Source organism: Sphingobium sp. IP1 (assembly GCF_002708645.1).
Taxonomy (GTDB): domain Bacteria; phylum Pseudomonadota; class Alphaproteobacteria; order Sphingomonadales; family Sphingomonadaceae; genus Sphingobium; species Sphingobium yanoikuyae.
Genome location: NZ_NOIW01000034.1, coordinates 1 through 51488, shown reverse-complemented (window position 1 = coordinate 51488; position 51488 = coordinate 1). Strand labels below are relative to the sequence as shown.

The 51488-nt window shown below is 63.8% G+C and carries 52 protein-coding genes and 1 pseudogene; 35 read left to right on the top strand and 18 right to left on the bottom strand.

What is annotated here, in order from left to right; genetic code table 11:
• On the top strand, positions 1 to 216 hold a 216-nt coding region (locus CG471_RS13840), incomplete at its 5' end, for a Tn3 family transposase (protein WP_143560206.1).
• Here the strand turns inward: CG471_RS13840 and CG471_RS13835 are convergent.
• Genes CG471_RS13835 through CG471_RS13820 form a run of 4 tightly spaced genes read right to left on the bottom strand, consistent with a single transcriptional unit; the run spans position 208 to position 3378 of the window.
• Complete coding sequence (locus CG471_RS13835) at positions 208 to 1593, bottom strand: bifunctional protein tyrosine phosphatase family protein/NAD(P)/FAD-dependent oxidoreductase (protein ID WP_257211539.1); 1386 nt, start codon at positions 1591 to 1593, stop codon at positions 208 to 210. The genes CG471_RS13840 and CG471_RS13835 overlap by 9 nt on opposite strands.
• A gap of 26 nt (positions 1594 to 1619) precedes the next feature.
• Positions 1620 to 2027 carry a DUF6691 family protein gene (locus tag CG471_RS13830; protein WP_180275705.1) on the bottom strand — a complete coding sequence of 136 codons (408 nt, stop codon included), beginning with the start codon at positions 2025 to 2027 and terminating at the stop codon, positions 1620 to 1622.
• Positions 2027 to 2464, bottom strand: a complete 438-nt coding sequence (locus CG471_RS13825) for a YeeE/YedE family protein (RefSeq protein WP_069336911.1) — start codon at positions 2462 to 2464, stop codon at positions 2027 to 2029. Before CG471_RS13825 ends, CG471_RS13830 begins: the two co-directional genes overlap by 1 nt.
• A complete protein-coding gene (locus CG471_RS13820; RefSeq protein WP_099232205.1) occupies positions 2461 to 3378 on the bottom strand; it encodes an MBL fold metallo-hydrolase in 918 nt (305 codons plus the stop codon). The genes CG471_RS13825 and CG471_RS13820 overlap by 4 nt, the downstream gene beginning before the upstream one ends.
• A gap of 100 nt (positions 3379 to 3478) precedes the next feature.
• On the opposite strand from CG471_RS13820, the gene CG471_RS13815 reads away from it, so the two are divergent.
• The 8 genes from CG471_RS13815 to CG471_RS13780 all read left to right on the top strand — a co-directional run bounded on the left by CG471_RS13815 (position 3479) and on the right by CG471_RS13780 (position 8553).
• A complete protein-coding gene (locus CG471_RS13815) occupies positions 3479 to 4102 on the top strand; it encodes a peroxiredoxin (RefSeq protein ID WP_099232204.1) in 624 nt (207 codons plus the stop codon).
• Positions 4099 to 4473 carry a metalloregulator ArsR/SmtB family transcription factor gene (locus CG471_RS13810; protein ID WP_069336910.1) on the top strand — a complete coding sequence of 125 codons (375 nt, stop codon included), beginning with the start codon at positions 4099 to 4101 and terminating at the stop codon, positions 4471 to 4473. The genes CG471_RS13815 and CG471_RS13810 overlap by 4 nt, the downstream gene beginning before the upstream one ends.
• A gap of 376 nt (positions 4474 to 4849) precedes the next feature.
• Positions 4850 to 5143 carry an HU family DNA-binding protein gene (locus tag CG471_RS13805; protein ID WP_069336909.1) on the top strand — a complete coding sequence of 98 codons (294 nt, stop codon included), beginning with the start codon at positions 4850 to 4852 and terminating at the stop codon, positions 5141 to 5143.
• Between the two features lie 227 nt (positions 5144 to 5370).
• Positions 5371 to 6447 (top strand): hypothetical protein, encoded by a 1077-nt coding sequence (locus CG471_RS13800; RefSeq protein WP_069336908.1) that lies wholly within the window; start codon positions 5371 to 5373, stop codon positions 6445 to 6447.
• A gap of 151 nt (positions 6448 to 6598) precedes the next feature.
• Positions 6599 to 6979, top strand: coding sequence for an STAS/SEC14 domain-containing protein (locus tag CG471_RS13795; RefSeq protein WP_099232208.1), 381 nt, complete (start codon positions 6599 to 6601; stop codon positions 6977 to 6979).
• A 190-nt stretch (positions 6980 to 7169) separates the two neighbouring features.
• Entirely contained in the window at positions 7170 to 7565 is a 396-nt protein-coding gene (locus CG471_RS13790) for a group III truncated hemoglobin (protein WP_069336907.1), read from the top strand.
• 27 nt (positions 7566 to 7592) lie between these two features.
• Complete coding sequence (locus CG471_RS13785) at positions 7593 to 8279, top strand: alternative oxidase (RefSeq protein WP_099232203.1); 687 nt, start codon at positions 7593 to 7595, stop codon at positions 8277 to 8279.
• Position 8280: 1 nt separating this feature from the next.
• Positions 8281 to 8553 carry a DUF1971 domain-containing protein gene (locus tag CG471_RS13780; RefSeq protein ID WP_099232202.1) on the top strand — a complete coding sequence of 91 codons (273 nt, stop codon included), beginning with the start codon at positions 8281 to 8283 and terminating at the stop codon, positions 8551 to 8553.
• On the opposite strand, the gene CG471_RS31805 is transcribed toward CG471_RS13780, so the two are convergent.
• Positions 8471 to 8887, bottom strand: coding sequence for a PilZ domain-containing protein (locus CG471_RS31805; protein WP_366514084.1), 417 nt, complete (start codon positions 8885 to 8887; stop codon positions 8471 to 8473). The two genes, CG471_RS13780 and CG471_RS31805, sit on opposite strands and share 83 nt — an antisense overlap.
• A gap of 440 nt (positions 8888 to 9327) precedes the next feature.
• Here CG471_RS31805 and CG471_RS13770 point away from each other — a divergent pair, with 440 nt between their 5' ends.
• The 3 genes from CG471_RS13770 to CG471_RS13760 all read left to right on the top strand — a co-directional run bounded on the left by CG471_RS13770 (position 9328) and on the right by CG471_RS13760 (position 12541).
• Positions 9328 to 10218: a division plane positioning ATPase MipZ gene (locus CG471_RS13770; protein ID WP_234792246.1), complete on the top strand. Its 891-nt coding sequence runs from the start codon at positions 9328 to 9330 to the stop codon at positions 10216 to 10218.
• Positions 10219 to 10321: 103 nt separating this feature from the next.
• A complete protein-coding gene (locus CG471_RS13765) occupies positions 10322 to 10765 on the top strand; it encodes an ion channel (protein ID WP_021224309.1) in 444 nt (147 codons plus the stop codon).
• Between the two features lie 201 nt (positions 10766 to 10966).
• Positions 10967 to 12541 carry an MBL fold metallo-hydrolase gene (locus CG471_RS13760; protein WP_218964257.1) on the top strand — a complete coding sequence of 525 codons (1575 nt, stop codon included), beginning with the start codon at positions 10967 to 10969 and terminating at the stop codon, positions 12539 to 12541.
• Here CG471_RS13760 and CG471_RS13755 read toward each other — a convergent pair.
• The 5 genes from CG471_RS13755 to CG471_RS13735 all read right to left on the bottom strand — a co-directional run bounded on the left by CG471_RS13755 (position 12538) and on the right by CG471_RS13735 (position 17630).
• Positions 12538 to 13431, bottom strand: coding sequence for a ribose-phosphate diphosphokinase (locus tag CG471_RS13755; protein WP_069336900.1), 894 nt, complete (start codon positions 13429 to 13431; stop codon positions 12538 to 12540). The two genes, CG471_RS13760 and CG471_RS13755, sit on opposite strands and share 4 nt — an antisense overlap.
• The gene (locus CG471_RS13750) at positions 13428 to 14915 is read right to left on the bottom strand and encodes a thymidine phosphorylase family protein (RefSeq protein WP_069336899.1); all 1488 of its coding nucleotides are present in this window, start codon (positions 14913 to 14915) and stop codon (positions 13428 to 13430) included. The genes CG471_RS13755 and CG471_RS13750 overlap by 4 nt, the downstream gene beginning before the upstream one ends.
• 8 nt (positions 14916 to 14923) lie before the next feature.
• Positions 14924 to 16138 carry a L,D-transpeptidase family protein gene (locus CG471_RS13745; protein ID WP_099232200.1) on the bottom strand — a complete coding sequence of 405 codons (1215 nt, stop codon included), beginning with the start codon at positions 16136 to 16138 and terminating at the stop codon, positions 14924 to 14926.
• A 157-nt stretch (positions 16139 to 16295) separates the two neighbouring features.
• Positions 16296 to 16934, bottom strand: coding sequence for an NAD(P)H-dependent oxidoreductase (locus CG471_RS13740; protein ID WP_069336897.1), 639 nt, complete (start codon positions 16932 to 16934; stop codon positions 16296 to 16298).
• A gap of 249 nt (positions 16935 to 17183) precedes the next feature.
• Positions 17184 to 17630 carry an Rrf2 family transcriptional regulator gene (locus tag CG471_RS13735; RefSeq protein WP_020820434.1) on the bottom strand — a complete coding sequence of 149 codons (447 nt, stop codon included), beginning with the start codon at positions 17628 to 17630 and terminating at the stop codon, positions 17184 to 17186.
• A gap of 129 nt (positions 17631 to 17759) precedes the next feature.
• Between CG471_RS13735 and hcp the strand changes: the two genes are divergently transcribed.
• A complete protein-coding gene (hcp, locus tag CG471_RS13730) occupies positions 17760 to 19400 on the top strand; it encodes a hydroxylamine reductase (protein ID WP_069336896.1) in 1641 nt (546 codons plus the stop codon).
• A gap of 58 nt (positions 19401 to 19458) precedes the next feature.
• Here the strand turns inward: hcp and CG471_RS13725 are convergent, their stop codons facing one another.
• On the bottom strand, positions 19459 to 20574 hold the full coding sequence (locus CG471_RS13725; protein ID WP_099232199.1) for a LysR family transcriptional regulator: 1116 nt from the start codon (positions 20572 to 20574) through the stop codon (positions 19459 to 19461).
• 228 nt (positions 20575 to 20802) lie between these two features.
• Between CG471_RS13725 and CG471_RS13720 the strand changes: the two genes are divergently transcribed.
• The 11 genes and pseudogenes from CG471_RS13720 (at position 20803) to CG471_RS30990 (ending at position 34035) form a co-directional block, all read left to right on the top strand.
• Positions 20803 to 22071, top strand: a complete 1269-nt coding sequence (locus tag CG471_RS13720; protein WP_257211538.1) for a GNAT family N-acetyltransferase — start codon at positions 20803 to 20805, stop codon at positions 22069 to 22071.
• Positions 22068 to 22559 carry a MarR family transcriptional regulator gene (locus tag CG471_RS13715; protein ID WP_099232198.1) on the top strand — a complete coding sequence of 164 codons (492 nt, stop codon included), beginning with the start codon at positions 22068 to 22070 and terminating at the stop codon, positions 22557 to 22559. Before CG471_RS13720 ends, CG471_RS13715 begins: the two co-directional genes overlap by 4 nt.
• Before the next feature lie 718 nt (positions 22560 to 23277).
• Complete coding sequence (locus CG471_RS13710; protein ID WP_180275704.1) at positions 23278 to 23724, top strand: hypothetical protein; 447 nt, start codon at positions 23278 to 23280, stop codon at positions 23722 to 23724.
• Between the two features lie 302 nt (positions 23725 to 24026).
• Positions 24027 to 24671 (top strand): hypothetical protein, encoded by a 645-nt coding sequence (locus CG471_RS13705; RefSeq protein WP_099232196.1) that lies wholly within the window; start codon positions 24027 to 24029, stop codon positions 24669 to 24671.
• 1 nt (position 24672) lies between these two features.
• Positions 24673 to 26979, top strand: coding sequence for a DNA sulfur modification protein DndB (locus CG471_RS13700; protein ID WP_099232195.1), 2307 nt, complete (start codon positions 24673 to 24675; stop codon positions 26977 to 26979).
• A complete protein-coding gene (locus CG471_RS13695) occupies positions 26976 to 28190 on the top strand; it encodes a cysteine desulfurase family protein (protein WP_099232194.1) in 1215 nt (404 codons plus the stop codon). Before CG471_RS13700 ends, CG471_RS13695 begins: the two co-directional genes overlap by 4 nt.
• Positions 28165 to 29088: a DUF4007 family protein gene (locus tag CG471_RS13690; RefSeq protein WP_099232207.1), complete on the top strand. Its 924-nt coding sequence runs from the start codon at positions 28165 to 28167 to the stop codon at positions 29086 to 29088. Before CG471_RS13695 ends, CG471_RS13690 begins: the two co-directional genes overlap by 26 nt.
• Positions 29085 to 32387, top strand: a complete 3303-nt coding sequence (locus tag CG471_RS13685; protein ID WP_099232193.1) for an ATP-binding protein — start codon at positions 29085 to 29087, stop codon at positions 32385 to 32387. The genes CG471_RS13690 and CG471_RS13685 overlap by 4 nt, the downstream gene beginning before the upstream one ends.
• The gene (locus CG471_RS13680; protein WP_021224291.1) at positions 32384 to 33223 is read left to right on the top strand and encodes a phosphoadenosine phosphosulfate reductase family protein; all 840 of its coding nucleotides are present in this window, start codon (positions 32384 to 32386) and stop codon (positions 33221 to 33223) included. Before CG471_RS13685 ends, CG471_RS13680 begins: the two co-directional genes overlap by 4 nt.
• Before the next feature lie 132 nt (positions 33224 to 33355).
• A pseudogene (locus CG471_RS13675) lies at positions 33356 to 33676 on the top strand (ATP-binding protein); the annotation flags it as partial.
• A gap of 173 nt (positions 33677 to 33849) precedes the next feature.
• Positions 33850 to 34035: a universal stress protein gene (locus CG471_RS30990; RefSeq protein WP_257211537.1), complete on the top strand. Its 186-nt coding sequence runs from the start codon at positions 33850 to 33852 to the stop codon at positions 34033 to 34035.
• 39 nt (positions 34036 to 34074) lie between these two features.
• Here the strand turns inward: CG471_RS30990 and CG471_RS13665 are convergent, their stop codons facing one another.
• Positions 34075 to 35373, bottom strand: a complete 1299-nt coding sequence (locus CG471_RS13665) for a glycoside hydrolase family 130 protein (RefSeq protein WP_021227185.1) — start codon at positions 35371 to 35373, stop codon at positions 34075 to 34077.
• Between the two features lie 17 nt (positions 35374 to 35390).
• Between CG471_RS13665 and CG471_RS13660 the strand changes: the two genes are divergently transcribed.
• On the top strand, positions 35391 to 35813 hold the full coding sequence (locus tag CG471_RS13660) for a hypothetical protein (RefSeq protein WP_180275703.1): 423 nt from the start codon (positions 35391 to 35393) through the stop codon (positions 35811 to 35813).
• A 24-nt stretch (positions 35814 to 35837) separates the two neighbouring features.
• Here the strand turns inward: CG471_RS13660 and CG471_RS13655 are convergent.
• From CG471_RS13655 to hemN, 4 genes are all read right to left on the bottom strand, one after another.
• A protein-coding gene (locus CG471_RS13655) for an IS3 family transposase (protein ID WP_099232192.1) occupies positions 35838 to 37009 on the bottom strand; the annotation gives its coding sequence in 2 pieces (ribosomal slippage) (positions 35838 to 36757 and positions 36757 to 37009; 1173 coding nt in all).
• Between the two features lie 283 nt (positions 37010 to 37292).
• Positions 37293 to 37907, bottom strand: coding sequence for a DUF308 domain-containing protein (locus CG471_RS13645; RefSeq protein WP_021227183.1), 615 nt, complete (start codon positions 37905 to 37907; stop codon positions 37293 to 37295).
• The gene (locus tag CG471_RS13640) at positions 37901 to 38590 is read right to left on the bottom strand and encodes a Crp/Fnr family transcriptional regulator (protein WP_021227182.1); all 690 of its coding nucleotides are present in this window, start codon (positions 38588 to 38590) and stop codon (positions 37901 to 37903) included. The genes CG471_RS13645 and CG471_RS13640 overlap by 7 nt, the downstream gene beginning before the upstream one ends.
• 90 nt (positions 38591 to 38680) lie before the next feature.
• Positions 38681 to 39994 carry an oxygen-independent coproporphyrinogen III oxidase gene (gene hemN, locus CG471_RS13635; RefSeq protein WP_099232190.1) on the bottom strand — a complete coding sequence of 438 codons (1314 nt, stop codon included), beginning with the start codon at positions 39992 to 39994 and terminating at the stop codon, positions 38681 to 38683.
• 558 nt (positions 39995 to 40552) lie between these two features.
• Between hemN and CG471_RS13630 the strand changes: the two genes are divergently transcribed.
• Genes CG471_RS13630 through ccoS form a run of 9 tightly spaced genes read left to right on the top strand, consistent with a single transcriptional unit; the run spans position 40553 to position 48659 of the window.
• On the top strand, positions 40553 to 40852 hold the full coding sequence (locus CG471_RS13630) for a hypothetical protein (protein ID WP_099232189.1): 300 nt from the start codon (positions 40553 to 40555) through the stop codon (positions 40850 to 40852).
• Positions 40853 to 40875: 23 nt separating this feature from the next.
• Positions 40876 to 42537 carry a cytochrome-c oxidase, cbb3-type subunit I gene (gene ccoN / locus CG471_RS13625; RefSeq protein ID WP_069337915.1) on the top strand — a complete coding sequence of 554 codons (1662 nt, stop codon included), beginning with the start codon at positions 40876 to 40878 and terminating at the stop codon, positions 42535 to 42537.
• A 13-nt stretch (positions 42538 to 42550) separates the two neighbouring features.
• Positions 42551 to 43288 (top strand): cytochrome-c oxidase, cbb3-type subunit II, encoded by a 738-nt coding sequence (ccoO, locus tag CG471_RS13620; RefSeq protein WP_020820402.1) that lies wholly within the window; start codon positions 42551 to 42553, stop codon positions 43286 to 43288.
• Positions 43285 to 43440, top strand: a complete 156-nt coding sequence (locus tag CG471_RS13615) for a cbb3-type cytochrome c oxidase subunit 3 (RefSeq protein WP_020820401.1) — start codon at positions 43285 to 43287, stop codon at positions 43438 to 43440. Before ccoO ends, CG471_RS13615 begins: the two co-directional genes overlap by 4 nt.
• Entirely contained in the window at positions 43433 to 44395 is a 963-nt protein-coding gene (gene ccoP, locus CG471_RS13610) for a cytochrome-c oxidase, cbb3-type subunit III (protein WP_081331756.1), read from the top strand. The genes CG471_RS13615 and ccoP overlap by 8 nt, the downstream gene beginning before the upstream one ends.
• Complete coding sequence (locus tag CG471_RS13605; protein WP_021227176.1) at positions 44379 to 45920, top strand: 4Fe-4S dicluster domain-containing protein; 1542 nt, start codon at positions 44379 to 44381, stop codon at positions 45918 to 45920. The genes ccoP and CG471_RS13605 overlap by 17 nt, the downstream gene beginning before the upstream one ends.
• A complete protein-coding gene (locus CG471_RS13600; protein WP_021227175.1) occupies positions 45917 to 46360 on the top strand; it encodes a FixH family protein in 444 nt (147 codons plus the stop codon). Before CG471_RS13605 ends, CG471_RS13600 begins: the two co-directional genes overlap by 4 nt.
• The gene (locus CG471_RS13595; RefSeq protein WP_099232188.1) at positions 46357 to 48471 is read left to right on the top strand and encodes a heavy metal translocating P-type ATPase; all 2115 of its coding nucleotides are present in this window, start codon (positions 46357 to 46359) and stop codon (positions 48469 to 48471) included. The genes CG471_RS13600 and CG471_RS13595 overlap by 4 nt, the downstream gene beginning before the upstream one ends.
• Positions 48468 to 48659, top strand: a complete 192-nt coding sequence (gene ccoS / locus CG471_RS13590) for a cbb3-type cytochrome oxidase assembly protein CcoS (RefSeq protein ID WP_099232187.1) — start codon at positions 48468 to 48470, stop codon at positions 48657 to 48659. Before CG471_RS13595 ends, ccoS begins: the two co-directional genes overlap by 4 nt.
• A gap of 46 nt (positions 48660 to 48705) precedes the next feature.
• Here the strand turns inward: ccoS and CG471_RS13585 are convergent, their stop codons facing one another.
• Positions 48706 to 48933 carry a hypothetical protein gene (locus tag CG471_RS13585; RefSeq protein WP_099232186.1) on the bottom strand — a complete coding sequence of 76 codons (228 nt, stop codon included), beginning with the start codon at positions 48931 to 48933 and terminating at the stop codon, positions 48706 to 48708.
• A gap of 255 nt (positions 48934 to 49188) precedes the next feature.
• Between CG471_RS13585 and CG471_RS13580 the strand changes: the two genes are divergently transcribed.
• Positions 49189 to 49869: an OmpW family protein gene (locus CG471_RS13580; protein WP_099232185.1), complete on the top strand. Its 681-nt coding sequence runs from the start codon at positions 49189 to 49191 to the stop codon at positions 49867 to 49869.
• A gap of 293 nt (positions 49870 to 50162) precedes the next feature.
• Here CG471_RS13580 and CG471_RS13570 read toward each other — a convergent pair whose 3' ends face one another.
• On the bottom strand, positions 50163 to 51374 hold the full coding sequence (locus CG471_RS13570) for an amidohydrolase family protein (protein ID WP_257211536.1): 1212 nt from the start codon (positions 51372 to 51374) through the stop codon (positions 50163 to 50165).
• Between the last annotated feature and the right edge of the window lie 114 nt (positions 51375 to 51488).

Genomic DNA, 51488 nt, shown 5'->3' with positions numbered 1-51488 from the left:
CGATCCGGCGAAGGCCAGCACTATCGCATCGCCGGAATGAACCTGCTCGCCGCCATCATCATATTCTGGAACACCATGAAGCTCGGCGAGGTCGTCAATACCCGGGCCGCCAGCGGTACCCATATCGCGCCTGATCTACTCGCCCACGTCTCGCCGTTGGGATGGGAACACATCAATCTAACCGGGGAATATCGCTGGCCCAAATCCTTAGCGTAGGATTCCGCCCCCTCCCGCAAACGCCCCCTTATAGGCCGCGGCCGGCGGCCGGCCGTCGAGCGCTGCGAGCGCGTTGACGGCAACGACCGGCGCCTGGGCCCGGGCGGCCGCCGCGGTCTTCGCGTTCGACGCCGAGCAGGCGTCCCCGAGGGCAAAGATGTTCGAGTATTGCGGGTGACGCAGCGTCGTCTCGTCGACTTCGACAAAGCCCGACGCCGCGGCGAGCGGACTTTCGCGGATGAAGTCGGGCGCGACCTGCGGTGGGACGACATGGATCATGTCGAAGCGCTCGGCCGCGCGCTGCGTGCCTTTGCCGTCGGCTCGTTCAAATACCGCCGTCTGTCGGGGTCCGTCGAGCTCCACCAGCCTCGAGCCGAAATGCAGATTTATGCCGTAGCGCTCGACATAGTCCATGAGCGCTGGGACATAATCGGGCACCCCGAACAGGACGCCGCCGGCTGTGTGGAAATGCACGTCGGCGGCGCCGAGCACGCCGGCTTTTTCCCAGCGATGGCAGGAGAGGTACATCGCCTTTTGCGGGGCGCCGGCGCATTTGATCGGCATCACAGGCTGAGTGAACAGCGCCCTGCCGCCCTTGAAAGCTTTGACGAGCCGGTGCGTATAGGGTGCCAGGTCGTAGCGGTAGTTCGACGTGACGCCATTACGGCCGAGCGTTGCGGCAAGACCGGGGATGGCGTCCCAGTCGAGCTTGATGCCGGGGCAGACGATCAGGACCTTGTAGCTGAGCCGCCGGCCGTCCTGCAGCATCACCTGATTGGCATCGGGCTGAAAGCTGCGCGCCGCTGCCTTGACCCAGTGCGCGCCTTTTGGAATCAGCCGCGCTTCCTCGCGCCGGGTGACCGCGGCGTCGAACACGCCGGCCCCGACCATTGTCCAGCCAGGCTGATAATAATGGTCTTCATTGGGCTCGACGACCGCGAGGCGCAGATGGTCCCGCCGCTTCAGGATGCTGGCGGCAGCAGCTATTCCCGCGCTACCTCCGCCAACCACCACGATGTCATAGTCCTCTTCCGCCGCACGCTGCCGGGCCCGCCCCGCCATTTCCGCGAGCTTTTCCGACCGTGCTCCCGAGCGGCAGTAGGCCAGGACGGGCGCCGGAAGCCTGTCGAGCGCCTTGGCCATGGCCTCGGCATCCGCATCGGTCAGCGCGCCGGCGACGGCGGGAACATGGACGAAGGCCAAGCCGGCGCTTGTCGCCGCCTGCTCGATGCTGCGAGCGGGCGGCTGGCCGGGTGCTTCACCGTCCGGGCGATTGCAGATGATCGAGCGGAACCCCGCTGCGGCTATGTCGGCGATATCCGCTGCGGTGAGCTGCGGCGCGACGCTGAGCGTCGGAGAAAGCTGCTTGATGGTCATGCGGACGTTTCCCAAAAAAGGCGTGCTTACCGCGATGTCAGGCGATGCAGCGCCATGCCCGCGAGCATGGCGAGCAGGAACGGCGCGGCTGCTGCAGGCGCGAGCGCGAGATTGGCCACGGCGGGGCCCGGACACAGGCCGGCGATACCCCAGCCCACACCGAAGAGAATGGAGCCGATCGCCAGCCGGCGATCGATGCGGCCAGTATCGGGGAGGTTGAAGGTTTTTGCCGCGAAGGGCCGGGCCATGCGGCTCTGGACCCTCCAGGCCATGGCCATCGGCACGATGGCGCCGGCCATGACGAAGGCAAGCGTCGGGTCCCAGGGGCCGAGCAGGTCGAGAAATGCCCGCACGCGCATCGGGTCGGTCATCCCCGAGACAGCCAGGCCCGCGCCGAACAGCGTGCCGCAGAGGAGGGCGATGAGCGCGCGCATCAAAGCGTTCCTGTCAGGCGCATCGCCGCCACGGTCGCGAAGCCGCTAGCCATGAAAAGCGCCGTGGCGACGAGCGAGCGGCGCGAGAGCCGGGAGAGGCCGCATACGCCATGGCCGCTGGTGCAGCCTGAGCCGAGCCGCGTGCCGTATCCGACGATCAAGCCGGCGACCAGCAAGAGGGGTGTTGTAGGGAAATGCGCCGGAGCCACTTCCGCGGTCGCTGCGAGAAGCCACGCGCCAAGGGGAAGGCCGAGGACAAATGCGGTCGCCTCGGCCCAAGGCGGCCCGGCGTCGGATAGTTTCAGAGCGCGGGCCGCGAGGCCGCTTACGCCCGCGATCCGACCCAGCGCCAGCAGCATGACGGCTGCGGCCAAGCCGATCATCAGGCCGCCAATAAATCCCGCCAGCGGCTGCGCATGGGAGAGGGCCGGAATCATAGCTGATTCACCGGGAGCTTGAGATAGCTGACGCCATTCCCCTCGGGGGGCGGCAGATGCCCCGCGCGCATGTTCACCTGGACGGAGGGAAGGATCAGCCGAGGCACGGGGAGCGTACGGTCGCGGCTCTCGCGCATTGCGACAAATTCGTCTTCGGTAATCCCGTCATGCGCGTGAATGTTCGCGCGCCGCTGCTCGGCGACGGTCGTTTCCCAGACATAGTGCCCGCGGCCCTCGGGCAGGTAGTCATGGCACATGAAAAGGCGGGTCTGCGGCGGCAGCTCGAGCAGGCGCCGAAGCGAGCGGAACAGGGTGCGCGCGTCACCGCCGGGAAAGTCCGCCCGAGCCGTCCCATAGTCGGGCATGAACATCGTGTCGCCGACGAACACGGCGTCGCCGATCACATAAGCGACGCAGGCTGGTGTGTGGCCCGGGACATGGAGAACCGTCACCGAGAGCTCGCCGATCAAGAAGGTGTCACCGTCTTTCCACAGCTGGTCGAAATCGGACCCGTCCCGCTGGAAGTCGCTGCCGGCGTGGAACAGCTTGCCGAAAGTCTCCTGCACCGTGCAGATGTGCGCGCCGATCGCGATTTTGCCGCCGAGCTTCTGTTGGAGATAGGGGGCCGCCGAGAGATGGTCAGCATGGGCGTGGGTCTCCAGGTGCCAGTCCACGTGCAGCCCGGCCTCTTGCACATGCGCGATGATCCGGTCGGCTGCTTCATGCGACGTGCGTCCCGACGCGGGGTCGAAGGTCAGCACGCTGTCGATCACGGCGGCGCGAAGCGTCTCCGGATCATGGACGACGTAAGTGACCGTGAAGGTCGGCTCGTCGAAGAACGCCGCGATGACGGGAACGCCCGCTTGCGCAGCGGTGATCTGCGTTGCGGCATGGGCAAGAGCGGGGTCGGTCATGCGACTCTCCTTGATTTCAAAGTTACAATAATCATGTATGTAACCGATCATAGATCGTCAACGGCTTGCTTCGTCGGGCGGGCATCTGCAGGAGGACCTCATGATTGAAGCAGCTGCCAGCATGCCGTCGGCGATCCGGATCGGGGATGCCGCGCCGGATTTTCAGGCGCGCTCGACAAGGGGCGAATTCCAGCTTTCCAAGCTCCGCGGCCATTGGGTGCTGCTGTTTTCGCATCCGGCCGATTTCACGCCGGTCTGCAGCACCGAATTCGTGGCGCTGGCGCGCCGGCAAGCCGAGTTCGAGGCGCTGGGATGCAAACTTGTCGGCGTGTCGGTCGATAGCCTCTACGCGCATATCGCCTGGGTGCGGGCGTTGAAGGACCTCTTCGAGGTCGAGATCGGTTTCCCGATCATCGAGGATCCCAGCATGGCGGTGGGCCGCGCCTACGGCATGATCGGCGAGAACGCGGCCGACAGCATGGCGATGCGCTCGACCTTCTTCATCGATCCTCAGGGGGTGGTCCGTGCCACAACCGCGTATCCGCATAATGTCGGCCGCTCCGTCGACGAGCTCCTGCGGCTCTTGCGCGCTCTCAAGTGCGTCGATGAGAAGGACGTGCTTACGCCCGAGGGCTGGACAGAGGGCGAGGCCGCGCTCCTGCCGGTCGACGATCAGACGAGCGGCGCGCACGACTGGTTCTGCCGTTTCGAGCCGCAGCCATGACTCCACTCTTCGAAAACAAGGATGCTGCATCGGCCGCAGCCGACAAGCTCAAGGTCTTCGCCCAGCCGCAACGGCTCATGATCCTCTCCTGTTTGCTCCTCGGTGAGCGTAATGTGGGCGAGATTGCTCAGGCGACGGGGATCGGGCAGCCGGCGCTGAGCCAGCAGCTGGCCGAATTGCGCCGGGCAGAGCTGGTGAAGGCGCGCAAGGCGGCAAAGCAGGTGTGGTACACGCTTGCCGATGAAAGCGTCGAGCAGTGCGTCAGCAATATCGAAGCCATGCTCGGCGGCGCCGCGCCGACAATCCGATCCGGTCAACAAAGCAACAGCGCTGCTCCTCACGGCGTGGCGAGCTTCGCTCGAATCCTTTAGCGGGCTGCCCGGTGATCCAACCTCGCAAGTGCTGAGGAAAGACCAGATACCGTTCCGCCAGGAGCTGTTTTCCTATAGGCCCGGGATGCAAGAGCCAAGGCGATGAACTTTCTTGCGCGGACCTCCATATTCTCGGGCACCCGTATTCACGGCTAAAGTGTCGATCGCGAAGATATAGCTCACGGCGTTGCTTCTGAACCTGAAGCTCCTGCAGACAGATATTGGACCGCTACGGGCAACCTACTGTCACTCGTCTTCGGCATGCGCTTAAGCAGATATATTCTCTTTCTTCCTTATCTGCTACGCGGCAAGGGCGCGCTCATGCGAGGCTGGGCTGCAGCATTTGTTCTTGTCGAATGAAGGGGGAAGTCGGCTGATGGTGCGATCGGATTTGCTCAGGTGCTTGGGTCAGGACAATCCCGAGCTTGCTGCTGCCGATATCGAACGTCTTGTCGACCTGTTCTTCGACGCAATCGCGCGGCAGATGGCTGCCGGTGGGCGTGTCGAGCTGCGCGGGTTCGGCGTCTTCGAAGCGCGGTGGCGCCGCGCGCGTGCGGGCCGAAACCCGAAAAACGGGTCGACCGTCGCGGTGCTTGGCAAGCGTGTTCCTTTCTTCAAGGCGGGTAAGACGCTCCGCGCGCGCTTGAACGGCGATGCGCATGCTGACTGAGCGACGAAGCGCATTTAGGATCGGTTTTCAGCCGATTGTCGCTTGATCGCCATGGCAAAACAGTGACAACGGGCGTCGTTTCTGAGGAAGGCACGCCCCTGCCGCGAGTCCGGAAAACAGAAACACCAGGTGGGGACTGGCCCGACCTGGTGCTCGATATTCCGTGTCGAGGGCGCTTGGCGATGCCAGTGGGGCCGATTCGACTGCTGTTATGGTCTTGCGCGTGAATGGCTGAAAGTCAAGTTCCTTATCCCTATCTCCCGGCGCAAGTGGACGCGATTCGCGCCTCGCTGTCGGAACCGAGGTTCGGCGCCTACCTTTCCAAAGGTGGCAATGACACGGGCTACGCGCTGGCGCTCTACCTCTACAATGCCCGGCTCGCCAAGGCGTTCCTCTATCCGCTGCACGTGGTCGAAGTAACGCTGCGGAACGCGATCGATGGTCTTCTCGTAAGTCGCTACGGCCAGACCTGGCCGCACGAGGCGGCGCTGCGCGATGGGCTCCTGACAGATGCCGGACGAGCGACGCTCGACAAGGCGATCGGACGCGCGGGCGCCGGCGCATCGCGGGGGCAGATTGTCGCGGAACTCACCTTCGACTTCTGGTCGCATTTGCTCCGACCCGAATACCACGCCCTCTGGCGCACGGCGCTCAACATCGTCTTCCCGCATGCGCGGCCGCCGGTCGGCCGGCACGAGGTCCAGGGCCTGGCAAGGTCGATCAACCGGTTTCGCAACAGGGTCGCGCACCATGAGCCGATCCTCGACCAGAATGTGGGTGACCTGCAGGCCAAGATCGTCGAGTTGATCGCCTTGCGTTGCCCGGAAACGGCAGCCTGGACCCGCCACCATACGACCATCGGACAGGTGCTCCGGACGCGGCCGCGAAACGGCCGCGGGCACGGCGAGCTTCTGTCGTCGAAGCTCGCGCCCGAGTTTGTCCCGGCGACGCTCGCCTCGAGCCTCGAGGACGTGATGCGCGCGCTCGATCGCGGCCGTCCGGTTGCGATCTGCCTCGACGATGACGGGCGTCCCGTCGCGGCTTTTTCGGCCCTAGACATTACCCGCTACATTCTGGCCGACGCGGACCGGAATGCCGGCCTGTTTGCGCCGGCCGAGCGGACCGTCGCGGACATGCTCGCCGGGATCGACGCGCCGGCGCGCACGGCGGTCATGCAGGAGGACGAGCCCCTTGCGCTGGCGGTCGATACGCTGCGGCGGCCGCGCGTCGACATCCTGGTCGGGGTTGGGGCTGGCGATGGGCGTCCCACGGGGACGATCATGCGCGCGCATCGGCGCTATTAGCCCATTCGCCCGTCGCGCGGGTGACCGCCGCCAGCTTTATCCATCATCCGGGGCAGCGCTGCGGCCGATCGCGTCACAATTGCTTGAAGCTCATGCGGCCGATCTGCATGCTGGTGACAAAGCGGCATTTGCAAGCAAGGAGGCATGCGTCATGCACAGGGTGATCGAGGCTGGCGATGATGTCATCGCGCTCGAGGTTTCCGGAAAGATCACGGGCGCCGATCTCGACGCCATGATGGACCGGCTCGACCAAGCGATGGCCCATCACGAGAAAATCCATATATTTGTCGAGACGCGCGGCATCGACGGCATCGAGCTCACCGGCCTTCCGGGCTATGTGGCGCGCGCCATCCCCCTTTTCGGCAAGCTGACACGGTTCGGACGCGTGGCGGTCGTTGCCGACCAGACATGGGTGCGGATCGGCACCCGGGTCGAGAGCGCGGTTCTGCCCTTTATCAGCTACAAGACTTTCGAGCCGGCGCAGCGCGAGGAAGCACTCGCCTGGGTCAAGGGCGCGCCTTCCGCGGCCTAGCAGGATGGCTGATCGCGCTCGAGGCAGCGTCGGCCACTCAACGCGCGGCTGTGGGTCGGCGCCTCGCGGCGGTCTCGCAACGGGTCGGAGCGCTTGAGATGCACTGCCATCCGTACAACTCCTAATGATGCACGAGAAATGATCCTTTTATCCGGCGGCTCGACGATCACGTCGCGTTGGAGCTGGTACGGTGCCCGATCTGGAGTTGAACGAAGAAGGTCTCGGCGAGCTCGTCGATGCGTTCTACGCCCGCGTGCGGAAGGATCCGGAACTCGGTCCCATATTCAATGACGCCATTGGCGACTGGCCCGAGCACCTGACGAGGCTGCGTGCCTTCTGGTCCTCGGTCATGACGGGCAGCGGGCGGTACAAGGGCCAACCGGTGCCCGCTCATCTCAAGCATCGCGACCGGCTGTCGCCCGCCTTGTTCGAGCGGTGGCTCGCGCTCTGGGCGCAGACCAGCAACGAGCTGATGAGCCGCGAAGCCGCGGCCGCGCTGCAGGCCAAGGCCGCGCGCATCGCCGAGAGCCTCCAGCTCGCCATGTTCTTCCGGCTGGAGCGCCAGCCGGACCACCATTCCGCCTGAGCCGCGGTTGCAAACAGGATTGAACCAATGACCGAGATTCCCCTCGTCGACCTCAACGTCCATCATGCGCCGCGCGACATGCGCGATCGCGTCGCTCTGGGCTTTACGAAGATGCTTCGCTTCTGCGCCGACACCTTCTTCGCCAAGCGTTATGGCCATCGGGCCATCGTTCTCGAGACGGTGGCGGCCGTGCCCGGCATGGTGGGGGCGACGGTCAATCACCTCAAGTGCCTGCGCCGAATGTGCGACGACAAGGGGTGGATCCGGACGCTCATGGAAGAAGCCGAGAACGAGCGCATGCATCTGATGACCTTCATCGAGGTCGCCAAGCCGACGCTTTTCGAGCGACTGGTGATCCTGGCCGTGCAGTGGGTGTTCTACCTTGCCTTCTTCGCGCTTTATCTGGTGAGCGCCCGAACCGCGCACCGGGTGGTCGGCTATTTCGAGGAAGAGGCGGTGATCAGCTACACCCTCTACCTCAAGGAGATCGATGAGGGGCGTAGCGCAAATGTGGCAGCGCCTGCGATCGCGCGGCACTATTGGAAGCTGCCCGAGGGCGCGACACTGCGCGATGTCGTGCTGGTCGTGCGGGCCGATGAGGCACATCACCGCGACGTCAATCATGGGTTCGCGAACGAGCTCGCGGGCTTGGCGCCGGCGGAGACGGTCGCGCCCTATCCCGAGCACGCCGAGCAAACCCGGCTGGCCGCCTGAGATGAGCGCTCCGACGCCCTATCGCTCGACCCCGGTCTTCGATCAGGACACGCTACCGGCCGCGCTCCGCGCCCGCCATACCACCAAGGCGGGCGTCTGGGGCGTGATCCGGGTGCTGGAAGGTGAGCTTCGGCTCACCATCCTCGAGCCGCCATCGGAAGTCGTCATCACGCCCGGCAATCCGGCCGTGATCATGCCGCAGCAGCCGCATCTGGTGACGCCGCTCGGGCCGATGCGGATGCAGGTGGACTTCTACGACGAAGCGCCGAACTAGGCGTCCCCGCCACCGTCACCGCCTCTCGGCGGGGCATATTGCTGAGCCGGCAAAGATGATCAACCAGCGGTTGGTAGAGCGGCGTCTCGAATGCGAGGCCGGCGGCACCATATTCGGACCAGATGACCGTCGCGCAGAGGCCCTCGAAACCTTGCGGTCGAACGACGACGCGCTGGCCTTCAGCGAGGTGGATGCCCATTGCCTCGATGCGGCAGCCGGCGGACGAGAGATCCACCAGCATGACCGGCTCCTTGAGCGTTGACGTCCTGAACTGGGCAGGGTGGCGCAAGGGCTGGCGGCTTTGTCGCCGGCGAGATCTATGAGGCGTCGTCATGGCCGCAACTTGCGCCGGAACGTTTTCGCAAAAGTTGAAGGGCACCGATAAGCCTGTAAAATTATGTAAAGCCAGAAGAGTAAAGCCTCGGAGCGGGCGTGAGCATGATCGATGTTGAACCGGATTAACAGTGATCTTGCTATGCGATCCGACCTCTCATCTCACGGATCAACATGGCGGGCCGAAGGCATCCACCTTTACATGTTTTTACAGTGAAGAGGGTTTCTCGAGCGAGCGCGAACTATCCGATTGCGCCATAAGCTTTAGAGTGGGTCTTGGAACGCGGCGCGACGCGCTGCAGTCGGGAGCATGGATTTGATCCTCTATTCGCGCGGCTTCGCATCGGCCGGACGAACAACCGTGGTCACGATGACGAAGAGCTTGCGCCCTGGCGGTCAGGAGACCGCCTATGACAGGGGGGCCGGCAGGAATTTCCGCCCATGAGCGCAGGTCCTCTCCTCACCAGCGCTTCGCGTGTGCGCAACGTCGGCCTCGAAGGCGAGCATCCCGACAATATTGTCGCTGACATCGCCAGGCGCGGCAAGCTGCCAGCACGGATCATCGTCGTCGCCAACGAGAAGGGCGGGGTGGGCAAATCGACGATCGCATTTCACCTGGCGGTCGGCTTGCTCCATCGCGGCCACAGCGTCGCGGCGATCGATCTCGATCGACGACAACAGACCTTGTCCCGCGTCCTGGGCTATCGGGACGGAACGATCTGCCGGCTTAAGGCGCCGCTCAAGAGCCCGAGGCATGCCGTTCTGCAGGTCCCGAGCGGCGCGATGCTATGTCAGGAGATGATGCGCATCGGGTCGGCTTGCGACTACATCGTGATCGACGTGCCGGGGTATGACTCGGCCATCGCCCGCCGTGCTCTGGCGCTGGCTGACATCCTTGTCACGCCGATCAGTTCCAGTTTCGTTGATCTCGACCTCCTGGCCCGCGTGCACCCCCTCACGCTCGACATCGTGTCACCGGGCTGCTTTGCCACGGCGGTGAACGAAATCAGGCAAGCGCGTCTTCGGCAGGGGCTCGGCGGCATCGATTGGATCGTGCTCGAGAACCGCCTCCGGCGCGAAACCAGCCATAACCGTGACCGGGTCGAAGCGGCACTGCGGACTATCGCCCCCGAAGCCGGTTTTCGCATGACCAAGGGCCTTGCCGAGCGAGTCGCCTATCGCGACCTCTTCCTGATGGGGCTGACCCATCTCGATCTTAAGGCATTGCCTGCGCTTCCGTTTCCCAATTCGCGCGTCGTGCAAGAGATCAGGAATCTGGTTGCAACGGTGGAAGAGACGCCGGCGGACCGGCGGTGTCTGGTGAATGCCTGACGGGCACGGCGCCAGCATGTTGTGCTGAAGAGAGGCGCTGTTTCACTGACCCTACGGACTATCACGGATGGCCCGAGAGTGCCCGCGCGTGGAAACGGTCCTCATGAACCTGTCTTTGGAACTTGCGGTCGCCACTGCCTTGGTGGTGCTGACCATCTTCATCCATCTTGGCGGGATCGCGCTTCTCCTCGCGCTGCTCCGCCGTCATCGCGGAAGGCGAACCGTTCGCACGCTCTGGCATGAAGGATTGGGGATCCTGGGCGCGGCCGGCGGCCTGTTCGTTCTCCATGCCCTTGAAATCTGGCTCTATGCAGGCTTCTACATCGCCGTCGAGGCGCTCAGGAGCTTCGAGGCGGCGCTCTACTTTTCAACCTCTTCCTACACGACGGTGGGATATGGGGATGTCGTCCTCGACGAGCGCTGGCGTCTGCTCGGCGCGATCGAGGGAGCGAACGGCCTCATCCTTCTGGGATGGTCGACCGCGTTCTTTGTCGCCATCGTCGGCCGGATCCGCGGGCTTGAGAACGAGGTTCAGGCGCTGCCATGAAGGTAAAAACGCGCTGGCTTGCAACCGCCCTGCGCCTTTGCTCATGAAGGAAGGCGCGGGTTTCACAATCAGACCCTTGCAGCTCGGCCCGCCGCTCGGGGCGGGAATGCATTGGCTCAAGATCAATCAAGAGGGAAACAGGTGACCCATCAGCTCACGATGAAGTTCCACGGTGCGGCAGGCACTGTCACCGGCTCATGCATGGAGCTCGCGCTAGGCGCCCGCTCGATCCTGGTCGATTGCGGTCTGTTCCAAGGCTCGCGCAGTCTCGAGGCGCTCAACCTCGGCAGCTTCGGGTTCGATCCGCGGAGGATCGACGCGGTGATTCTGACCCATGCGCATATCGATCATTGCGGCCTTCTCCCCAAGCTTGCGGCCCAGGGCTATGAGGGTGCGATCTGGTGCACGCAGGCCACGAGCGACCTTCTCGAATTCATGCTGGCCGATGCCGGCAGGATCCAGGAATATGAGGCGGAGCGCCGGAACCGACGGCGCGACCGCGCCGGCGACGCGCTGTTCGAACCTCTCTACACCGAAGAAGATGCGATCAGCGCGTGGCGGCTTTCTCGTCCGGTCGCGCTCGGGAACTGGTTCGAACCCGCCCCCGGGTTCAAGGCCAGGCTCTGGAACGCGGGCCATATTCTCGGCTCAGCCTCGGTGGAGCTCTATGCCGGCGGGGCACATATCCTCTTGTCGGGCGATCTCGGGCCCGACAACAAGGCGTTCCACGCCAATCCCGCCGCGCCCAAGGGCCTCGATCACGTCGTCTGCGAATCCACATACGGCAATCGCGCGCGCGAGAAGCTCACGATCGACGAGCGCCGCGCGCAGCTCGAAGGGGTGGTCAAGGAAGCCATCGCGCGCGGCGGCAACCTCGTCATCCCGAGCTTCGCGCTCGAGCGGACACAGGAGCTGCTCCTCGACCTTGCGCGACTTTCGGACGCTAACCGCATCCCGAACGTGCCGATCTTCGTCGACTCGCCGTTGGCGAGCCGGGCAACCAAGGTCTTCTCGAGTCATATCGACGAGATGGAGGATGTCGACGGTCGCGACATCTTCCGCCATCCGAGCATCCGTTACGTCGAGGACAGCCTGGAATCGATGCGCCTCAACACCGTTTCGGGGGCGATCATCCTGGCCGCGTCGGGCATGTGCGAAGCCGGGCGCATCCGCCATCACCTCAAGCACAATCTGTTCAGGCGGGAGTCGACTGTCCTCTTCGTCGGTTTCCAGGCCGAAGGCACGCTTGGCCGCGTCATCCTGGACGGCGCGCAACGAGTACGGATCTCCGGCGAGGACGTGAACGTGCGCGCGCAAATCCGCCGCATCGACAGCTATTCCGCGCATGCGGACCGCGACGAGCTGCACGACTGGATCCGCGACAGAGGCAAGCTTGGTGGCAGCCTGTTCCTTTCGCATGGCGAGGGCCAGGCGGTAGAAGGGCTCCGCGCGCTCGTACAGGGCGACGACCCGGCCGCCAGCGTCATCGCGCCGCAGATGGGCGAGCGGTTTGCGCTTCCGCCAGGCGCGCCAGCCAAGCGGCTCGAGACCGGCCGCGTCGATCTCAACCAGCTGGCGGGCGAGGATTGGCAGAACGACTATGCCGACTTCATCACCAACCTGAAGCGCAACCTCTATTCGATCAAAAGCGCGCGGGCGCGCCGCGAAGCGCTCGACGACATGCGCCGCGTCCTCGACAGCTACAATGCGTTACGCGAGGAACGTAAGGCGCGCGCGTCCGCCGGCGCGAAGCCGTCGGGAAGACAAGAACGCTAGGGCAGGCAAAGCAGGTTGCGAGCTTCCAGCGCGTCCGCGAGCAGGGGCGCGAGATGCACCTGATTGGTGCGGTGAGGAATGCTGTCGCTGCTCGCCAGGCGCTCGATCCCGCTTGCCGTCAGTCGCGCGAGGTCCTGGTCCGATGCGAGACAATGAGTGACGATCGCCTCGACGCGGGCGGCACCCGCTGAGAGCAGCAGCTTCGCGGTCTCGACCAATGTGTGACCGCTCGAGACAAGGTCGTCGACGAGGATGACCCGGCGCCCTCGGGCGCGTTCCGCGCCGTCTAGCGCGAGCGATACGGATCGGTCGCCATGCCGCTGCTTCGTCCCGACCAGCATGTCGAGATCGAGCGGCTCGGCAATCGTCCGGGTCCACTGCAGCGATTCGCTGTCGGGGCCGACGATTAGCGGATTGTCGTCACGACCAACGAGCTCCGCCAGGAGCGGCGCGGCCGAAAGAGCAACGGCGGGTATGCCCGGCACCGCGTCGCTCAGGCTCGAAATACGGTGCAGGTGCGGATCGACGGTGAGCAGAGCGTCGAAATGGCTGGCGAGGAGCCCCCCGATAACTCTCTGGCTCACCGCCTCGCCGGCGCGGAACGCCTGGTCCTGCCGCATATAGGCGAGATATGGCGCAACCAGGACGACGCGCCGGGCGCCAAGCTCGCGGGCGGCCGAAGCGGCGAGGAGCAGTTCGACGAGCTTGGCGTCGGGATCGTCGAGCGAACGGTGAAGGATCACCACGGGGGCGGCGGCCGGCACGCGCACAAGGGCCTCGTGATCGGGGAAGCGGCGCACTTCAACGGCCGCCGCTTCAATGCCAAGCGCGTGGGCAAGTCGTTCGGCTGCCTCCAGGCTTTCGGAAAACCCGAGTACGAGCGCGTTCATCGCACAATCTCGTAGCCGGCGTCTTCCCTTGCCAGGTCATGGGCGAAGCCAAGCCCGGTCGCCGATTGGGCGTGGATCCGATAAAGAGCCTGGCCTTTGCGCACTTCGGCGCCGACCTTGCATATGAGGTCGATGCCGGCGCCCTTGTCCATGGGCGCTCCGGCAAGCCGGGCGATACGCGCGATCCGGTGGCAGTCGATCGCGATGACACGGCCGTCGCGGGGGGCACAGATTTCCTGGATGTGCGCGCCCGGCTTGAATTCCGCGGGCTGTCGGCCCTGGGCAGCGATCAGCCGCTCCATGGCCTCCAGTGCTGCCCCCGAGGCGAGCAGCTCGAGCGCACGGGCGAACCCCCGCCCCCCTTTGAGCGCCGGATCGAAATCGAGGACACGCCCCGCCAGCATCAAGGCATGATCGCGCAAATCTTCCGGCGCATCGGCGTCGTTGCGTAACACGGCCATTACGTCGCGGGCTTCGAGCACGGGTCCAATGCCCCGGCCGATGGGCTGCGAGCCGTCGGTCAGCACGATGTCGATGACGAGCCCCAGCTTGTCGGCGACGTGCTCGAACAGCTTGCGCAGCCGTACCGCTTCACTTTGCGAGCGGACCTTGGCGGTAGGACCAACGGGGATGTCGAGCACGAGATGGGTGGACCCCGCGGCCAGCTTCTTCGACAGGATCGACGCGACCATCTGTTCGAACGTGTCGATGCGCAAGGGCCGTTCGACCGAGATCAGCACATCGTCCGCGGGAGAGAGGTTCACGCGCCCGCCCCAGGCGAGCACCGCCTTCTCGCGCGAGACGATCGCGCGCAGCTCGTCTTCGCGCAGATCGACATTGGCGAGCACTTCCATCGTGTCCGCCGTGCCGGAAGGGGATGTGATCGCGCGCGAGGAGGTCTTGGGGATGATGAGGCCATGAGCGGCGACGATCGGCACGACGATCATCGACGTGCGGTTCCCGGGAATGCCGCCAATGCAATGCTTGTCGACGACGAGCGGCGCGTGCCAGTCGAGCCGGTTGCCGACGGCCGCCATCGCGCGGGTCATGGCGAGCGTTTCCTCGGTGCTCATGAAGCCGGCGCAGGCAACCAGAAAGGCCCCGATCTCCATCGGTGAATAGCGGTGGCCGGCGACATCACGAATGATGGCGGCGATCTCGCTTTCATCGAGCGTGTCGCCGTCGATCTTGCGCCGGACCGATTCGAGGCTCGCGGGAACGGGCGCCTGCTCGATCGAGACCGCAGCCCCCTCAGGCAATCCAAGGCGGCGAAAGGCCTGCTCGCCGAGGCCGATTTCACCAGCCTCGACAAGGGCAGGCTCGTCGACCAGAGCCAGGGTCGCCAATATCTCGGCGCTCTCGCCCGTGATGCGGATCTTGCGCAGCGCCTGAAATTGTTCGGCCGAGTAGCCATTACCCTGCCGCGGCAGAAAAGCGGTATTCTCAGGATGGGTGTCTATCGCCAGGCGTCGGATCTTCAGCATGGCCGGCCTCAAACCCTTTCGGGCCGCATGCGATCAAAGTCCTGCGGCGTGATCTGCCGCTTCGCGGGTACCGTCTGCAAGGGGCAGCGACCTTGCGCGTCAGGTGTGGCAGCGCCCCGATCGCGGCGATAGATGTCGGGAAAGTAGCGCACGCCGCCAAGGCTATCGGGTTCGGCGGTGAAATAGGTGATATAGACCGGCAGAGCAGCGGGCAGCATCGCGCTCTGCGTGCGGCCGGAGCCCACGACTGTGTCGACCCTGGCACGGTCCCATCCAGGGCCGAGCAGGGTTGCAGCGAGTCCGAGGGCATTGCCCACGCGCACGCAGCCATGGCTATAGGCCCTGACCTCCTTTTCGAACAGCGCCTGGGCAGGGGTGTCATGAAGATAGACGTTGAACCTGTTGGGCATGACGAGCTTCATGCGCCCCAAGGCGTTCTGGGGTCCGGGACGCTGGCGGTAGCGCCCGTTCTCGCGCACATAACCGCGTCGCGCCGCCTCGGCGGGATTGTGAGCGACAAGACGGGCGATCCCCTCGGCGGCGATGCTCGGGGGGATTTCCCACCAGGGATTGAAGATGACGCCGGTGACCCTGGCTTGGAACACAGGTGTCGGCGACCCCGTCTTGCCGACAACGACCCGCCACCGGCCGGCCAGCTTGCCGTCCTCCCACAGGCTTGCCTCGAAAGCGGCGGTGTTCACCAGCAGGTAGCGCGCCCCGAGTTGCCGCGGCATCCACCGCCATCGGTCGAGATTTGCGGCAAGGATGGCCCGGCGGTTAGCGTCCCTCTCTTGCGCATAGGCCTGCGACAGCGCGTGGTAAAAGGGATGGGAAGGCCGTGTCGTACGGAAGAGATCGTCGAGCCGATCCTGGGCGAGCGCTGTGGACACGCTGGCGCGAGGATCGGGCCAGGCGGACGGCTCGGCTATGTGCCAGTTCGAGCGCAGCGCGGCATTGCAGCAGCCATTGCGGTGCGCTTGCAGAAGCCGGACGGCGGAGGCAGTCGCGAGTTCATCGCGGCGGGCGTCGTCGCCACGGTTGACCGCGGCTTGCAGCGCCGGAAGGCCGACCGCCGCGGCTCCGAGGCCTTCGGCGTCCGCCGCTTTCATCCAATGGATCAGGCGCTCCGTCTGCGCCTCCGTCCACCGCGGCTCGGAAGCTGCGAAAGCGAAGCTGGGGGCAAATATCAGGAGGAGGAGGAGTATGGAGAAAGTGCGCTTCATGCGTCCGCCATGTGCGAAACCGGGCGAAGGAGACCATGCGGAATGTTACGAGGGTGAGCAATGGTTGAGTAACACGGGGCTCGCCGGGAAGTCGCGAAACCAGGGCCCACCGCCGTGCGCCGATATTTTAGCGAGGCGTGCAGAGCCGACGCGCGAGCTAGCGGCTTTGTGCCTGCGCCCAGCGCGCTGCGTTAGCGTCGGCGCAGATGCGGTCCGCCGTTTGCCGGACCTTTTCGAGTTCCATCGCGCCGCGATCGGCGGACATGCCGTCCACGATATTGTCGAGGGCAAGTCTGTAGGCGCGCTCGGCGCCGAGAACGTCCGAAAGATATCGGTCGAACAGCGTATGCATGGCGCTTTCTACTCCCTTCTCGGCCAGCCAGGCGCTGCTTGTCGAGGAAGTCGAGATCTGTACGAGCCGTGTGCCGTTCAGCGGACGCTCGTGGGGCTCGTCCCCGACATAGCGCGCGGCGTTGCCGAGCACCCGCTCGAGATAACCCTTGAGCATGGCGGGCATGGAGCCGAACCACATCGGATAGACCAGCACGAGGACGTCGGTTCGAGCGAGCCGGTCGCACTCGGCAAGAATCTCGGGGGGCGGGGCATAATCAGGCTTGCCCGGCCGTTCGTTCGCCTTGAGGATCGGGTCGAAGCCTTCCGCATAGAGGTCGAGCACCGTGCCGGTCTGATGATGCTTCTGCGCACGTTCCAGCCAGCACCGCGCCACGCTGGCGCAAAAGCTGTCCTGATCCGGATGGGCCAGAACGATTGTGTGGTCGACGGCGGGTGGGGCCATTGTCACGCTCCTCGCTGAATTTCACATCCTATTGCCACGGCATTTCGCGCGGTTGTCCTTGCCATCGCGTGGATCAATTCCTCGACGACACGCGTAGGACGATCGGGCCGCAAGCGTTCGAACTAAAGATCGATCCTTCCTCCGCAATCGGCTAGCGCAAAAACGATTACTCGCTACCCGCTCAAACCTGCCAGGGGCTGTTGAGTTTCCAAGACGATCGCCAAAGAAGACCGGATCGCAGCCGGTTCGTCAGGCCGATAGTGAGGCGAGTTCACCGGTCAACTTCGCAGGACCGGCCCGCTCTGTCGTTGCCTGCGGCAAAATGTCCGCAAGGCTGTATCTCTCCAGCGTGCGGCGGAAGGCCCGTCCCGCCTCGTCGAGCACGGCAGGAAGACCGCAGCGCCGGCGGAGCCGGCAATCCGAACATTCGACAAGCGCGCATTGCGGCTCGGTCGTGCGGAGAACTTCGCCAAGATTGATGAGGGCGGGCTCGCGCGCGAGGCGGACCCCGCCGCCGCGGCCGCGCGTCGCTTCCACGATCCCTGCTCGCGCGAGCCGATTGACGACCTTCATCAGATGTGTGCGCGAGATCGCCTGAGCCTGCGCCACCTGCGCGATCTGCGTGCGCTCGTCTCCCCGGCCGGCGAGATCGATCAGCAGGCGAAAGGCATAGTCGGTGTGGCGGGTCAGTTGCATGCGAAATGGCCGTTGAGGACCGCATCGTTATGCCATCTTATCCGCGTCGCTGTTTTGATTCTGATCAAATTCAACTTTGCGAGTCGGGTCTAAGCGGAATTGTACATTCCACTTATCGAGAGGTATCCGATGTATTGCGTTCAATGCGAACAGTCGAACAAGGGTGGCTGCGCGGTCAAGGTCGGGTCCTGCGGCAAGACCGCCACTGTCGCCGATCTCCAGGACGTGCTGCTGCGCGTGATGCAGGGCGTGTCCGCGGTCGCCGCCCGCGCGGCGGACAAGGGCGTCCGCGACGCCGAAGTCGATGCCTTCACGCCCCATGCCTGGTTCACCACGCTCACCAACGTCAATTTCGACGAAGCGCGTTTCCTGAAGCTGATCGCGACGGCGCTGCGCATGCGGGAAAAAATCCATGCGGCGGCGATGGCTGCCGGCGCTGACCTCTCAGACCTGCCTGAGCCCGCGACGTGGGAGCCTGGCGCGACACTGGCCGAGCTTTCGGCGGCGGCACCGATGGCCAGCATCCAGCGTTTCGTCGACCGCGACGGGCCCTCGATCGTCGGCCTGCGCGATCTGATCCTCTACGGGCTCAAGGGCACGGCGGCATACAGCGAACATGCGCGCGTTCTCGGCACTGAAGAAGCCGAGGTGGTTGCCGAATTCCATCGTATCTCCGCCTTTCTCGCCACCGATCCAACGGACGTCGACGCGCTGCTGCGCGAGGCCCTGGCGATCGGCGCGCTCAACCTGAAGGTCATGGAGCTTCTCGACGCGGCCAACACCGGCCGCTTCGGGCATCCGGAGATCTCGAGCGTGCGCATGACCCCGAAAGCGGGCAAGGCGCTTCTGGTGTCGGGGCACGACCTCGGCGACCTCGAGATGATCCTGCAGCAGACCGAGGGCAAGGGCGTCAACGTCTATACGCACGGCGAGATGTTGCCGGCGAACGCCTATCCCGGGCTCAAGCGCTATCCGCACCTGGCGGGGAACTACGGCGGGGCATGGCAGGATCAGCAGAAGGACTTCGCGGCGTTCCCTGGCGCCATCGTCATGACGTCGAACTGCCTCATCAATCCGGAGATTCGCGGCTATGCCGATCGGCTGTTCACCGCGGGGCCGGTGGGCTGGGCCGGCGTGCGCCACATTGTCGATCATGACTTCTCGCCGGCGGTTGCACGGGCGCTGGAACTGCCGGGCTTTGCCGAAGATGCGCCGGAAGAAGTGATCACCGCGGGTTTCGCGCGCAACACCGTCATGGGCGTAGCCGACACGCTGCTCGGAATGATCGGGCGGGGTGAGGTGAAGAATCTCTTCCTGATCGGCGGATGCGATGGGGCGCGTCCGGGCCGCAACTATTTCCACGACCTCGCCATGGCGACGCCGCAGGACAGCCTTATCCTGACGCTCGGCTGCGGGAAGTTCCGCTTCAACCGCGAAGAGCTGGGCAACATCGCCGGCGTGCCGCGTGTGCTCGACATGGGTCAGTGCAACGATGCCTATTCGGCGATCCAGGTGGCCGTAGCGGTCGCCAATGCGCTTGGCTGCGGGGTCAACGACCTGCCGCTCCACTACGCCATCAGCTGGTTCGAGCAGAAGGCGACCGCCGTCCTGCTGACGATGCTGCACCTCGGGATCAGAAAGATCCATCTCGGCCCGACCTTGCCGCAGTTCCTGACGCCGGAGGTTCTCGAAGTGCTGGTGGAGAAGTTCGACATCCGGCCGACCGGCGAAGTGGCTAGCGACCTCGACCGCATGCTGAAGGCAGCCTGAGCAATGCTGTCGCCCCCGCATCGCGGACCATGCGGGGGCGACAGCCTGGCGGAGATATTCAAGTCTCGTCGGCGTTCATCGCATCGATGAAGCCTTCAAACAGGCTGATTACCTTCTGTGAGGACAGTATGTCCTCGAAGTCGCTGGGATGGACGAACTGGTCCCGGAACCACGGGTAGAGCTCACCGGAAAAGCATTGCTGCAGCCAGGCGAGCGCCAGCCTTACTTCCGGGACGGCTTCGCGCGCCGGGTTGATGACGCATAGGATCTCGCGGCGCAGCTGCAGGTTTATGTCGAGCGGCTTCACCCTGCGGCTGACGGCGCGAGCGTAGGTCGGCAATATGCCGATGCCGCCGCCGCTGGCGATAGCGCGGAAATGGGCGGAGCTGCTGTTGGTCCTTATGCCGATAAGCCCGTCTATGTCGGTGGTGCCGAGAAAGTAGGGTAGCAGGTGCGAGGCGACCTGGTCGGCCTCCTGCCAGACAAGTCTGTGACGCGGCCAGTCATCGACGGAACGGGGCATGCCGGCGTCGCTGAGATAGCGCTCCGATGCGAAAGGCATGAGGTGCAGGCAGCCGAGCCGGCGGCAGATCGTCGTATTTCCCTCGCTGGGGTGCTCGAGCTGAATGGCGATATCGCACTCCCCGCCGGCCACGTCGCTGCGCTGCATGTCGCAGTGGAGAACGACATCGATTTCGGGGTTTGCATTCTGGAAGTCGACCAGCCTCGGCATCAACCAGTATGTGCCAAGACCTTCGGTTACCGCGATGCGCACGCAGTCCCGGGTGCCGGAGGCCGTTTGTTCCTGCTCCAGAAACTGACGGGAGCGGCGCATCTCGCGAGCTACGTTCAGGAGCCGATCGCCCGATGAGGTGAGCTGCAATCCGGCGGGATCGCGGTGCGCGATGATATCGCCGAGCTTGTCCTCGATGCGCGCGAGCCTGCGCCGGATCGTGCCGACGGCGTGGCCGGTCTTCGCCGCTCCGGCGCGCAGGCTGCCGGCTTCCGCGACGTCGAGGAACAGCTCCAGGTCCTGCCAGTCGATGCGGCGCAGCCTGTCCTGAAAGCTTGTCGCGCTGCGCCGCGCGGCTGAGCGAACCGGCGGTGCGGCGGGATTGGCGGGAAGGGCTCTTGTCCGGGATGCAGCGTCGATCGGCTTCTTGCGTGACGTCATCAATCGCCTACCCCGCCTCCGCTCCAATTATCGATTGTCCTATCTCATTCCATTTGTCGCTGGCGGCAACAACTTAATCGCTTCGAAACGGATGTTTGTGCGCTCAGGCTTCCCGTCACCGCTCGCGGGGTGTGTTCATAATGCACCCGCCCGGGCGCGCGATGAGATCGCCACGAGACGAAGCGCCTCCCATATCTGGAAAACCCTTCAGACGCGGAAGGGAACACCATGTATCACGAGACGATCGGAGCAGAAGCTGTCGAGGGCTATGGTCCCATGGCCTTTACGGTGCGCATGATGAAGGCCGTTGCCGGGACAGGCGAACTCCCGACCAGCCGGGCCGCAGGGATCGGGGAGGCGTTGCGCGCCTTGGCGATAGCCCGCGAACATGTCCATGGCCTGGTCCCCGACGAGATCGTCGCGCGCGCGCTGGCCCACAACCGCGAGATCATCCAGTTCGTCGAGGCTCCGGGTGCGCGACCCGACTGCCAGGCGTTCCTGGCTTTCCTGCCGCTCACAGCTCAGGGCGCCAAAGCGCTTGTGGAAGGGCGGTTCAATGCCAGCGATCCCGACCTGTCGCTGGTCTGCCGGCCGGGCGAACAGCCGAGCGCCATCTACATCTGGCTCATCTTCGCGCCGCACGCGCTTGTTCCCGCGCTCCGCGCGCTCGCCCCCCTGCTGGGCCGGCTCGCCCCCAAGAGTTGCCCGCTCTTCGCGCGGGCAGCGACAGGTCACACTGCCCGGCTGTTTCCGCGGATGGGTTTCGCCCCGGCGCGTAGCTACTACGAGGCGGCCGGCGCCGACCTGCTCGTGCTGCCGCCGCGGTCGGGCTGCCCCGCCTTTGAGGTGACACCGGCCGACAAGGCGCCGGGACAGATTGCGGTGCGGGTCGCGCGCACGATGGAGGACATGATGAAGTGCTTCTCGGTGCGGGCGGCAACCTACATGTCGGAGCAGGAGTGCCCGTTCGACGAGGAATTCGACGGCAATGACTTTTGCGCCACCCATTTCATTGGAGAGATCGACGGCGAGCCGGCCGGTTGTCTCCGGGTGCGCTACTTCGCAGACTTCGTCAAATTGGAGCGCCTTGCCGTACGGCAGGAATTTCGCACGTCGCGGCTGTCGTTCCGGCTGGTGCGCGAAGCGCTGACCTATTGCCGGCGCAAGGGGTATAGCCGCGCCTATGGTCACTCGCGCAGCGACCTGACGCGTTTCTGGGGGCTCTTCGGGTTCAAGGCTATTCCGGGCCGACCGAGCTTCGTTTTCTCCGACGTCGAATATGTCGAGTTGGAGGCAGCGCTTGCGCCGCAGGATGCGCGATTGGACATCGGCGAAGATCCTTATGTGCTGATCCGCCCCGAAGGCGAGTGGGACCGGCCCGGACCGCTCGACCGCTCGAGGTGCCGCGCGCCATCGCGTCAACCCGGCCCTCGGCCGAACCGGCGCCGCGAGAAGAGCGATCATCCCCAATTGCAGTCCGGAGGAGCGGCCGCATGAGCGAGGAGGCCTCCGAACATCACGGTAGAGACAGGTTCGTTGGTGACGATGGCGGCGACAGTCGGGCTGATCCGGCCCTGGAGCCGCAGCCGGAGGCCTTCACGGCGTTAAACCAGACGCCGGGGACGCCTCCGCCCGGCGCCGAACTGGCGGCCTGGCTGTTCATGGCGCGCCGCTTGCGCGAAGAGGTACTGGGCGCGCACCTCTTCTCCGATCCCGCTTGGGACATCCTGCTCGACGTCTATGCGGCCGATGCGCGGGGAGAGAAGATCCAGATCAGCAGCCTGTCGCCGATGAGCAATGTCCCGTCCAGCACCGCGCGGCGCTGGGCGCACAAGCTGATCGAGCTGGGCCTGCTCGAGCGCGAGCGTGACGAACGGGATAACAGGCTGACCTACATTCGGCTGAGCGGTGAGGGGCGTCGTCGCATCATGACCTTCATCGGCCGCCTGATGGCGAAAGGGCCGCCGCCGCCGATCATGCGCTAGCTCTCCTGCGCCCCGCCTGTCCGTTGCATTCGCCGAATTCGGCCGCGAAGCGCTGTAACCGAACTGGCGCGAAGCGACGATCGGGGCGGAGGAGAGGGAAGGGGCGCAGCGATCGAGCCGGATCGCAGCTCACGCTTCGCGCGCTGAACGGCGCGTTCGATATAGGCGGCGCCGTTGCTGTCGCCGCGATCCATCTGGTCGAGCAGGCGTAGTGCTTCCTCAAGCCGCCGGATGACGGCGATCAATTGCCTATGCGTTTGTGAGCCTGCCTTCATCCCGTGCTTGTCACCAATTTCCGCGATCGGCGGAGTGTCCCGATGCCCCCGCGTGGGACGCGGGAGCCGGGGCTGGTAACATGACAAGAGACATGCGCCTGCGCTTTTAGCCGCAAGCGACCTGGACATATGCACAGGCACCCCGGCGGATAGCTCCACCGAGGACATCGCTCTTGTCGGGATTACCAGTCCCGGCGCTGCACTTTACAGCGCGAGGCGGGTACTAGCACAGGCAGGGGGGCCGGCCAAGCGAGGGCGATAGCGCATCGAAGATCGCGATCGGAGCCGGGCGGATCACGGTTCAAGCTGCGCATCGCGGAAATCACCGGCATTGTTGCTCGCATTGTCACGAACGTGCAGACTGGCACCCGCAAGGAACGGCCGAGCGAGCTCCTCGGACTCGCGGGCCTCAGGAGGCTTCGACCATGCATGGCTGCGCGCTCGTGAAGAAACTGTCGTTCGGCCTGGCGACGGCGTTGGCCTGCGCGGCGCCGGCATGGGCGGTGCCGTTGGACGGGCTCAAGGGACAAGGCCTGAACGCGATCTACGGAAGCTATGCGCCGCGCGGCGACTGCACCGCCGAGCCGCGGCTTTCCATCGACGATAGCGGGTTCACATTTCGCGCCAACGGCCGTGTCGTAAAGTCGGTTCGGGTCGAGCAAGCGCTGAGCTACCTGGGGCCCGATTATCGCGGCATCAGCCTTGTCTTCTTTCCCTTTCCGGTGAGCGATGATGATTTCGGCCCGGTCGTGATGATGGTCAATGATGGCGAAAGACGAGGGGTCATTCGTCTGGAGGCGGACTTTGCGCCCGGCCGGCGTGCCGATCCGTTCCAAGTGGCACTGACCCGGTTCTCGCCCTACTCCCGGTGCGCGGCCGCCAAGCGCTAGCCTATCAACAGGCAGTCTACCACCAGCGGGCGCGGCGACCGCCCGACTTTACGTTATCTACCAACGACCTGCATTGCTTGGTCTTTCCGCATATGACCTCGCCGACTATCAGGCTGCTCGAAAAAAACGAGCAAAACCGGCTGTCGGCGAACCTCAGCCGGTCGCGCATGTCCACCTTGGTTCATGCCGGCACACGCGCTATGAGACGCATGGGCCGGGGCCAGGTGAATCGCGCGAACCGTACGGATCTTGCAGCTTACGCCAGCGACTCGGTCGCGTGATGGGGTGAGCTTCGGGGTGGAATGGCTAGCGAGATACAAAAGCACCTCTGGGCGGATCTGGCGAATGCGCCAGATGGGCCAGGCGTTTATGCGTGGTACTATAGCCCGGAGATTACCGACTTCGACCTCGACCGCACCATCGAGGCTGCTCGATCCGCATCCGATAGGGTTGAGGCTGAGCGCGTGATCAGAGCGATGCTCGACGGACGCCTCTTTCACTATTTCAGGGAAGAGCCCTACACGGCAGCCTTGAGCGGTCCGCTAAAACCGACCTATGTCGGGTCGCTCGAACACGATACGGCTGCGTCAAGTAGCTTGGTCAGCCGACTGGCGGCTGAACCCGATCGCTTGCGCACCATTCGCGATGTCCTCGCGCTCTCGGCGCCGATGTTCGCGAGCCCGCTTTATATCGGCATGGCAACGGTACTCAGGGGGCGCCTCGCCCGCCACAAAGAGCTGATCGAACGCTTTCGCTCGGTCGTGCCGCGGGACGGTCAAGTGAGCCGAAACTCCGATGCCGGCTTTGCCTGGCAGGTCGCGAAGCGTAAGATCCCGCCCGAGCGCTTGTTCGTATTCACCTGCTCGACCACGAGCGACGACGGCACGGCCGTCGACATAGAAAATATCCTGAACCGCATCTGCTATCCGATCCTGGGAAGAAACTGACATGAGTCTTGGCCTAAGCGTATCTTCTGCTCTCAACCTCACTTTGTCAGGTTCTGTCGGCACTTTCAGTGTGGGCACCGGCCAAGGCGATCAGAAGACGGTGGAAGTGAAATACTTCCTGACCCATGTCGGCTTGAATTTCGGCAGCGGGGCGAACGAAGAGGTTTTGAAGCATCTCGCACCGGTGCGCGAGATTTTTCCTACCGCCGACTTGGAATTCGATGAGATCATGCAGCGCGATATCGACGATGCGCGCGTTTCGTCCGAGCTGGTGCCCTACCTCCTCGATCATCGCTCTCGCGACCTGGTGAAGCTGTTTCCACCAATTATCGTTGTGGTCATGCCAGTGCAGGAGCTCGATAATCGGCCGGCCGACTACTATCCCAAGGTCGAAGCCGAAACGCGGCAGATGTCAGATCACGTGCTGGAGATCACTCGTTCCGGTCCGGTCGGACAAGAGCTGTTCGAGTTCCAGCAGCCTCGTCAAGGCGATGTGCTGTTCGAGCATGACCTGGTAAAATTGAGGCTCAATACCAACCGCTCGAAGCTGGTGATCGTTGACGGGCAGCACCGCGCAATGGCGTTGCTCGCGATCTATCGCAACCTGAAGCAAGACTGGTCGGACTCGATGCGAGCTCCGTACAAGGACTACTATGAGGAATGGACGCCGAACTACATTCGTCAGTTCACGCTCAACAATATCAGCCTGCCGGTGATGTTCTGCACCTTTCCTGCGCTCGATGAGACCTATGGCGGCGGCTACAATGTCAAGATGGCGGCACGTTCGATCTTCTTGACGCTCAACAAGACGGCCCGTCAGGTTTCCGCGTCGCGTAACCGCCTGCTCGATGATAATGACCTGATCGCACTCGTGTTGCGCGACACCCTTTCGACGATCAAGAAGAAGGACTCGCGTTCCAGCGCCTCGCTTCGGATCACGAACGTGGAACTCGACCAGGCGCATGACCGGGTGAAGATCGACAGCCCGATCGCCATGACCGGCGTCAACCACATCTACTATTTCATAGAGCATATCCTGCTCAACAAGCGGGACGAGGACATCAACGGTGCGAAGCCCCGTTCAGGCAAGTTCTACAAGCGAACCGAGCTGCAGAGTGCTGGTGCGCTTGAGCGGCTTGACGGACGCAATGTGCTTGGCGCGGACGTCGCCGACGCGACGACCCGCGACTTCTACACGCCGGAAGCCGGGGAAAAGCTCACCGAGCAATTTCGCGAGCGTTTCGGCAAGCATATCGTCGCCGTTTTCGAGAAGTTTCAGCCTTTCGAGGCGCACGCCAGCGCAGTGCTTTGGCTCGAGCAGCAGCTACTTGCCCAGTCGAACACCAAGCTGCGGCCTATCTTGTTCGAGGGTCAGGGTATCGGCCGGACATTTTCCGCGCATCAGGAAAACCTAGCCGACAAGCTGCGTTCGGGCGAATTTGGATCGGAAGCGACCAAGATCCAGGAGATTGCGGATCGGCTCAAGGCGACGCAGAAACTCGTGCAGGATTTCGTCCAGAAATTGCGCCACCAGCGGGCCGAACGTTTCCTGGCGAATGTATCCGATAAGCGTGCGCTACGCCTCGAGGACAACAGCTATCAACCTAAGGTGCTCGATTTCGTCAACGACCTCTACGACAACGTTCTCACGACCGTCGCTTTCCAGTCCGCTCTGATCGCGGGCTTCTTCGGGGAGATCGAACGGTGCAATCTCAAGCGCGCCAAGGATAATGCGCCAGCCATCGATCTGCAGGCAGCGTTCGATGGCTACCTAGCGGAATTGAACGCATTCTTCTCGCCCGCGAAGTCGGCCGATGTTCGCCGGCTCATCGAGCTGTTCGTCGGCACGCCAGAAGGCGAGATACGCGAGTGGAAGGTCGCACCATCCGCGTCGACGTTCCGCCGCGTGGTCTACCGTGGCGAGATGCAGCCCGACCAGTGGCCTAAGTATAAGTACCTTCTCCTAGAAATCTGGCGCGCTGAGGGTACCGATCTTGCGGACTCATTGCGGCAGGAGCGGGATAAGTGCCGCACCCAGATCTTCAACTCCCTGTTGGAGGAATATCGGAAGGAATTCTTGGAGCGAAATTTGAAACGCGAGGAGAATTTGACCGCGCAAGATCGCACTGAGATCACCAACAGTGCTTATGATGCCTTCCGCAATTTCCTGAAGAACGTGGGGTGGCGCTACCAAGACGTGCCCACCAAGACGGCGCTGATGGAATCGCCGAAGGTGGAGGACGCCACCGAGGCGCCGCCGGCTGAAGAGACTTGGGAGTCGGTTGAGACCGCCGAAGAGGCGGAATGACCCGTCAGCCGATCTATCTGGACGGCTTCTCCACGACGCCCCTGGCGCCCGAGGCACTCGCAGCCATGCAGGCTGCCTGGGCTGGGCCCGGGAACGCGTCATCGCCTCATGCAGCGGGACAGCGGGCGCTGGCTATCCTTGATCGCGGCCGCAAGCAGGTGGCCGACCTTATTGGTTGTTCGGCCGGTGAAGTGATCTTCACCTCCGGCGCGACAGAAGCGAACAACCTTGCGCTTCGAGGAATAGCGGAATGGGGTCGCCGCGGCGGGTCTGAGCGCCGGCGGGTGGTGGTAAGCGCGATCGAACACAAGGCCGTGCTTGAGGCAGCCAAGCGCCTCGTTCTGGATCGATTTGAGGTTGTCGTCGCCCCTGTTGACCGAGCAGGCGTCATCGACCTTACACGCTTGGAAGCCCTTGTTGACGACGAAACATTGCTCGTCTCCGTCATGCTCGTGAACAACGAGACTGGCGTCGTGCAGCCTATTCGCGAGGTTGCGCAAATCTGCCGGAGCCGCGGTGTGCTGCTGCACAGCGACGGCGCCCAAGGTGTGGGCAAGCGGCCGGTGAACGTCTTTGACTTGGGTGTCGACTACCTCAGCATTTCGGCACACAAGCTGTATGGCCCGATGGGTGTCGGTGCGCTCTACGTCGCTTCAGATGCGCCCAAGCCGGTTGCGCAGGTTTTCGGAGGAGGCCACGAGCGGGGCATGCGCGCCGGCACCGAGCCTGTGCCTCTTGTTGCGGGCTTTGGTGCGGCTGCTGAGGTAGCGCGGTCTTGCCTGGAGGCGGACAGCGAGAGATCAGCTATGTTGAAAGATGCGTTCGTCCAGGCGCTGAGCGCTGCCGGCGTATCATACAACTTTGTCACTGAGCGGGCGCCAGTGATAGACGGCGGCCTTGCTCTTTCTTTCCCTTCAACAAGCGGGGATGACCTAGCTGGTCGAGTCTCCAAAAGGCTGTGCATATCGACTGGATCGGCCTGTAATTCTGGCCAAGTTACTTTCTCCCACGTCTTGCAGGCTATGGGAATAGATGGTGACGTATCTCAATCTGTTGTTCGCTTCTTCTTTGGAAGAATGAACACGATCGAGGAAGTACGTTCTGCCGCACTGATCATCGCGGAAGCGGTGAATGAAGCGCGAACGCCACTGGACGAGAGCGCCAGTGAGCGCTACGGTGTGGGTCATGAAGCATGCGCTTACCGACCCTGAGACCCGCGGCCAATTTGCCGGTCATGAGACATTCCCGCTGCGCCTGCTGTGGCTGAAGAAAGCCTACAATGAGGTGGCGAACGGTGCCCCATCTGGAACATTCCACGAACAGTCCGCGATTGCAAGGTTTGGCGTTGGCCGGAATATGGCGGTTTCGATGCGGTATTGGGCTCTGGCGACCGGTTTCGCTCAAGAACGCGATCGCATTATCGAGCCTACGGCACTTGGTCATGCGGTCTTGGCCGACGACGGTTTCGATCCCTTCATGGAGCGGCCCGCAACGGTTTGGCTAGCTCACTGGGGCGTTGCCGCTACGCCTGAATGGACGAGCACCGCCTACTTTGCTTTCAATGGCTTGGCTTCCATCGAATTTGATGCGGCCAATTTGGTGGACGAGCTCATGCAGTTGGTGCGTGAACGTGGCTGGCGCGCGACCCAGAATACATTAAAGCGGGACGTTGAAGTTTTCCTGCGAAGCTATGTGCGGCGCGAGGGTGTGTCGACCGACGACGCGGCAGAGCCTCTGCTTGCTGAGCTCGGGCTGATCCGGGAAGCGCGGATGGGGGGCTGGTTCGAATTCGTGCGCGGACCTAAACCGAGCTTGCCTGATGGCGTTTTCGCGTACGCGCTGCACGACTTCTGGCAACGCTCCGGCGCTGCGGCGGCAATCACTGCAGAGCAGGTTTGTTACGCGCCAGGCTCCCCCGGTCGGGTCTTCAAGCTCGACGAAGATAGTGTGATCACGCGGTTGATGCGGATGGAGGCTGTGACGCACGGCGCATGGCGTTGGACCGACACAGCCGGGCTTCGCCAGCTGCAGAGTGTCGATACCCCCGAGCCCGCTGCTCTTATTGCTGCAGGCTATGGACATCGCGATGCATTGCGGAGGGCAGCATGACCCCGCTTGCTGGCACGGTCACCATCAACAGGCGCTTCGCGCGATCGGCACGCCTCGACGCCGATCTACAGGGCACGCCCCCGTTCGTCGGCTATGTCTTGCAGGCGAGCGTTGCCAAGTCCCTTGCCACGATGGCGTCGAGCCATCTTGAAGCGGGACAGGGCGCGTTCACTTGGACGGGTCCCTATGGTGGAGGGAAGTCGAGCGCAGCGTTGCTCGTCGCCAATCTCATCGCCGGTGAGCCCGCCAACCGCAAGATTGCACGCAAGATTGCTGGCCGCGAGTTGACAAGCATCTACGACCGCGCGTTCCCGACAAGCAGGGGCGAGTGGGCTGTCATAGCTGTCACCGGAAGTCGCGCTGAGCTGCGGCAGTCGATCGTCGATGCTGCCGCGACCAAGCTCAGATGGACCAAAGCCGTCGTTACGCGTGCCGCAGCCAGTAACGAGGGTCTGATTGACGCTCTTTCGGCGTCCGCCAGTTCCAAGTTCGGTGGCGTGGTCTTGATCCTGGACGAGCTCGGCAAGCTACTAGAATATGAGGCGTCGAGCGGCGGCGATATACACCTGCTGCAAGACCTTGCCGAACGCAGTTCCCGCAGCGATGGACGCCTCGTCGTCATCGGCATCTTGCACCAAGCTTTCGAGCAGTATGCCGCGCGGGTCTCGCGCGGCGCGCGTCAGGAATGGGCGAAGGTGCAAGGGCGCTTTCAAGACGTGCCGTTCCTCGCCGGGGCCGACGAGTCGGTCGCCCTGCTCGCTCAGGCAATCACCGCAGAACGACGCCCTGGATCAGCTGACGATCTTGCGATGCAAGTTGCCGAGGCGGTGTCGCGCCGGAAGCCGACGAACACGGATCTTTTGGCCGAAACCTTGGCCGACACATGGCCGCTCAACCCGGTCACGTCGCTACTGCTAGGCCCAGTGTCACGGCAGCGGTTCGCTCAGAATGAACGCTCAGTATTCGGCTTCCTAAGCTCTGCTGAGCCCGCTGGCTTTCAGGAGTTCCTGGCCTCGACCGAAGGCGATGCGACGTATGGGCCCGACCGGCTCTGGGATTATCTCGTCGCGAATTTTGGAATGGCGCTCACTGCCGGCTCTGACGGCAACCGCTTCAGTCTTGCCTTCGAAGCTGTCGAACGTGCGGCGGCGAAGGGATCGCCTGCCCATGTGCGGCTCACGAAGGCTGCGGCGACGATCGAGTTCTTCCGCAACGGCTCAGGGCTCGCCGTTGCCGACGATTTCCTGCGGGCGTCGGTGCCCGACGTGGCGACTGAAATCGTCGACAGGACAGTCGCCGATCTCGTCGATTGGGCAGTCCTGATCAGGCAGCCGCGGCTCGGTGGCTATGCGCTGTTTGCTGGCAGCGACTTCGACCTGGAAGACGCTATCGGACGTGCTGTCGCGCCGTTGTCCAGCGAGCAAATGGAAATCTTGCCGCAGCGCGCAGGGCTGGGCTTCGCCGCGGCGAAACGCCATTATTTCCGCACTGGCGCGCTGCGCACATTCGAAATCATTCTTCAGCAGCTCGGCGACGGCGACGCCCCTGAGGCGATCGCATCCCGACTAGCAGCCCGGCGGATCAAAGGCGCTGGCATGCTTGTCCTGATGATCAGCGACGGAACCCTTAGCGGAGCCGATGTAGACAGCCGCTGCAAGAGCGTCGCCAAGGTGCTGAAAAAAAAGGGCGTTGTCGCGGCCGTCGGTGGAGCCGGAGACAGCTTCGCTCTTCGCACAAGTGCCGCGGAGGTGTTTGCCGTCGAGCGGGTCTTCCGGGATCATCCCCAGCTTGAGGGCGACAGAATTGCGCGGAGGGAACTGGCGGCACGGCAAGCCGCCACAACGGACACTTTGCATCGCGAGCTTGAGGGAGCCCTGAACAATGCGCGCTGGAGTATTGCGCCGGGCCCGACGCTGACTCTCAAGGAGCCTGTCTCGATCGTGGCCAGCGCGCTCGCTGACGCGGCGTATCCCCATGCGCCGCTTCTTCGGAGCGAGTTGCTCCAGCGTGATCGTCCTTCATCGAGTGCGATGGCCGCAGTTCGAGAACTTTGCCATGCCATGGTCGCGCGGGCAGACCAGGAGAATCTCGGCTTCGTCGGCTATCCGGCAGAGATGGGTCTCTACCTGACAGTGCTTGCCCCGTTCGGACTACATCGGGTCGGTTCGGACGGATCGTTTGGCTTCCATGCGCCCGATGACAGCGAGGACGGATCAAGCCTTGCCCCTGTTTGGTCGGTCCTGGGCGACGCAACCGAGGCGCAGCTCGATAAGGTTTACGCAAGGTGGGCCGAGCCTCCTTACGGCCTGAAAGCGGGGGTCATGCCGGTTCTGGCGTTGGCAGCGCTGCTCGCGATGCGCGACGATCTTGCCGTGTACCTTGACGGCGTGTTCCAGACCTCGCTGGATGACGTCTTCGTCGACAAATTGCTGCAGCGGCCGGGAGAGATTAGGGTTCGGCGCATTGATCGTAATGTGCGGGAAGCTGCGTTTCTCGATGAGCTTGCGCGCCGGTTCCAACTTGGATCTGTCGCTAGCTCGCTCCCTGTCGCCCAAGCCTTGTTTCAACGGTACGAGAACCTGACCACTTTCGCTCAGCGGACAGACCGGATTGACGCGATGGCCAAGGAAGTGCGCCGGGTTGTTCTGCGCGCGCGCGATCCCGAGCTGCTGCTTTTCCAAGACCTGCCTGCGGCGCTTGGCGAGGAGCCGAACGCGCAGCGCGTAATCGATGCACTCGACGAAGTCGAGCGCGCCTATCCTGCGCTGTTGAACGAGCTGAGAGAAGCACTCGCACGGGCGCTTGCCGTAGACCCGGAGACCTTCGCGGGGCTTCGGGAACGAGCTGCGGCGGTCAAGGACCTGACCAATGACTTCGCTTTCGAAGGCTTCGCAATGCGAGCCGCGGCGTTCGAAGATGGAGATGGCGATATCGAGGGTGTGGCGAGCGTCCTCGTTCACAAGCCGGCGCGGAGTTGGTCTGACAGAGACCGGGAGCAGGCTTTGGTTCAGATGGCCCGCTATGGGCAGCAGTTCCGTGAACTCGAGGCACTGGCGGTGGTCCGCGACCGCCGCACCAACACCGAGGCCCTCGCGCTTGTTGTAGGCGTGGATCCGAACACGCCGCCTTTGCATCGCTCGTTTATCCTCACTGAAGAGGAACGCCGGGCAGCTGCCAGCTTGGCCGACCGACTGCTCGGAACATTGCGCCGCAACGATTGCCTCGACCGTGTGCAACTCGCCGCCTTGGCGAGAGCCGTAGCAACGGTGGCTGCAGAACAAGAGCGGGAAATCGCATGAAGGCCGAGCGTCATATCCTCGGAATTTCGGGGGGTCGCGACAGCGCAGCCCTTGCAGTGCATATGCGGGCGACGCGCCCCGAACTGCCGATTGAGTATTTCTTCACCGACACGGGCAAGGAGCTGCCGGAGGTCTATATCTTCCTCGATCGGCTTGAAGGTTTCCTGGGCAAGCCGATCCGGCGCCTCAACCCCGATCGCGACTTCGACTTCTGGTTGGCCGAGTATGGCAACTTCCTGCCTTCGCCGCGAACCCGGTGGTGCACGCGCCAGCTCAAGCTGCGGCCGCTAGAACATTGGATTCGTCCGGATTTGGAAGCCGGAACGATCATCCACTCTTACGTGGCCATTCGCGCCGATGAGCCGACGCGGGAGGGCTATCAGGCTACGCACGAGAATATGCGTGTTCACCTCCCCTTGAGAGATGCGGGGATCGACAAAGCCGGCGTGATAGACGTGCTGCGCCAGGCTGACGTTGGAGAGCCTGGCTACTATGATTGGCGCTCGAGATCGGGATGCACGTTTTGCTTTTTCCAGCAGAAGATTGAGTGGGTCCGACTAGCGGAAAGACATCCCGATGCGTTCGCCGAGGCTGTCCGGTACGAAAAAACGGCGCTTAAGGACGGAAGCCCCTTCACCTGGAGCCAGGGTGAAAGCCTCACTGAGCTCGTTCAACCTGAGCGGGTAGAGGCTATCCAGGCAGATTACGCTAGGCGCTTAGAGCGCTTGCGGGCGCGGCGGCCGCGTAATCCTCTGTCGGCTCGCGTGCCTGAGACGGATGATGACGTCTATGGTGTCGACGAAGCCGAGGGCGGCTGCGTCATCTGCCACAAGTAGGGCCTGTCGTCAGCCGCTGCGCTAGCCCCTCGGCCGGTGCGGCAGCCAGCCAGCCTGCGCTTGTGGGATTTGCGGTTCCTAGAGGTCGAGCATGCTTCGGATCGTGCTTCCCCACCGGTTCTGTTCGAGGTCGTGGTGACACGCCTCGAAGAGGAGACCCGGATCGGCAAAGGCGGGACCCTGGCGGCGCAGCTGTCGCGGCTCGACCTGATCGTGCTTGACGAGCTCGGTTATCTGCCGTTCGCCCGCTCGGGAGGGCAGTTGCTGTTCCACCTCATCAGCAAGCTTTATGAGCGCACCAGCGTCATCATCACCACGAACCTCGCCTTCGGTGAATGGCCGACCGTGTTCGGCGATCCCAAGATGACCACGGCGCTGCTCGACCGCGTCACCCACCACTGCGATATCGTCGAGACGGGCAACGACAGCTGGCGCTTCAAAAACCGCAGCTGACAGCCACCTTCGGCGCCTTCAAAAATCTATCTTGCGCTGCGCGCGCCTCCGGTCGGGCTACGCCCGCCCTCCGCCGCACGCAGCGCAAGGCCATCTTCAACAAACCAACATCATATCCGAAAAGGGGTCCCTCTTCGACGCCGATCGGGGGTCCCTTTTGAACGCCGTTTGACATGGTAGAGGTGCCCGCTGGCGGGCGGGATGCGGGCATTGCCTTGCAGGCCTACCGCGAAGAGACGAAGGGCGACCTGTTGGTCATGGGCGCCTTTGGCCACTCGCGCGCGCGGGAATTCGTGCTTGGCGGCGCGACACGGTCCGTTCTCGACCATCCCAGTTGCCCGGTCCTGCTGGCTCACTGATCGTTCACGCCGCATCGGCGCGGTTGGCCGGTTTAGGCTTTAGCGGAGTGTGGCCAGCAGCCGATCGACGTCGACAGTGGCGAAGCTGACGAAAGAGTCGGCGAGGCCATAGGGCAGCAGCAAGGTCCGCTCATGTAGGAGAGCCCCGCAGCTGTAGACCACGTTCGGGACGTAGCCGTCCCGATCCTTTGGGTCAGTGGTGATCAATGGGGACGTGGAGCGTCCCAGCACGAGGGCAGGATTTTGCTTGTCGAGAAGACAGGCGCCAAGGCTGTAGTTACGAACAGGCCCGACGCCATGGGTGATCACGAGCCAACCTTCGTCGAGTTCGATCGGCGACCCGCAATTGCCGAGCTGCACAAATTCCCACGGGAAGCAGGGCCGCAGGATGGTCGCTCCATCCGTCCAATTGTAGAGGTCATTGGACCGAAGCAGCCAGATGCTTTCGTGATCGAGGCGCGCGAGAGCGGCATAGTGCCCGGCAATGCGCCTCGGGAAAATCGCAATTCCTTTGGTGTCGGATACATCGGTGCGCAGCGCGCTCAATTCAAAGCTTTGAAAATCGGTGGTCCGCAGCAGTTCCTGGCGGACGGTCTCGCCCCCGGCTGCGGTATAGGTCCCCAGGTAGAAGCTGTAGCCATTCTCCTCCTCGAAGCGAGTAAGCCGCAGATCTTCAAGGCCATGCCTCTGACGGAAGGTCACGGGGAAAATAACCAGCGATGAGATGTCCGGGAAGCTTCCGCAGGTCAGGCGGACCCCGGGATCGTCAGCCTCTCCGCCCGGCAGCGGCTCGACCCGCGGCGGAGTCGAAATGGCGCTGACCGGATCGAGCTCCACATGCGAGCCGTCGAAATGTCCGGTCCGGAAAGTGATGGACGAGAGATGACCTTCTCCGACAGCGCGGAGCGAGAGCAGGAAGCGGGACGCTCCGGCGACCTTCGCCGCCTCGGGGTGCGGCACGATGCTCGGATTGAAAAGGGCGGCGGATTCGTACGAATATTCAGCGCTCATATAGGCGCCGATGAGGAGCATCTGATCCTTCGTCAGTCCGGGGGAGGGGATTGCAGGGGGGCAGACAAGGTCGTTGCACCGCCGCAGCAGCACCTGCTCGACGTCGCCGTGACGCCCGGCAAGACTGGCGAGGATGCGCTCAAGCTCGGAGCGGCATGTCTGTGCGTCAAGTGCGACGATCCGCTCGATGATGCGGCCGATCCTGGATCGCAGCGCAGGATCGGGCACGGTCGGATCGTCGCCCGGGACGAACGGCCGAATGACGACCCGCGAGGGATCTGCGCGCAAGGTGGGCCCGAGTTCGCGGACAAGGCTGTGGTTGATCAACTCGAATCCCCGCTTCGATGAAGACCAAGCCGGGCCTGCTGCGGATGCAGGCGGAGGACGGCAGGTCTGGAGTGCTGCAGGCCGTAACGCGCGATCGGCAATTCCGCTTCCCCGGGTCTCGCATCTCTACGCTGCAAGTTGTACCCTGCTGCAACGCAACAACAACTCGAGATTGCGAGAAGGCGATGGCTGACGACGGTTTGATGGCTACGGACTTCTGGAACACCTTCGTGGAAACCCAGCTTGCGGCTGCTGCACCAAGCATATCGATCGTATCGGAACTCGTTTCCAGTGCCCAGGGAGCGGCAGGGCAGTTCGTACAGCAATGTCAGCGCGACGCGTTGAGGTTGGCGTCGCGGCGTCTCGAAGCAGACATGACGCTGGTGGGCGAACTGGGCACCGCGCAGTCACCCGGAGATATTGTTGCCGCCTTGACGTGACCCCCTGGTTTCCACCAGCGGGGATTAGAGCCCGGCAGCTTTGTTGCGCATGAGCGCGGGTTGAGCAATGGCCTGCGCAGCGGAGCCCGTAGGGCGTAGCGAAGCAGGCCATTGCTTATCTAGTTCAGCGGCGAACGCCGCTGGGGTTTCGTATCCAAGGGCTGAGTGCGGTCGCTCCCGGTTGTAGTCGTCGGCCCAGGCGGCGATCGCCACGCGAGCATGGTCCAGGCTGAGGAACAGGGTCTCGTTGAGCAGTTCGTCGCGCATGCGACCGTTGAAGCTCTCGACGTAGCCGTTCTGCATCGGCTTGCCCGGAGCGATGTAGTGCCACTCGACGCCGATCTCCCCGCACCAGGCGAGGACCGCGTTCGAGGTCAGCTCGGTGCCGTTGTCGCTGACGATAATGCCGGGCTTGCCGCGCTCGGCGATGAGGTCGGTTAGCTCGCGCACGACCCTGCGCCCCGATATCGACGTATCCGGCACCGCACGCAGGCACTCGCGGGTCACATCGTCGACGATGTTGAGCACCCGGAACCGGCGTCCCGACGCCATCTGATCGTGCACGAAGTCCAGGCTCCATCGCTGGTTGGGCAACGCCAGCACAGGCGCCGGCGCCCGCGCACCAATGGCGCGGCGACGGTTCCTTCGTCGTCGGACCGCCAGCTTCTCCTCGCGGTAGAGCCGCTGGGTCTTCTTGCGGTTGATCACCACGCCCTCCCGCCGCAGCAGGATGTGCAGCCGGCGATAGCCGAACCGGCGGCGCTGCTGCGCCAGCTCGCGCAGCTTCGACCGAAGATCGGCATCATCATCCCGCTGCGACCGGTAGCGCATGCTCTTCCGATCAGCGCCGATGACACGACACGCCCGCCGCTCACTCATCCCCAGGGCTGCCTGGAGACGAGCGACCGCCTCTCGCTTGGCAGCGGGGGTCACCAATTTTTTGCGAGGAGGTCCTTCAGGCCTGCGTTGTCCAGCATCGCATCGGCCAACAACCGCTTCAGCTTGGCGTTCTCGTCCTCCAGCGCGCGCAGCCGCCGCGCCTCGGACACCTCCAGGCCGCCATACTTGGCCTTCCAGTTGTAGATCGTCGCTTCCGACACGCCGTGGCGCCGGGCCAGCTCGCCGGTCTTCGCACCGGCCTCGGCTTCCTTCAGCACCGCAATGATCTGCTCTTCCGTGAACCTCGATCGCTTCATCGTCCGTCCTTCCTTCAGGGCCGGACTCTAATCACACTTGGAGGAAAATCAGGGGGTCACGTCAGCCTGGACGGATTTCCTCAGCCAAGCGGCCTTCGACTATTCAGGGGCGATCGGCAGGATGATGAAGCTCGAAATCGACGAAGCCGCCCTGGTCACAAATGCGGTCACCGGAGACGACCTTCGCGACATCGGTCTCTCCGCGCAGCTGGTCGCCTGACGTACGCAGAGGAGCAGCGCTCTCGCGTTACCTACCGGATAGCGCACCCGTCTGCAGCCGAGTTCAAGTGTTGGTCATGAAGGGATCAGGGCGGCGATAGCGCCTTTGCGTCAGCGCGATCGCACAAAGGCCTCCGCCGGCAACCGCGAAGCTCAAGCCGAGCGTCGCCGAGAATAGCCTCACAAATTCCGGTGCTTCGCCAAAGACGGCGATCACCAGCATGGCAAACGGCGCGCCAGCCAGGAGCAACAACCCCAAGGCGAGATCGACGAAACCGCGCAGGAGAAGCCATATCCAGTTCGCCATGGGCGTAAGGCGCGACTGAAACGCGACGTCGATCGACAGCAAGGCGCGGAGGAGGAACCAGATCATGACGAACGGCGCCAGCGGGTAGAGGCCATGCCACGGTCCGCCCACGAAGAGGGCGCCGAGCACGAGCGTGAGAGCGCCCGACCCGAAGGTGATCCGTCCCACCCAGCTGTGGCGTCCGGTCCATGAGAGCAGAAGCTCGGATAGGCCACCGGCGAGCAACAGCCAGCCGACAAGCTTTGGGAGTGCATCGACGTGCAGGAGCGGCAGAGCGAAAGCTCCGGCGGCGAGCAGGAGCTTGAACAGGCCGCATCCCAGGGTCAGCTGCCATGGGGCGACGTGGAAGGGCCGATGCATCGCTTTCAGCACTCGCCCGTGCAAGCCTCAAGCGCGTCCTGGTCGAGAATGACGATTGCCCGGCGCGAGGGTGTCGTGATGATGCCGTCGTCCCGCAGACGCGTGATCTGCCGGCTGACCGTCTCGATCGTGAGGCCGAGCAGATCGGCCATGTCCTGGCGGCTGAGAGGCAGTTCGAAGCGAAGCGGTCCATCGCTCTTGTCGCTGGAGTGGCGCTTGGCGATGTGCAGAAGGAAAATCGCGACGCGCTCGCCGGCGCTCTTGCGCGCCAGCATCATCATCCATTGTCTGGCCCTGTCGAGATCGGTCAGGGTCCTTTCCAGTAGGCCGTGCTCCAGGGGCTGGTGATCTTGCGCGAAAGTGTCGAACGCCGAGCGCGAGAAGGTGCAGACACGCGAGTCGGTGAGGGCGATGACGGAATGCATGCTCGTCGCGCCGAACGGACGTCCGATAAAATCGCTGGGCAGCACGATACCGAGCGTCTGGTCGCGGCCATCGGCGCTCGAGACCGACAATTTGAGCGCGCCTTCGAGCACGTTGCCGACAAGGAGCGACTCGTCGCCCTGCCATACAAGCGCCTGCCCCTTCTTGACGATTTGATGCCGCCCCAGCCGATTGAGCTCTTCCAGGCTTTCCTCGGGCAAGGAATGGCAGATCGCCTTGTCGCGAACAGCGCATTGCGTACAGGCGTTCATGGTCTCTCCGCGCGTTGGCCGGTGGGTGCACGGTTCCTATCCGCGGCCCCGGGGCGGAGACATTAGTAGTTTACCTAAGGGAGGATCGGGTCACACGGCCGAGCTGAACCTCCTGCTGTCAGGTTGGCGGTAGGCGTCGAAAGTTGCCGCGATAGTGCGTGCATAAGGGAGCGCGGAAGGGGCGATGGAGAGCGTGTCGCCCTCCCAGCACACCAGGCCGCGGTCGAGGAACGGCGCGAGGCGATCGTGAGCGGGCAAGAGGAGATCAGCCGGCACACTCGCTTTCCCCTGGCAGAGCAGCTGCTCGATGACCTCGCCGCGAAGACGATCGTCAGCATTCCGGCGGATGCCTCGATTGCCGGTCAGGCGCTGCTGCGAAAGCATCATGCGATAGCGGCCTGCGTTCTTTTCGTTTTGGATGAGGAGGTCGGGGAAGCTGCTTATGGCAGACGCGCCAAGACCAATCACCACAGGAGCGTCATCGTCGGTGAACCCCTGAAAATTGCGCGACAGCCGGCTTTCGCGGGTCGCCTGCGCCAGGCCGTCGTGCGGCAGCGCGAAATGATCGAAGCCCACAGCCTCATAGCCGCTCCTCGTGAGCAGCTCATGTCCCTGCGAGGCCATTCGAAACCGCATCGCCTGATCGGGCAGCGCGTCCGCATCGATCCGCCGTTGACGGGCGATCAAATGCGGGACGTGCGCATAACCGAACAGCGCTATCCGATCGGCGCCTAGCTCGACCGCTTTGGCGAGAGAGTCCGCGAGGTCCTTCTCGGATTGTCCGGGCAAGCCGTACATGAGGTCATAGTTGAGGGAAGTAACGCCCGCCTCGCGCAGCATCGATGTGCACCGCTCGATGTCCTGTAGCGGCTGAATCCGCCCGATTGCCTCCTGGAGGCGCGGATCGAAAGTCTGCACGCCCAGGCTCGCATTGCTGATCCGCGTGCCCGCGATCGCCTGCGCCCACGCAGAGGTCAAAGTGCGTGGGTCCAGTTCGATCGAGACGACGGGCTTCTCGAGCCGAAAACTGTCCGTGAGCGAGAGGAACAGGCGAACGAAATCGGTAGCCGTGATCGCATTGGGGCTGCCGCCGCCGAAGGACAGGCGGCGGACCGTTGCGGTCTTCGGCAGCATCCGGCCGACCAGCGCGATTTCGCTATGCAAAGCCTCCAGATAGCTGGCCAGCCGCTGCCGGCGATTTGCACGGCCCGTGTTGCACCCGCAGTACCAGCATATCGTTTCGCAAAAGGGGATATGGACGTAAAGCGAGACATCGCCGTCTGTTCTCGAAAGGGCAGAGGCGAAATCCTGCTCCCCCACATCGTTGCCGAACTCGGCTGCTGTGGGATAGCTTGTATAGCGCGGGACCGGGGTCGCCAGCAGGTCTGGATGGTAAGGCCACATGGTGCGATCTTGCTGCGCCAAGCAGCCTGTTTCATTGAGGAGCATCAAAAATCTGGCCAATTGCCCGTGGCTTTCAGTTTTACGTGGCAGGGCAGCTCTCGAGCGGTGGTGCCAAGGACGCCGCTGCTTATCGCGATCTTAGTCGTTCGGTCGCAAAGGCGCCGGGAAGTGTCGCAAAGACAATCTTTTTGGATTTGACAGAATATTGATTTGAAGCAAAGTTCGGCGTCGAAGGCGCCGCTATCGGATCGCTCGAACCTTGTGGAGACGACCAGCGAGACGACATGGTCGCCCGGTTCCGGCATGCTTGTCGAGCATGCCTTGAAGCAAGCGGGAGAGGGGCCTTGGCAGTCAGCTGCGGCGCGAACGATCACGCGCGCCGTATGTCCAAGGGTCGATCATGTGCCAGTTTGCCTCTCTGAAGCCATCCGCAACATCAGTGTCGCGCTTTCTGCCTATCCTCAGAGCGTGGGAACAGGACTGCCGGCCGAGCCGTATCAGCTTCTTTGCTGTCGACGCGGAGCGTAGCCGGCAGCCAACAGCAAGGGGTTAGTGATCATGAGCCTGCCCATCGGAATGTGGGGGATGATCATCGGCGTGCTCGGGATCATCGCCATCGCAAGCGGAGCCTGGTTGCTCTTCCGCGCGCGCGACGTGGCCCGACTGACGGACACGCCGAACAACGAGGTCGCGCCGGGACGCAAGCGGAGGCCATCGGCCAGCCGCACCAAGGTGCGGATCGTGCTCGCCATCAACGTGCTCTCCACGATCGGGGCGCTCACGATCTTCGCGCTGGTCGCTTCGCGCACCATCGGCTCCAACGAAACGCAAAACGATCCCTACGCGGCACGGCCCTGACGTAGAAGCAAAGGACGGCGAGAATGGACGAACTACTCTTCAAGGTCGGGGGCTGGTTGTTGCTGGCCATATTGGCGCTCTTCGCCTGCGCGCTCGCCCTTGATTCGGGCTTCTCGGTCCACATGGCGATCGCCTCCGCCACGGCCCTGCTGATCGCCTGGATCACGATGTACAAGGCCGACTTCCAGGTCTTGTCAGGCTTCAAGCCGGCGACAATGCCGGATGTGACCCGGTACGACGACGATCTCATCCGGCTCGGCGTCATTGCGACGCTGTTCTGGGGCGTCGTCGGCTTCCTGGTCGGCGTGGTGATCGCGACGCAGATGGTCGTCCCGACCCTGAACCTCGAGCCCTGGTTCAGCTTCGGGCGCATGCGGCCGCTTCATACGTCTGCCGTCATCTTCGCCTTCGGCGGCAATGCGCTCATCGCGACGAGCTTCTACGTCGTCCAGCGCACCTGCCGCGCGCGCCTCGCATTCCCGGCGCTCGCGCGCTTCGTGTTCTGGGGCTACCAGTTCTTCATCGTCCTGGCCGCGACCGGCTACCTGATGGGCGTCACTGCCAGCCGCGAATATGCCGAGCCCGAATGGTATGTGGATCTGTGGCTCACGATCGTCTGGGTCGCCTATTTCGTCGTTTTCGTCGGCACGCTGCTGCGCCGGACCGAGCCGCACATCTACGTCGCCAACTGGTTCTATCTGAGCTTCATCATCACGATCGCGATGCTGCACATCGTGAACAACCTCGCGGTGCCGGCAAGCCTCTTCGGCTCTAAGAGCTACTCGGCCTTCGCCGGCGTGCAGGATGCGCTTACGCAGTGGTGGTACGGCCACAACGCGGTGGGCTTCTTCCTTACCGCCGGCTTCCTGGCGATGATGTACTACTTCGTGCCCAAGCAGGCGGAGCGGCCGATCTACAGCTACCGTCTGTCGATCATTCACTTCTGGTCGCTGATCTTCCTCTATATCTGGGCGGGACCGCATCACCTTCACTACACGGCGCTGCCCGACTGGGCGCAGACGCTGGGCATGGTCTTCTCGGTTGTGCTGTGGATGCCAAGCTGGGGCGGCATGATCAACGGCCTGATGACTCTGAACGGAGCCTGGGACAAGATCCGCACCGATCCGATCATCCGCATGATGGTCTTCGCGCTCGCCTTCTACGGCATGGCGACCTTCGAAGGTCCGATGCTGTCGATCAAGGCGGTCAACTCGCTGTCGCACTATACCGAGTGGACCATCGGCCATGTGCATTCGGGCGCACTTGGCTGGAACGGGATGATTACCTTCGCCGCGCTTTACTATCTCGTTCCGCGGCTCTGGGGACGCGAGCGACTCTATTCGCTGCGCATGGTGAACTGGCACTTCTGGCTCGCGACGCTGGGGCTGGTGCTCTATGCGGCCGCGCTCTGGGTCGCCGGCATCACGCAGGGCCTGATGGCGCGGGAATATGGCTCGGACGGCTACCTCGTCTACGCTTTCGCCGAGATCGTGGCGGCCATGAAGCCCTACTATGCGATCCGCGTGCTTGGCGGCCTGCTCTATCTCCTGGGTGCGCTGATCATGGTCTACAACGTGTGGATGACGATCCTGGGCCGGCTTCGCAAGGAAGCGCCCATGTCGAGCGCCGCCTACAATCCCGAAGCCGACCGGCCGATCGTGCCGGCCGCGACCCCGGCTGAATGAAGGGAAACGTCTGATGTCATCGCAGCTCGCCACCCAGCACAAGAAGCTGGAGCGCAACGTCACTCTTCTCAGCGTCTTCGCCTTCATAGCCGTGGCCATCGGCGGCATCGTCGAGATCGCGCCGCTGTTCTGGATCGACTCCACCGTCGAGAAAGTGGAGGGCATGCGGCCCTACACCCCGCTCGAGCAGGCGGGGCGCGACATCTATGTGCGCGAAGGGTGCTACACTTGCCACAGCCAGATGATCCGACCCTTCCGCGACGAAGTGGAGCGTTACGGCCACTACAGCCTCGCCGCCGAGTCCATGTACGATCACCCCTTCCAGTGGGGCTCGAAGCGTACCGGACCCGACCTGGCGCGGGTGGGCGGGCGCTATTCGGACGAATGGCACGTGCAGCACCTGAAGGACCCGCGGTCGGTGGTGCCGGAATCGATCATGCCCTCCTATGCCTTCCTGGCGGACACCGAACTCGACCTCAAGGGGATCGACGGAAAGATAGGCGCGCTGCGCAAGGTCGGCGTTCCCTATACAAAGGCAATGATCGACAGCGCCGAAGCAGACGCCAAGCTGCAAGCTTCGTCGGACGGCGACGCGGCCGATCTCGCCAAGCGCTATCCCAAGTCGCAGGTGCGCGACTTCGATGGCGATCCGTCGAGGCTCACCGAAATGGATGCGGTCGTCGCCTACCTGCAGATGCTCGGCACGCTGGTCGACACCAATGCCGCCGCGGCGCAGGAGCGGCGCCGATGACCTACGACGCGCTGCGTCACTTTGCCGACAGCTGGGGCCTGGTGCTCATGGCGATCATGTTCGCGGTTTTTGTCGGCTGGACTTTTCGAAAGGGCGCGCGCTCCCGGCAGGACCGCGCCGCCCGTTCGATCCTGGAGGAAGATGATGGCTGACAAGCGGATCGACGAGGCGACGGGGACGCCCACGGTCGGGCACGAATGGGATGGGATCGAGGAACTCGACACACCCATGCCGCGCTGGTGGCTGTGGACCCTCTATGCGACAATCATCTGGGGCATAGCCTATACGGTGCTCTATCCCGCCTGGCCGCTGGTCAATTCGGCGACGAAGGGCGTGCTCGGCTGGTCGAGCCGCGAGCAATTGGCCGGCGAAGAGGAGGCGGAGCGCCTGCGCAAGGAGCCCCTGCAACTTGCGCTCGCCCGCATCCCGATCGAGCGGCTCAACGAGGATTCGCGGCTGATGCAGGCGGCGGTCGAAGGCGGCCGCGCGGCGTTCAAGGTGCACTGCGTCCAGTGCCACGGCTCTGGCGCCGCCGGTAGCAAGGGTTATCCGAACCTCAACGACGACGACTGGCTCTGGGGCGGGGACATCAAGCAGATTCACACGACCCTGGTCCATGGTATTCGCCAGCCCGGTCACGCCGAGACGCGCATGTCGCAGATGCCCGCGTTCGGGCGCGATGGTATCCTTACCTCCGAGCAGGTGGAGGACGTGGTCAGCCACGTTCGCGTCATCTCCCGTCAGGAGAAGCCGAGCGCAGCCTCGCAGCGCGGCGCGAAGCTGTTCGCCGACAATTGTGCGGTGTGCCACGGCGCGCAGGGCCAGGGCGATCGCAAGTTGGGCGCACCCAATCTCGCCGATTCCATCTGGCTGTTCGGCGGCGATCGGGAGGCGCTCGCGCAAACGGTCAACAACTCCCGCTATGGCGTGATGCCGGCTTGGGGCGCGCGCCTCGATCCGGTCACGGTGAAGATGCTGGCGGCTTACGTACACTCGCTGGGGGGCGGCGAGGATTTCATCCCCGAGCCCGCGCCAAGCGCCGCTGCATCCGCGGCGCCGCAAGCGGCTCCCTCCCAGGCGGCCAAGAGCAATGTCCAGCCCAGATGATCTGACCGGCTCCAAGCAGCAGCTGTTCGAGAAGCGGCAGAAGGTCTTTCCCAAGGCGATCGACGGGCCGTTCCGCCGCTTCAAGTGGCTGGTCATGGCAGTGACGTTGACGATCTACTACGTCACGCCGTGGCTGCGCTGGGATCGCGGGCCCTATGCACCTGACCAGGCGGTGCTTGTCGATATCGCCAACCGTCGCTTCTACATGTTCTCGATCGAGATCTGGCCGCACGAGTTCTATTATGTCGCCGGCCTGCTCATCATGGCCGGCATCGGCCTGTTTCTCGTGACCTCGGCGGTCGGCCGGGCATGGTGCGGTTATGCCTGTCCGCAGACGGTCTGGACCGACCTCTTCCAGCATGTCGAGCGCGCGATCGAGGGCGATCGCAATGCCCAGCTGCGCCTGGAGAAGGCCCCGTGGGGGCCTTCGAAGATCGCCAAGCGCGTGACCAAACACGCGATCTGGCTGCTCATCGCCGTGGCGACTGGTGGCGCCTGGATCTTCTACTTCGCCGATGCGCCGACGCTCGCTCGCCAGCTTTGGGCGCTCGACGCGCCTTATCAGGCCTGGTTCACGATCGGGCTGCTCACCGCCACGACCTACATACTTGGCGGGCTGATGCGCGAGCAGTTCTGCATCTATGGTTGCCCCTGGCCGCGTATCCAGGGTGCGATGCTCGACGAGAAATCGCTGATGGTCACTTACAAGGCCTGGCGGGGCGAGCCTCGGACTCACGGCATCAAACGGGCGGGCCCCGCAGTGCACCAGCCCGATGGCGAGCTCGGCGCCCAGGCGCAGTACGGCTTACCCTCGCTTGTGGCGCTGGCGTCTGCTCCCGAAAACAATCCGCGTGTCATCGGCGACTGCATCGATTGCAACAACTGCGTAGCGGTGTGTCCCACCGGCATCGACATACGCAACGGTCCGCAGATCGGCTGTATCACCTGCGGTTTGTGCATCGACGCCTGTGACGACATCATGGAGCGGATCGGTAGGCCCAAGAAGCTGATCGGCTATTCGACGGTCGCCGACGAGCTGCTCGCAGGCAATGGCAAGACGCCGGAGCCGCCGCTCAAGCGGCTGTTCCGTCCGCGCACGCTCATCTACTTCCTGATCTGGGGCTCGATCGGCCTGGCGATGCTATTCGCGCTCGGATCGCGCACGCGGCTTGACCTCAGCGTCCGTATGGAGCGTAACCCCATCTGGGTGCAGCTGTCGGATGGCATGGTGCGCAATGCCTACACCATCAACGTGCGCAACATGGAAGCGCGGCCGCGCTCGGTCACTTTGTCGATCGAGGGCCTGCCCGATGCGCAGATCTGGACCGATGCGCAGGCGCGCGGTGGCGCCGGTCAGGCCGTGGAGATCGCGATCGGCCCCGACCAGGCCCGCAAGACGCGGGTCTATGTCGCGGCGCCCGAACGCCAGCAGCGTGATTTCGCGTTCGTCATTCGAGCCAACGACGGTCAAGGAGCAACGGATCGCGAGAGCACCGTGTTCGAGGGGCCGGAGAGCGAACGATGAGGCGCGAGTTCACCGGACGCCACATGCTCTTCATCATGCTGGGCATGTTCGGGACGATCATCGCCGTCAATCTGGTGATGGCGCGGTTCGCCGTCACGACGTTCGGCGGCACGGTCGTCGAGAATTCCTACGTCGCCAGCCAGGCGTACAATCGCTGGCTGGCCGAGGCGCGGGCACAGGACGACCTCGGCTGGACGCTCGATCTGGTTCTGATCCCAGGACGGATTGTCGAGGCCAAGACAACGCCGCGGGAAGGCACGCTAGCCGGCGTAGCCGAGCATCCGCTCGGCCGGGCTCCCGACCAACCGCTGACGTTCAGGAGATCCCCGCAGGGCTTGTGGCGATCGACAACCCCGCTGCCGCCGGGACGCTGGCGCGTACGCCTCGAACTGCGGAACGGTGGACAGTCGGCGCGTTTCGTCAAGGACGTGCCGGCGTGAGCGCCGTCACCAGCACGTTCAGCGTCCCGGGGCTGCACTGCGCCGGCTGCATCGCCAAGCTCGAAGGCGGACTGGCGCGGACGGACGGCGTGATCAGCGCCAGGGTCAACTTCACCAAGCGCCGGGTCGCTATCGCCCATACGGACAAGCTTGGCGATGATCACCTGAGGGAAATCATCGGCAGGATCGGTTTTCCGGCGGAGCGCCTCCTCGGCGAGGAGGAGACGCGCAGCGCGCCGGAAAGCCGTGAACTCGGCATCGCGCTCGGCGTCGCCGGCTTTGCGGCAATGAATATCATGTTGCTGTCCGTCAGCGTCTGGTCCGGGGCGCAGGGCGCGACGCGCGACCTGTTTCACTGGCTCTCGGCGCTGATCGCGCTTCCTACCGTGGCCTATGCGGGCCGACCCTTCTTCCGCAGCGCCTGGGGCGCTCTTCGTCACGGCCGCACCAACATGGACGTGCCGATCAGCATCGGCGTGACCATGGCCTGCGCCGCCAGCTTGTACGAGACGATCAATAGCGGTCCGCACGCCTATTTCGACGGCGCGGTGATGCTGCTGTTCTTCCTGCTTGCCGGTCGCTTCCTCGACAGCGTGATGCGGGTACGCGCCGAAGACGGCGTCGCCGCGCTGCAGCGCCAGCGCGCGCCGCGGGGCCTGGTCGTCGGCAAGGACGGCGTTGCCGAATGGCGCAACGCCGAAGAGATCGCCCCGGGCATGACTCTGCTCGTGGCGGCGGGTGAAACCTTCGCAGCGGACGGCGTGATCGTCAGCGGGGCGTCGAGCATCGACCGGCAACTGGTCACGGGCGAAAGCGCGCCGGAGAATGTCGGCATCGGCGACGCCGTCCTTGCCGGCACGATCAATCTCGCCGCGCCGCTGACGGTAAAAGTCAGCGCCGCGGGCGAGGGGACGGCGATCGCCGGCATCGCCCGCCTCATGGAAGCCGCGAGTGGAGCGAAGTCGCGGTACGTGCGGCTCGCCGACCGGGCTGCGCGCTATTATGCTCCCGCCGTGCACGTCCTTGCCGCGCTCTCGCTGGTCGGATGGCTGATCGCCGGCGCCGGATTGCACCAGGCGGTGCTGATTGCGGTGGCCGTGCTCATCATAACCTGTCCGTGCGCGCTTGGCCTCGCCGTCCCGGTCGCCCAGGTCGTCGCGGCCGGTTCGCTCATGCGCCGCGGCGTGCTGATCCGCGACGGCGCTGGCCTGGAGCGTCTTGCTGAAGCGAATGTCGCGCTTTTCGATAAGACCGGAACATTGACGCTCGGCCGGCCGAGACTGATCGATGACGGGAATTTGTCACCGGACGAAAGGCCGGTTGCCTTGGCGCTTGCGCAGAGAAGCCGCCATCCGCTCGCCAGGGCATTGGCGACAGCACTGGAGGGTATCGAGGCTGCCGACATCAGCGATGTCGAGGAAGCCCCGGGTCTTGGCGTCGCCGCGATTTGGAAGGGGCAGCGTGCCTTCCTCGGCCGCATCGACGATGCCGGACCTGAAGGCGGCGAGGCTCCCGGACACCACGCGCTCACCACCGGGTTCAGGCTGGGAGGTGGGCCGGCCCGCCTGCTGCGCTTCGAAGATGCCCTGCGCCCCGATGCCGCCGCCGCGATCGCCCGCCTCGATGCGCTGCATATGCAGCCTACCATCGTTTCCGGCGACCGCGAGCGCCGTGTCGCGCGGCTCGCTGTCAAGCTTGGCATGCGCGGGCAGGGCGATCTCGATCCGCAAGGAAAGCTTGAGGTGATCGCACGCCTCAGCGCGCAAGGTCACCGGGTCCTGATGGTCGGCGACGGCCTCAACGACGGCCCGGCGCTCAATGCCGCGCACGTTTCCATGGCGCCGTCTTCGGCAAGCGATGTCGGGCAAAGCGCCGCCGACCTCGTGTTTCTGGGCGACTCTCTCTCGGCGGTGCCGGCATCCGTCGCTGCCGCAAGGCGCACGATGCGCGTCGTGAAGCAGAACTTCGCCATGGCGATCGGCTATAATGTGCTGGCCGTGCCGCTGGCCGTTGCCGGCATGGTGACGCCGCTGGTCGCCGCTCTTGCCATGTCACTCTCGTCCATCATCGTCGTCGGCAATTCGCTGCGTCTTCGGGACGCCGCGCGGTGACCGGGCTTACGATCCTCATACCGGCAGCGCTGTTTCTCGGTCTGCTCGGCCTTGCCGCCTTCTACTGGTCGATGCGGAACGGCCAATATGACGATCTCGACGGCGCTGCCGAGCGCATCCTGCTCGATGAAGGCGACGAACTATCGCAAGATCCGGCGCCAACCGGCCGCCGCGAACACGACCGCTGAGCCGCCCAGCGGCGCAAGCGGCACAAGTCAGCCGCCTTCGGTCAGCTCAGCTTTCGCGCATAAGACGCTTGCGGCACCGATCGGCGTGACACGCTGTCAGGCAGCAGGATTGCCTGTCGCTTGGATCCGGCTGCCGCTCGACCGGGATCGGAACGGTTCGCGCAGAGCCGTCGCTGGCACAGAGCTGGACCCAGAGCAGGGTTTGCGACGACGGCATGCCGCTGAGTGATCCGGGAAGGATCGCCGCAATCCCGACGAGCGCCATCAGCTTCATTTGAAACTCTTCCGTCGCCGGGCATACAGCACTGTCATTGTGACTTTCCACGTATAACGAAAGGTTGTGCGGAGTATATACGACGGCGGCCGAGCGGGGGATTTGATGACGAGCAATCTTCCGGCAGATCACGCCGCCTGCGCGGAATATTGAGCCGGGTCAAGGCGCACGGTTTTCTGCCTCGATAGGGCATTGTCGTCGCCGCAATAATCCTTGTTCGCGCGGGGCGAACGCTGCGGCGGCGGATGAGGGAAGATGAAAAACCTAACGCTAACGGCCGCCACCATTGCCGCGATCGCCATGTCCACGCCGGCTCTCGCGGGTGACGCCGCGGGACGCTGGCAGGTCAAGGTCATGGGCACCGCCGTGTTGCCGGACGGCAAGATCGACAAGGTTCTGGTCGATCCGGGCCTGCCGGCGGGAACCGACACCAAGGCCGACGACAATTACGTGCCGACCGCTGCGATCGAGTATTTTTTCTCACCGAATGTCTCCGTCGAAACGATCTGCTGCCTCACCCAGCACGACGTCGACGTCGCTGCCGGGCCACTCACCGGCGGCCAGCTCGTCGCGGATCGCAAGATCGTACCGGCCACGCTCACGGTGAAACTGCACATGCCCCTGGCGAGCGGGATCAAGCCCTACGTCGGGGCGGGCCCGGCCTATTTCATCTTCTTCGACGAAAAGCCAGGCGCGGCAGCCCGCTCGCTGCTTGGCGCCACGAAGCTCGCCTTCAACGACAAGCTCGGCGTGGCCGTCCAGGCGGGCGTCGACGTAGCGCTCGGCAATTCCGGGTTCGGCTTGAGCCTCGACGCCAAGCGGTACTGGGTTCGGCCGACCGCCCACTGGTCCAACGCCTCGGGCGCCGAGGTGTTGGCGACGCGCCACAAGCTCGACCCCTGGGTTCTGAGCGCCGGGGTGGCCTACCGGTTCTAAGAGGCTGACGAAGGAAGCCCCGCCCCGGCGGGGCTTCCTTTCGTATGCGGCTGGAGCAACATCCCGAACGGGGGGTGGACTCGGCCTTACCCGCCAATGGGGCGGAGCGCTCTACCCCGCTTCTCCAAAGCGACGGCGGAACCGACATCGAGCCCCAAACAAGGTCCGAGGCATTTTCCAAGGACCTGGCTGATGCAAGCCGCGGACGGCGCGAGAACTACTGAATCGGCGTGAACAGATAAAGCGCGGCGGAACTGTCTTCCGCCGCGCCTCTCAGCACCAGTTCGGAGCGGTCAGGCGACCTCCACTTCCTTCGCGCGCTTTTCCGCGTGAGCCTTGAACATTTCCATGACGTCACCCGACGTCACCGGCCGGGTTTCGGTGGTAGGAACCGAGCCTCCCGAGCTCTTCGGCGCGGTGTCGACCTGCTTGGCCGCCGCGCGTGCATGGCAGGCGCCGACGGTCATGTCCTCACGGCGGTTATGTTCGAACAGGGCGTCGTGGCGTAGCCAGCGGATGGCGTTCAGGTGCGTGACCTTGTCGATCTGCTCGTCGCTGAGGTTCTTCACCTGCTCCCAGAGGAGTTCGGCCGCATCTGGCCAGAGCGCATCCGAATGCGGATAGTCGACCTCGTAGGTGACATTGTCCTCGCCGACTTCCGCCAGGTTCTTCAGGCCATAGGGATCCCACAGGAAGCAGTGCGCGAAGTGACGCTTCATCAGCTCGCTGGGCTTGATGTCCTGGAAGCGCGAGCGCGTCCAGGCCTTGTGGCGCCAGTTTGAGAAATCGGCGCGCTCCATCAGGTAAGGCACCCAGCCTATCGATCCTTCGGAGACGATGATGCGCATGTCCGGATATTGATGCAGTTCCTCGAGCTGGAGCCAGTCCGCGACGCCCTGCGCGACGGAAAGCGGCATCGTGCTGATCCAGGCCTCGATAGGCGTTTCCATCGAGGCGTGAGGCGCCGGGTTGCCGCTACCGATATGGAGCGCGATGGTCATGTCGTTGTCCATCAGCGCCTTGAACATCGGATTCCAGTAGTCGTTGTGAATGCTGGGCAGACCTTGAACCGTGGGGTTCTCGTTCATCGAGACGACGCGGAAGCCCTTCTTGGCGCACCGATGGATTTCGGCGACCGTCGCATCCATGTCCCAGGTGGGCATGATGGCAAGCGGAATGAAGCGGCCGGGATAGGCCATGCACCATTCGTCGTGATGCCAGTCGTTGTAGGCCTGCATGTGGCGCAGCGAGAGCGTTTTGTCCGGCGCCTTGTGAAAAGTCTGGCCGTCAAAGCCGATCGAGTTGCCGAAGCACATCGAGGCGGCGACGCCGTTCACGTCCATGTCGTCGATGCGCTTGTGCACGTCCCAGCAGCCATCGCGGAGCTGATCGAGAGAGGTCGGCTCCATCCCGTATTCCTCGAACGGGCGGCCGACGACGGCGTTAAGCCCGACCGAGGGGCGGATATAGCCCTGATACTGCCAGAAGTTCTGGCTCTGTTGCAAACATGGGGCACGGCCGCGCGGCGTCACCCAGTTGGGGGATTAGGCAGCATTGGCGAAATGCTTATTGAGCATAATCATGGTTTCGGTCAGGGCCGAGGGTCCAATTCCGAATGC

Excerpts from the sequence above, each read along its gene's own strand:
- CG471_RS13705 (WP_099232196.1), top strand. The coding sequence starts at position 24,027 with ATGGCTAGCGAGATACAAAAGCACCTCTGGGCGGATCTGGCGAATGCG.
- CG471_RS13735 (WP_020820434.1), bottom strand. The coding sequence starts at position 17,630 with ATGCAACTGACCCGCCACACCGACTATGCCTTTCGCCTGCTGATCGAT.
- CG471_RS13680 (WP_021224291.1), top strand. The coding sequence starts at position 32,384 with ATGAAGGCCGAGCGTCATATCCTCGGAATTTCGGGGGGTCGCGACAGC.
- CG471_RS13600 (WP_021227175.1), top strand. The coding sequence starts at position 45,917 with ATGAGGCGCGAGTTCACCGGACGCCACATGCTCTTCATCATGCTGGGC.
- CG471_RS13700 (WP_099232195.1), top strand. The coding sequence starts at position 24,673 with ATGAGTCTTGGCCTAAGCGTATCTTCTGCTCTCAACCTCACTTTGTCA.
- CG471_RS13715 (WP_099232198.1), top strand. The coding sequence starts at position 22,068 with ATGAGCGAGGAGGCCTCCGAACATCACGGTAGAGACAGGTTCGTTGGT.
- CG471_RS13585 (WP_099232186.1), bottom strand. The coding sequence starts at position 48,933 with ATGAAGCTGATGGCGCTCGTCGGGATTGCGGCGATCCTTCCCGGATCA.
- CG471_RS13805 (WP_069336909.1), top strand. The coding sequence starts at position 4,850 with ATGGTGCGATCGGATTTGCTCAGGTGCTTGGGTCAGGACAATCCCGAG.
- CG471_RS13770 (WP_234792246.1), top strand. The coding sequence starts at position 9,328 with ATGAGCGCAGGTCCTCTCCTCACCAGCGCTTCGCGTGTGCGCAACGTC.
- CG471_RS13810 (WP_069336910.1), top strand. The coding sequence starts at position 4,099 with ATGACTCCACTCTTCGAAAACAAGGATGCTGCATCGGCCGCAGCCGAC.
- CG471_RS31805 (WP_366514084.1), bottom strand. The coding sequence starts at position 8,887 with ATGACGACGCCTCATAGATCTCGCCGGCGACAAAGCCGCCAGCCCTTG.
- CG471_RS13765 (WP_021224309.1), top strand. The coding sequence starts at position 10,322 with ATGAACCTGTCTTTGGAACTTGCGGTCGCCACTGCCTTGGTGGTGCTG.
- ccoP (WP_081331756.1), top strand. The coding sequence starts at position 43,433 with ATGGCTGACAAGCGGATCGACGAGGCGACGGGGACGCCCACGGTCGGG.
- CG471_RS13605 (WP_021227176.1), top strand. The coding sequence starts at position 44,379 with ATGTCCAGCCCAGATGATCTGACCGGCTCCAAGCAGCAGCTGTTCGAG.
- CG471_RS13800 (WP_069336908.1), top strand. The coding sequence starts at position 5,371 with ATGGCTGAAAGTCAAGTTCCTTATCCCTATCTCCCGGCGCAAGTGGAC.
- CG471_RS13750 (WP_069336899.1), bottom strand. The coding sequence starts at position 14,915 with ATGCTGAAGATCCGACGCCTGGCGATAGACACCCATCCTGAGAATACC.
- ccoO (WP_020820402.1), top strand. The coding sequence starts at position 42,551 with ATGTCATCGCAGCTCGCCACCCAGCACAAGAAGCTGGAGCGCAACGTC.
- CG471_RS13690 (WP_099232207.1), top strand. The coding sequence starts at position 28,165 with ATGAAGCATGCGCTTACCGACCCTGAGACCCGCGGCCAATTTGCCGGT.
- CG471_RS13685 (WP_099232193.1), top strand. The coding sequence starts at position 29,085 with ATGACCCCGCTTGCTGGCACGGTCACCATCAACAGGCGCTTCGCGCGA.
- CG471_RS13815 (WP_099232204.1), top strand. The coding sequence starts at position 3,479 with ATGATTGAAGCAGCTGCCAGCATGCCGTCGGCGATCCGGATCGGGGAT.
- hemN (WP_099232190.1), bottom strand. The coding sequence starts at position 39,994 with ATGTGGCCTTACCATCCAGACCTGCTGGCGACCCCGGTCCCGCGCTAT.
- CG471_RS13660 (WP_180275703.1), top strand. The coding sequence starts at position 35,391 with ATGAAGACCAAGCCGGGCCTGCTGCGGATGCAGGCGGAGGACGGCAGG.
- CG471_RS13825 (WP_069336911.1), bottom strand. The coding sequence starts at position 2,464 with ATGATTCCGGCCCTCTCCCATGCGCAGCCGCTGGCGGGATTTATTGGC.
- CG471_RS13720 (WP_257211538.1), top strand. The coding sequence starts at position 20,803 with ATGTATCACGAGACGATCGGAGCAGAAGCTGTCGAGGGCTATGGTCCC.
- CG471_RS13745 (WP_099232200.1), bottom strand. The coding sequence starts at position 16,138 with ATGAAGCGCACTTTCTCCATACTCCTCCTCCTCCTGATATTTGCCCCC.
- CG471_RS13580 (WP_099232185.1), top strand. The coding sequence starts at position 49,189 with ATGAAAAACCTAACGCTAACGGCCGCCACCATTGCCGCGATCGCCATG.
- CG471_RS13780 (WP_099232202.1), top strand. The coding sequence starts at position 8,281 with ATGAGCGCTCCGACGCCCTATCGCTCGACCCCGGTCTTCGATCAGGAC.
- CG471_RS13830 (WP_180275705.1), bottom strand. The coding sequence starts at position 2,027 with ATGCGCGCGCTCATCGCCCTCCTCTGCGGCACGCTGTTCGGCGCGGGC.
- CG471_RS13740 (WP_069336897.1), bottom strand. The coding sequence starts at position 16,934 with ATGGCCCCACCCGCCGTCGACCACACAATCGTTCTGGCCCATCCGGAT.
- CG471_RS13725 (WP_099232199.1), bottom strand. The coding sequence starts at position 20,574 with ATGACGTCACGCAAGAAGCCGATCGACGCTGCATCCCGGACAAGAGCC.
- CG471_RS13640 (WP_021227182.1), bottom strand. The coding sequence starts at position 38,590 with ATGAACGCCTGTACGCAATGCGCTGTTCGCGACAAGGCGATCTGCCAT.
- hcp (WP_069336896.1), top strand. The coding sequence starts at position 17,760 with ATGTATTGCGTTCAATGCGAACAGTCGAACAAGGGTGGCTGCGCGGTC.
- CG471_RS13755 (WP_069336900.1), bottom strand. The coding sequence starts at position 13,431 with ATGAACGCGCTCGTACTCGGGTTTTCCGAAAGCCTGGAGGCAGCCGAA.
- ccoN (WP_069337915.1), top strand. The coding sequence starts at position 40,876 with ATGGACGAACTACTCTTCAAGGTCGGGGGCTGGTTGTTGCTGGCCATA.
- CG471_RS13630 (WP_099232189.1), top strand. The coding sequence starts at position 40,553 with ATGAGCCTGCCCATCGGAATGTGGGGGATGATCATCGGCGTGCTCGGG.
- CG471_RS30990 (WP_257211537.1), top strand. The coding sequence starts at position 33,850 with ATGGTAGAGGTGCCCGCTGGCGGGCGGGATGCGGGCATTGCCTTGCAG.
- CG471_RS13760 (WP_218964257.1), top strand. The coding sequence starts at position 10,967 with ATGGAGCTCGCGCTAGGCGCCCGCTCGATCCTGGTCGATTGCGGTCTG.
- CG471_RS13785 (WP_099232203.1), top strand. The coding sequence starts at position 7,593 with ATGACCGAGATTCCCCTCGTCGACCTCAACGTCCATCATGCGCCGCGC.
- CG471_RS13795 (WP_099232208.1), top strand. The coding sequence starts at position 6,599 with ATGCACAGGGTGATCGAGGCTGGCGATGATGTCATCGCGCTCGAGGTT.
- CG471_RS13615 (WP_020820401.1), top strand. The coding sequence starts at position 43,285 with ATGACCTACGACGCGCTGCGTCACTTTGCCGACAGCTGGGGCCTGGTG.
- CG471_RS13820 (WP_099232205.1), bottom strand. The coding sequence starts at position 3,378 with ATGACCGACCCCGCTCTTGCCCATGCCGCAACGCAGATCACCGCTGCG.
- CG471_RS13835 (WP_257211539.1), bottom strand. The coding sequence starts at position 1,593 with ATGACCATCAAGCAGCTTTCTCCGACGCTCAGCGTCGCGCCGCAGCTC.
- CG471_RS13695 (WP_099232194.1), top strand. The coding sequence starts at position 26,976 with ATGACCCGTCAGCCGATCTATCTGGACGGCTTCTCCACGACGCCCCTG.